General features: G+C 59.0%; 48 protein-coding genes. 24 read left to right on the top strand and 24 right to left on the bottom strand.

Annotated features, from left to right (window positions below; all coding sequences use genetic code 11):
• The first annotated feature begins 268 nt into the window (after window positions 1-268).
• Together yejK and AO277_RS14115 are read left to right on the top strand one after the other, a co-directional pair.
• Window positions 269-1,270 carry a nucleoid-associated protein YejK gene (gene yejK, locus AO277_RS14120; protein WP_002552278.1) on the top strand — a complete coding sequence of 334 codons (1,002 nt, stop codon included), beginning with the start codon at window positions 269-271 and terminating at the stop codon, window positions 1,268-1,270.
• A gap of 5 nt (window positions 1,271-1,275) precedes the next feature.
• Complete coding sequence (locus tag AO277_RS14115) at window positions 1,276-1,626, top strand: glutaredoxin family protein (protein ID WP_002552277.1); 351 nt, start codon at window positions 1,276-1,278, stop codon at window positions 1,624-1,626.
• A 108-nt stretch (window positions 1,627-1,734) separates the two neighbouring features.
• Here the strand turns inward: AO277_RS14115 and AO277_RS14110 are convergent, their stop codons facing one another.
• From AO277_RS14110 to AO277_RS14070, 8 genes are all read right to left on the bottom strand, one after another.
• Window positions 1,735-2,667 (bottom strand): glutathione S-transferase family protein, encoded by a 933-nt coding sequence (locus AO277_RS14110; RefSeq protein WP_044318208.1) that lies wholly within the window; start codon window positions 2,665-2,667, stop codon window positions 1,735-1,737.
• A gap of 103 nt (window positions 2,668-2,770) precedes the next feature.
• The gene (locus AO277_RS14105; RefSeq protein WP_002552275.1) at window positions 2,771-3,073 is read right to left on the bottom strand and encodes a GIY-YIG nuclease family protein; all 303 of its coding nucleotides are present in this window, start codon (window positions 3,071-3,073) and stop codon (window positions 2,771-2,773) included.
• Entirely contained in the window at window positions 3,066-3,557 is a 492-nt protein-coding gene (locus AO277_RS14100; protein ID WP_044318209.1) for a nuclear transport factor 2 family protein, read from the bottom strand. The genes AO277_RS14105 and AO277_RS14100 overlap by 8 nt, the downstream gene beginning before the upstream one ends.
• 73 nt (window positions 3,558-3,630) lie before the next feature.
• Entirely contained in the window at window positions 3,631-4,860 is a 1,230-nt protein-coding gene (locus tag AO277_RS14095; protein ID WP_044318210.1) for a CynX/NimT family MFS transporter, read from the bottom strand.
• 166 nt (window positions 4,861-5,026) lie between these two features.
• Window positions 5,027-5,791: an amino acid ABC transporter ATP-binding protein gene (locus AO277_RS14085; protein WP_003365366.1), complete on the bottom strand. Its 765-nt coding sequence runs from the start codon at window positions 5,789-5,791 to the stop codon at window positions 5,027-5,029.
• Window positions 5,792-5,801: 10 nt separating this feature from the next.
• On the bottom strand, window positions 5,802-6,899 hold the full coding sequence (locus AO277_RS14080) for an amino acid ABC transporter permease (RefSeq protein ID WP_005732701.1): 1,098 nt from the start codon (window positions 6,897-6,899) through the stop codon (window positions 5,802-5,804).
• 10 nt (window positions 6,900-6,909) lie between these two features.
• The gene (locus AO277_RS14075; protein ID WP_044318211.1) at window positions 6,910-8,091 is read right to left on the bottom strand and encodes an amino acid ABC transporter permease; all 1,182 of its coding nucleotides are present in this window, start codon (window positions 8,089-8,091) and stop codon (window positions 6,910-6,912) included.
• 70 nt (window positions 8,092-8,161) lie between these two features.
• Window positions 8,162-9,190, bottom strand: coding sequence for an amino acid ABC transporter substrate-binding protein (locus AO277_RS14070; RefSeq protein WP_044318212.1), 1,029 nt, complete (start codon window positions 9,188-9,190; stop codon window positions 8,162-8,164).
• A 485-nt stretch (window positions 9,191-9,675) separates the two neighbouring features.
• Between AO277_RS14070 and AO277_RS14065 the strand changes: the two genes are divergently transcribed.
• Both AO277_RS14065 and rhlB read left to right on the top strand, forming a co-directional pair.
• Window positions 9,676-10,335, top strand: coding sequence for an alpha/beta hydrolase (locus AO277_RS14065; protein WP_002552267.1), 660 nt, complete (start codon window positions 9,676-9,678; stop codon window positions 10,333-10,335).
• Between the two features lie 116 nt (window positions 10,336-10,451).
• On the top strand, window positions 10,452-11,906 hold the full coding sequence (gene rhlB, locus AO277_RS14060; protein WP_002552266.1) for an ATP-dependent RNA helicase RhlB: 1,455 nt from the start codon (window positions 10,452-10,454) through the stop codon (window positions 11,904-11,906).
• A 79-nt stretch (window positions 11,907-11,985) separates the two neighbouring features.
• Here rhlB and AO277_RS14055 read toward each other — a convergent pair whose 3' ends face one another.
• The 8 genes from AO277_RS14055 to AO277_RS14020 form a co-directional block, all read right to left on the bottom strand.
• Entirely contained in the window at window positions 11,986-12,645 is a 660-nt protein-coding gene (locus AO277_RS14055) for a DUF799 domain-containing protein (RefSeq protein ID WP_002552265.1), read from the bottom strand.
• Complete coding sequence (locus AO277_RS14050; protein WP_004658309.1) at window positions 12,642-13,013, bottom strand: DUF4810 domain-containing protein; 372 nt, start codon at window positions 13,011-13,013, stop codon at window positions 12,642-12,644. The genes AO277_RS14055 and AO277_RS14050 overlap by 4 nt, the downstream gene beginning before the upstream one ends.
• A gap of 27 nt (window positions 13,014-13,040) precedes the next feature.
• Window positions 13,041-13,691 carry a CsgG/HfaB family protein gene (locus tag AO277_RS14045; protein ID WP_044318213.1) on the bottom strand — a complete coding sequence of 217 codons (651 nt, stop codon included), beginning with the start codon at window positions 13,689-13,691 and terminating at the stop codon, window positions 13,041-13,043.
• Window positions 13,692-13,950: 259 nt separating this feature from the next.
• On the bottom strand, window positions 13,951-14,397 hold the full coding sequence (gene moaE / locus AO277_RS14040; RefSeq protein ID WP_002552262.1) for a molybdopterin synthase catalytic subunit MoaE: 447 nt from the start codon (window positions 14,395-14,397) through the stop codon (window positions 13,951-13,953).
• A gap of 2 nt (window positions 14,398-14,399) precedes the next feature.
• Window positions 14,400-14,645 carry a molybdopterin converting factor subunit 1 gene (gene moaD / locus AO277_RS14035; RefSeq protein WP_002552261.1) on the bottom strand — a complete coding sequence of 82 codons (246 nt, stop codon included), beginning with the start codon at window positions 14,643-14,645 and terminating at the stop codon, window positions 14,400-14,402.
• A complete protein-coding gene (moaC, locus tag AO277_RS14030; RefSeq protein ID WP_044318214.1) occupies window positions 14,642-15,127 on the bottom strand; it encodes a cyclic pyranopterin monophosphate synthase MoaC in 486 nt (161 codons plus the stop codon). The genes moaD and moaC overlap by 4 nt, the downstream gene beginning before the upstream one ends.
• A gap of 362 nt (window positions 15,128-15,489) precedes the next feature.
• Window positions 15,490-16,884, bottom strand: coding sequence for a PhoH family protein (locus AO277_RS14025; protein ID WP_044318215.1), 1,395 nt, complete (start codon window positions 16,882-16,884; stop codon window positions 15,490-15,492).
• Between the two features lie 294 nt (window positions 16,885-17,178).
• The gene (locus AO277_RS14020; protein WP_044318233.1) at window positions 17,179-18,357 is read right to left on the bottom strand and encodes a polysaccharide deacetylase family protein; all 1,179 of its coding nucleotides are present in this window, start codon (window positions 18,355-18,357) and stop codon (window positions 17,179-17,181) included.
• A 203-nt stretch (window positions 18,358-18,560) separates the two neighbouring features.
• Between AO277_RS14020 and yaaA the strand changes: the two genes are divergently transcribed.
• The 15 genes from yaaA to AO277_RS13945 all read left to right on the top strand — a co-directional run bounded on the left by yaaA (window position 18,561) and on the right by AO277_RS13945 (window position 37,986).
• Window positions 18,561-19,340 carry a peroxide stress protein YaaA gene (yaaA, locus tag AO277_RS14015; protein ID WP_002552257.1) on the top strand — a complete coding sequence of 260 codons (780 nt, stop codon included), beginning with the start codon at window positions 18,561-18,563 and terminating at the stop codon, window positions 19,338-19,340.
• Between the two features lie 812 nt (window positions 19,341-20,152).
• A complete protein-coding gene (locus AO277_RS14010; RefSeq protein ID WP_002552256.1) occupies window positions 20,153-21,469 on the top strand; it encodes a nucleotide sugar dehydrogenase in 1,317 nt (438 codons plus the stop codon).
• A 100-nt stretch (window positions 21,470-21,569) separates the two neighbouring features.
• Window positions 21,570-23,051, top strand: coding sequence for a mannuronan synthase (alg8, locus tag AO277_RS14005; protein WP_044318216.1), 1,482 nt, complete (start codon window positions 21,570-21,572; stop codon window positions 23,049-23,051).
• 40 nt (window positions 23,052-23,091) lie between these two features.
• On the top strand, window positions 23,092-24,264 hold the full coding sequence (locus AO277_RS14000) for an alginate biosynthesis protein Alg44 (RefSeq protein ID WP_044318217.1): 1,173 nt from the start codon (window positions 23,092-23,094) through the stop codon (window positions 24,262-24,264).
• Between the two features lie 2 nt (window positions 24,265-24,266).
• Window positions 24,267-25,679 (top strand): alginate biosynthesis TPR repeat lipoprotein AlgK, encoded by a 1,413-nt coding sequence (gene algK / locus AO277_RS13995; RefSeq protein WP_044318218.1) that lies wholly within the window; start codon window positions 24,267-24,269, stop codon window positions 25,677-25,679.
• Complete coding sequence (locus tag AO277_RS13990; RefSeq protein ID WP_044318219.1) at window positions 25,676-27,157, top strand: alginate export family protein; 1,482 nt, start codon at window positions 25,676-25,678, stop codon at window positions 27,155-27,157. Before algK ends, AO277_RS13990 begins: the two co-directional genes overlap by 4 nt.
• 26 nt (window positions 27,158-27,183) lie before the next feature.
• Window positions 27,184-28,794 carry a mannuronan 5-epimerase AlgG gene (gene algG / locus AO277_RS13985; protein WP_044318220.1) on the top strand — a complete coding sequence of 537 codons (1,611 nt, stop codon included), beginning with the start codon at window positions 27,184-27,186 and terminating at the stop codon, window positions 28,792-28,794.
• A gap of 14 nt (window positions 28,795-28,808) precedes the next feature.
• Window positions 28,809-30,248, top strand: a complete 1,440-nt coding sequence (locus tag AO277_RS13980) for an alginate O-acetyltransferase AlgX-related protein (protein WP_044318221.1) — start codon at window positions 28,809-28,811, stop codon at window positions 30,246-30,248.
• Window positions 30,249-30,256: 8 nt separating this feature from the next.
• Window positions 30,257-31,393 carry a mannuronate-specific alginate lyase gene (locus AO277_RS13975; RefSeq protein ID WP_044318222.1) on the top strand — a complete coding sequence of 379 codons (1,137 nt, stop codon included), beginning with the start codon at window positions 30,257-30,259 and terminating at the stop codon, window positions 31,391-31,393.
• Window positions 31,394-31,584: 191 nt separating this feature from the next.
• Window positions 31,585-33,141 (top strand): MBOAT family O-acyltransferase, encoded by a 1,557-nt coding sequence (locus AO277_RS13970; RefSeq protein ID WP_005732684.1) that lies wholly within the window; start codon window positions 31,585-31,587, stop codon window positions 33,139-33,141.
• 10 nt (window positions 33,142-33,151) lie between these two features.
• Entirely contained in the window at window positions 33,152-34,282 is a 1,131-nt protein-coding gene (locus AO277_RS13965; protein ID WP_099259033.1) for an alginate O-acetyltransferase, read from the top strand.
• Window positions 34,283-34,294: 12 nt separating this feature from the next.
• On the top strand, window positions 34,295-34,963 hold the full coding sequence (locus AO277_RS13960; RefSeq protein WP_002552248.1) for an alginate O-acetyltransferase AlgF: 669 nt from the start codon (window positions 34,295-34,297) through the stop codon (window positions 34,961-34,963).
• Between the two features lie 118 nt (window positions 34,964-35,081).
• On the top strand, window positions 35,082-36,533 hold the full coding sequence (locus AO277_RS13955) for a mannose-1-phosphate guanylyltransferase/mannose-6-phosphate isomerase (RefSeq protein WP_044318223.1): 1,452 nt from the start codon (window positions 35,082-35,084) through the stop codon (window positions 36,531-36,533).
• A gap of 152 nt (window positions 36,534-36,685) precedes the next feature.
• Window positions 36,686-37,150: a hypothetical protein gene (locus AO277_RS13950; RefSeq protein WP_002552246.1), complete on the top strand. Its 465-nt coding sequence runs from the start codon at window positions 36,686-36,688 to the stop codon at window positions 37,148-37,150.
• A gap of 17 nt (window positions 37,151-37,167) precedes the next feature.
• Window positions 37,168-37,986, top strand: coding sequence for an SDR family oxidoreductase (locus AO277_RS13945; protein WP_044318224.1), 819 nt, complete (start codon window positions 37,168-37,170; stop codon window positions 37,984-37,986).
• Between the two features lie 170 nt (window positions 37,987-38,156).
• On the opposite strand, the gene AO277_RS13940 is transcribed toward AO277_RS13945, so the two are convergent.
• The 4 genes from AO277_RS13940 to AO277_RS13925 are packed head-to-tail and all read right to left on the bottom strand — an operon-like array spanning window position 38,157 to window position 42,895.
• A complete protein-coding gene (locus AO277_RS13940; RefSeq protein WP_044318225.1) occupies window positions 38,157-39,017 on the bottom strand; it encodes an efflux RND transporter periplasmic adaptor subunit in 861 nt (286 codons plus the stop codon).
• Between the two features lie 23 nt (window positions 39,018-39,040).
• A complete protein-coding gene (locus AO277_RS13935; RefSeq protein WP_044318226.1) occupies window positions 39,041-39,241 on the bottom strand; it encodes a DUF1656 domain-containing protein in 201 nt (66 codons plus the stop codon).
• Complete coding sequence (locus AO277_RS13930) at window positions 39,231-41,417, bottom strand: FUSC family protein (RefSeq protein WP_044318227.1); 2,187 nt, start codon at window positions 41,415-41,417, stop codon at window positions 39,231-39,233. Before AO277_RS13930 ends, AO277_RS13935 begins: the two co-directional genes overlap by 11 nt.
• Window positions 41,414-42,895: an efflux transporter outer membrane subunit gene (locus AO277_RS13925; protein ID WP_044318228.1), complete on the bottom strand. Its 1,482-nt coding sequence runs from the start codon at window positions 42,893-42,895 to the stop codon at window positions 41,414-41,416. Before AO277_RS13925 ends, AO277_RS13930 begins: the two co-directional genes overlap by 4 nt.
• A 183-nt stretch (window positions 42,896-43,078) precedes the next feature.
• Here AO277_RS13925 and AO277_RS13920 point away from each other — a divergent pair, with 183 nt between their 5' ends.
• Window positions 43,079-44,026 (top strand): LysR family transcriptional regulator, encoded by a 948-nt coding sequence (locus AO277_RS13920; RefSeq protein WP_002552240.1) that lies wholly within the window; start codon window positions 43,079-43,081, stop codon window positions 44,024-44,026.
• Between the two features lie 87 nt (window positions 44,027-44,113).
• Window positions 44,114-45,088, top strand: coding sequence for a 2-hydroxyacid dehydrogenase (locus tag AO277_RS13915; protein WP_044318229.1), 975 nt, complete (start codon window positions 44,114-44,116; stop codon window positions 45,086-45,088).
• Between the two features lie 36 nt (window positions 45,089-45,124).
• Here the strand turns inward: AO277_RS13915 and AO277_RS13910 are convergent, their stop codons facing one another.
• Window positions 45,125-46,027, bottom strand: a complete 903-nt coding sequence (locus tag AO277_RS13910) for a DMT family transporter (RefSeq protein ID WP_044318230.1) — start codon at window positions 46,025-46,027, stop codon at window positions 45,125-45,127.
• Between the two features lie 136 nt (window positions 46,028-46,163).
• Here AO277_RS13910 and AO277_RS13905 point away from each other — a divergent pair, with 136 nt between their 5' ends.
• Window positions 46,164-47,039 carry an AraC family transcriptional regulator gene (locus AO277_RS13905; RefSeq protein WP_002552237.1) on the top strand — a complete coding sequence of 292 codons (876 nt, stop codon included), beginning with the start codon at window positions 46,164-46,166 and terminating at the stop codon, window positions 47,037-47,039.
• Here the strand turns inward: AO277_RS13905 and AO277_RS13900 are convergent.
• Genes AO277_RS13900 through AO277_RS13890 form a run of 3 tightly spaced genes read right to left on the bottom strand, consistent with a single transcriptional unit; the run spans window position 47,028 to window position 49,266 of the window.
• Window positions 47,028-47,360, bottom strand: coding sequence for a DUF3325 domain-containing protein (locus tag AO277_RS13900; RefSeq protein ID WP_005746032.1), 333 nt, complete (start codon window positions 47,358-47,360; stop codon window positions 47,028-47,030). The two genes, AO277_RS13905 and AO277_RS13900, sit on opposite strands and share 12 nt — an antisense overlap.
• Window positions 47,360-48,901 carry a PepSY-associated TM helix domain-containing protein gene (locus AO277_RS13895; RefSeq protein WP_044318234.1) on the bottom strand — a complete coding sequence of 514 codons (1,542 nt, stop codon included), beginning with the start codon at window positions 48,899-48,901 and terminating at the stop codon, window positions 47,360-47,362. The genes AO277_RS13900 and AO277_RS13895 overlap by 1 nt, the downstream gene beginning before the upstream one ends.
• Window positions 48,902-48,921: 20 nt before the next feature.
• Complete coding sequence (locus tag AO277_RS13890) at window positions 48,922-49,266, bottom strand: DUF3649 domain-containing protein (RefSeq protein WP_044318231.1); 345 nt, start codon at window positions 49,264-49,266, stop codon at window positions 48,922-48,924.
• A gap of 203 nt (window positions 49,267-49,469) precedes the next feature.
• Between AO277_RS13890 and AO277_RS13885 the strand changes: the two genes are divergently transcribed.
• Both AO277_RS13885 and AO277_RS13880 read left to right on the top strand, forming a co-directional pair.
• Window positions 49,470-49,973, top strand: coding sequence for a sigma-70 family RNA polymerase sigma factor (locus AO277_RS13885; RefSeq protein ID WP_004658339.1), 504 nt, complete (start codon window positions 49,470-49,472; stop codon window positions 49,971-49,973).
• A complete protein-coding gene (locus tag AO277_RS13880; RefSeq protein ID WP_044318232.1) occupies window positions 49,970-50,947 on the top strand; it encodes a FecR domain-containing protein in 978 nt (325 codons plus the stop codon). Before AO277_RS13885 ends, AO277_RS13880 begins: the two co-directional genes overlap by 4 nt.
• Window positions 50,948-51,111: the final 164 nt, after the last annotated feature.

The raw sequence follows: 51,111 nt of genomic DNA, 5'->3' as shown, positions 1-51,111 counted from the left end.
CCGAGCTGGTAAAACAAGGGCCTGCCTGACGGCAGGCCCTAACCAGCCCGAACACAAAAAAACTGATACTCCCGCACAGAGCCGGACAAATATCCGCCTCTACCTATCCTTTTGGTTAGGTTTTAATGCCAATTGCACAAAAAACATCCAGCAAACACGCCCTGCTGGCGAAAACCAGCCTGCCCGGGGCCAAGTGGCGCACGCGTGCGTTACACTTGCCGTCTTGCAACGAGCTGCACGCTCTTCACCTTTTTCAGCCGAGAAGCCCATGCCGATCCGTCATTGCATCGTCCACCTGATCGATAAAAAACCCGACGGTACGCCCGCTGTTCTCCATGCACGCGACTCCGAACTCGCTGAGTCCCAGGCCATCGAGAACATGCTGGCCGACCTCAACGAGAGCTACAACGCCAAACAAGGCAAGGCATGGGGCCTGTTCCATCCAGAATCCGGCGCACACCCGTTCAGCGGCTGGCTGAAAGAGTATCTGGACGGTGGCAACGACTTCACCGCGTTCTCGCGTACGGCGGTCGAGCATCTGCAGAAGCTGATGGAAGAATCCAATCTTTCCGTCGGTGGCCATGTGTTGTTTGCCCATTATCAGCAAGGCATGACCGACTACCTGGCCATCGCCCTGCTGCACCACAGCGAAGGCGTGGCAGTGAATGCCGAGCTGGACGTCACCCCTTCTCGCCACCTGGACCTGGGCCAGTTGCACCTTGCTGCGCGGATCAACCTGTCGGAATGGCAGAACAACAAACAGTCCAAGCAATACATTTCGTTCATCAAGGGCAAGAACGGCAAGAAGGTTTCCGAGTACTTCCGCGACTTCATCGGTTGCCAGGAAGGCGTTGATGGCCCCGGCGAAACCCGCACCCTGCTCAAGGCCTTCAGTGACTTTGTTGAAAGTGAAGACCTGCCGGAGGAGTCAGCCCGCGAGAAGACCAAGACCCTGGTCGATTACGCCAGCAGCCAGAGCAAGATGGGCGAGCCGATGGGCCTGGAAGAACTGTCCGAACTGATCGACGAAGAGCGGCCACGGGCGTTCTATGATCACATCCGCAACAAGGACTATGGCTTGTCCCCGGAAATACCGGCGGATAAGCGCACCCTCAACCAGTTCCGACGTTTCACAGGACGCGCCGAAGGACTGTCGATCAGCTTCGAGGCTCACCTGCTGGGTGACAAGATCGAGTACGACGAAACTGCAGGCACCCTGATCATCAAGGGGCTGCCGACCCAACTGACCGATCAGTTGAAGCGACGGTAACCGACATGCTGATACGCACCCTCAAGAAGTTCGCGCTGATCATGCTGGTTGTGGTGGTTTATCAGAACTGGGGCAAGATCGAGAACTTCGTCAACCCGCCGCCAGCAAGCGTTGCGCAGAGCTACAGCCAGGCGAAAGTGGTGATGTACGCCACTGACTGGTGTGGCTACTGCAAACAGACGCGGCGCTTTCTCGACAGCAAAGGGATTGCGTATCAGGAGTTCGACATCGAGAAGTCCGAAGAAGGCCGCAAGGCCTACGAAGCACTGGGTGGCAGAGGCATACCGCTGATCGACGTCAACGGCACCTTGATCCGGGGATTCGACCCGGATCAGATACTGGCAGCATTGAAATAGCCTGGAATAACGTGCCAAAGCTCCGCGTCACAGACCTTTGCCGCACTGCACACTCAAGAGAGGACGCAGAGCGTCCAGAACGGCATGCGACGCAGAGCTTCGTAAACTTCAGCGCTTCTCGACCCGAAATCCCATTCTCGGGAAGTGCACATGCACGACGCCAGCGCGTTTATCTTCGCGGCGCAGGATCAACTCTTCGCGCCCGGTAAAGATCAATTCACCCTCAACCGCCTCAACGCCATAGTCGACTGCCGAGACAGCGACCTGGTCGCCCGCCTTGAAGCCATTCGGATCAACAAAGACTTCGTCGGGCAGGGGCGCAGGCGTTGCATTTCTGGCGATTTCAATGGCATCAGCCGAACTCAGGTCGCTGAACGTGCCGTGCCCAAACCCCAGAACGCGATCAAGCCAGGCACTGACACCCGGATAATCATCGACAAAGTGCGCAGTCACTGGCGTTTGCTTGAGAAACCACAGCGTATGAGCAACCGAAAAATCGGTAATCGAAGGTACGCCAAACAGAAAATCACCACCGCGCGACAGCTGCAACTCCAGGCGTGACATCAGCGTGGGCCATTGATGCTTGACCTGCTCGACAGGCGGGCGTGAAGCCGTGCCACCGTTGAACAGCGTGGATCGGTCGGCAATGAACGCCTTGGCAGCGTCTGGCGGCACCTTGGCAAACCTTACAGCCATCGACTCGGGCTGAAACACCAGGCTCACGGCATGCAGGAACAGCACCGAATCAGCCCAGGCGGCCAGACCGGCAACCGAAAACTCCTGACCTTGCGGATAAAACGCTGGCGAAGCCTTTTCCTGCTCAAGGCGGCGCGCCATCAGTGCCGTGTCGCAGTAGATATCTGCGCCAGCCTGCAACACCGGCGTCCTGCGATAACCGCCTGTCAGCGCGGTCAGGTCGGGCTTGGGCATGATCGACGGGATCGTCACCGAGCGCCATGTGAGGCCTTTGAAACCCAGCATCAGGCGGGCTTTTTCGGCAAACAGTGACGTGGGGTAATGGTGAAGAATCAACTCGGACATGTTCAGCCTCTGCGCACTCGGGAAGCACACAGCTTAACCCGCAGCACCCTGCCCGCCCACAGACTCAAGCTGATGGCACGACATCACGCTCATGGATCGGGGATCAGGCGTAACTGGCTGCCAGTGCCTCTTTGGCGCTTTTTCTGAGTTTCTTGATCAGCCGCTCCTGACGCAACGCCTCACCCTTGCTGGGCCACTGTTCGACGTAGACCAGGGCCATTGCCGGGCTCGAAGAGAAAAAGCGCGCGCCCTTGCCGCTCTGGTGCATAGCGAATCGGCGCTGCGGATCATCACTGATGCCACAGTACAGCGAGCCGTTGGCAGCGCGCACCAGATAGACAAACCAGGGTTTGCCGACTGCCTGTTCGGAAGTCGGCGCACTCGCGGTGCTGGCAACCTCAGGCACGGCGATTCTCTGAAAAGGTCTTCAGACCCTTGAGCGCCTGAGCCCTGACGGCATTGCGTACCAAAGGCGTCCAGCCAAGCAACAGGCCCTTCAAACCCAAGGCCTGACGCGACCAGCGCCACATATCGAAATTATCGCGATGCTCGCAGATCTTGCCATCGCGAAACACGAATCGGGCCTCAATATCGTTGACCACCGTGCGCCCGGTCTGACTGAACAGATAGGTCGCCACCCAATGCGCAGTGCCCGCACGATCATCGGCACGCACCTGATCGAAGACCACCGAGAAATTTTTCGCCCGGGAAGTCAGCATGCGCCACATGTCGCCTACCTGAGGCCCGCGCAATTCACCAAATGCCGGGTCACTAAACAGCACGTCATCGGTATAACAGGCATTCATCGCCTCGGCATCCAGCTGCGCAAACGCCTCATAAAAGCGGGTGATCAGTGCGCTGTTGGCCTGACTTTGTTCCTCGTAGTTCATGCGTGCACATCCCTTGGCGAATTATCCGTGCACGATAAGCGGCGCGGAGAAAAATGGCGAGAGATTGATGGCCTTATACCTTCTCGCTGTTCACCTGCACATGCCGCGCGCGACCGGCGCCCATGCCTGCGATGATAGCGCCCAGCCCGAGTACCGCGAAGATCCAGCCAATCGCGCTCCAGCTGCCGGTCATGTCATGCACCACGCCCACGGCAAACGGGCCGGTCGAGGCGATGGTGTAGCCAAAGCCTTGCGCCATGCTCGACAGATTGGCTGCCACGTGGGAGTCGCGCGAGCGCAGGACGATCAAGGCCAGCGCCAGGCTGAACGTGCCGCCCTGCCCGATCCCCAGCAGGATCGCCCAGCCCCACAGCCCGCCGAGCGGAGCGTACAGGCAGCCGAACAGCCCGGTCAGTGTGAGCGACATGACCAGCATGATCGCCAGACGCTGATCCTTGCCGCGTGTGGCCAGATAGGGCACCGCCAGGGCGCTGATGACTTGCGCGATGATCGAGCCGGACAGCAGCAGACCGGCCTGGGTCGGCGTCAGGCCGCGACCAATGAGTATCGACGGCAACCAGCCGAAGACAATGTACGACAGCGACGATTGCAGGCCCATGTACAGCGTGACCTGCCACGCCAGCGGGTCACGCAGCAGACCGCGAACTCGATAGACATCGCGATGTGAGCCATGCATTTCACGCGCCTGTGGAAACCAGAACAGCGCCGCAATCAACGCCGGGACCAGCCAGAAACCCAGACCTATTTGCCAGCTGTCGCCGACGTACTGGCTCAGCGGCACCGTCGAACCGGCTGCAATCGCAGCGCCCAGGCACAGCGCCATGGTGTAGACACCGGTCATCGCCCCGGCCTTGTGCGGGAAATCGCGCTTGACGATACCGGGCAACAATACGCCGATGATCCCGATACTCGCGCCCGCCAGCAGGCTGCCGGTAAACAGGCCGACTTCGCCGAACAGGCTGCGTACTGCCAACCCCGACGCCAGAGTCAGGAGGACCACCAAAACCACCCGCTCACTGCCAAAACGCCGTGCAAGAATCGGTGCCAATGGCGCGAACAGGCCCAGACACAACACCGGCAAGGTGGTCAGCAGACCAGCTTCGGCAGCCGACATCCCAAGGCTTGCGGACACCTCGTTAAGCAACGGCGCAACGCTGGATAACGCGGGGCGCAGGTTGAGGGCGACCAGCACCAGACCCAGCAGCAACAGCCAGGGGCGCTTTAGAACAGGATGGGCTTGATCGGTAATCGGTTGGGGGCTGGATTGAGCCTTGGCAGTCATCGGTTTCTCGGTAATCAGGTATGTCGACCCTTTTCAGGGGGGCGGTATCCTGTTGGAGAATCATCGCGAATACAAGGTTCAGCCAGAATTGCATACAAGATGCATGGCAAATGCAGGCAAAAAAAACCGGGCGCATGGCCCGGTTTTCCGTGTAGCAGCTACTGACTCAGTGAATGATCTGACTGAGGAACAGCTTGGTACGGTCGCTCTGCGGGTTGTCGAAGAAGTCGTTCGGCGCGGCCTGTTCGACGATTTCGCCTTTGTCCATGAAGATCACCCGGTTCGCCACGGTGCGGGCAAAGCCCATCTCGTGAGTCACGCACAGCATGGTCATGCCTTCTTCTGCCAGGCCAACCATGGTGTCGAGCACTTCCTTGACCATTTCCGGGTCGAGTGCCGAAGTCGGTTCATCGAACAGCATGATTTTCGGCTTCATGCACAAGGCACGGGCAATCGCCACACGCTGCTGCTGACCACCGGAAAGCTGACCCGGGAACTTGTGGGCCTGCTCGGGAATACGCACACGCTCCAGATAATGCATGGCGATTTCTTCGGCTTTCTTTTTCGGCATGTTGCGTACCCACATCGGTGCCAGCGTGCAGTTCTGCAGGATGGTCAGGTGCGGGAACAGGTTGAAATGCTGAAACACCATGCCGACTTCACGGCGGATGGTCTCGATCTGCTTCAGGTCGGAAGTCAGTTCGGTGCCATCAACGATGATACGACCCTGCTGGTGCTCTTCCAGACGGTTGAGGCAACGAATGGTGGTCGATTTGCCCGAGCCCGATGGGCCGCACAGCACGATACGTTCGCCCTGACGCACGTTCAGGTTGATGTCCTTGAGTACATGGAACTGGCCGTACCACTTGTGGACGCCCTCCATGCGGATCATGCCTTCAGCGCCCAGAGGCTTATTGATAACTTCACTCATCACAAAACTCCTAACGCTTGTGGCCTGTGTCCAGCTTACGTTCCAAATGCATGGAATAGCGGGACATACCGAAACAGAAGATCCAGAACACCAGGGCCGCGAAGACATAGCCTTCAGTGGCCATACCCAGCCATGCCGGGTCGGCGGTAGCTTGCTTGACGCTGTTGAGCAGGTCGAACAGGCCGATAATGATCACCAGACTGGTGTCTTTGAACAAGGCAATGAAGGTGTTGACGATGCCGGGAATGACCATCTTCAACGCCTGCGGCAAAATCACCAGACCCATGCTGCGCCAGTAACCCAGGCCCATGGCCGAGGCGGCTTCATACTGGCCCTTGGGGATGGCCTGCATGCCGCCGCGTACCACTTCGGCGATGTACGCCGACTGGAACAGAATCACGCCGATCAACGCCCGCAGCAGTTTGTCGAAGTTCATCCCTTCGGGCATGAACAGCGGCAGCATCACCGACGACATGAACAGCACAGTGATCAGCGGCACGCCGCGCCAGAACTCGATAAACGTTACGCATACCACACGCACAGCCGGCATGTTGGAGCGACGGCCGAGCGCCAGCAAAATACCCAGCGGCAAGGCACCGACGATACCCACGGTGGCAATCACCAGGGTCAGCATCAGGCCGCCCCACTGGCTGGTCGGTACGTTGGTCAGACCAAAAGCACCGCCGTGCAGCAGGTAGAAGGCAACAATCGGGTAAATCACCAGAAAGGCAATACCGTAGACAGCCTTGCGCTGAAACTTCGAGATGAACAGCGGCGCAGCACCGACAATCGCCAGGACGGCGGTCAGGTCGACCCGCCAGCGCAGCTCATTGGGGAAGTAGCCGTACATGAACTGGCCGAAGCGCTGCTCGATGAACACCCAGCAGGCGCCCGCCTTGGTGCAGTCTTCCTTGGTCGTGCCGACCCAGTTGGCGTCCAGTAGAGCCCAACTGATGATCGGCGGAACGACCAGATAGATCAGGTAGAGCGAGAACAGGGTCAGCAGGGTGTTGATCCAGCTGGAGAACAGGTTCTGCCGCATCCACGCCATCGGGCCGAACACTTTGCCCGGTGGTGGCATATCAGGTTTGAAAGTATGAGTCGTCATGCGCGTTTCCTCACCGCTCGATCAGCGCAATGCGCTTGTTGTACCAGTTCATCAGCAGGGAAATGCTGATACTGATCGCCAGGTACACACTCATGGTGATGGCAATGACTTCAATGGCCTGTCCGGTCTGGTTGAGCACCGTACCGGCGAACAGGGAAACCATTTCCGGATAACCGATGGCTGCTGCCAGCGAAGAGTTCTTCGCCAGGTTCAGGAACTGACTGGTCAACGGTGGAATGATCACTCGCAGCGCCTGCGGAATGATGACCTTGCGCAGCGTTGGCCCGGGGCGCAGCCCCAGCGAGCGGGCAGCTTCGGTCTGACCGTGACTGACCGACTTGATGCCGGAACGCACGATTTCAGCGATGAACGCCGCCGTGTAGATGGTCAGTGCCAGGGTCAGGGAGATCAGTTCCGGGATCAGCACCCAGCCACCGGTGAAGTTGAAGCCCTTCAGTTGCGGCAGTTCCCAATGCACCGGGCTGCCGAAGACCAGCATGCTCAGGCCCGGGATCACCAGCAACAACGCCAGACCGACCCAGAACTTGTGAAACGGCTGGCCAGTGGCTTCGAAGCGCTTGTTGGCCCAGCGCACCATCATCACGATCGCTATCACGGCAACCACGATGCTGATCAGAAACGCCCATGCACCTTCGGCTGGCAACGCTCTGGGCATATTCAGCCCGCGGCTGCTGACGAAGAACATGTCCAGATAACCATGCGCCTGACGCGGACCAGGCAGCGTGAGGAATACGGCAGTGTACCAGAAGAGGATCTGCAGCAGTGGCGGAATGTTGCGGAAGACTTCGACATAAACGGTTGCCAGCTTGCTGATCATCCAGTTCGGAGACAGGCGAGCGACACCAATGACAAAGCCCAGCAAGGTCGCCAGGACAATACCGATAACCGACACCAGCAAGGTATTCAGCAGGCCGATGACGAATACGCGGGCATAACTGTCCGCTTCGCTGTAGTCGATCAGGTGTTGAGCAATACCGAAACCGGCACTGTTCTCAAGAAAGCCGAAACCCGAGGTAATACCACGGTGTTGCAGGTTGGTCTGGGTATTGTCGAAGATGAACCAGCCCAACGCGATCAGCGCCACGACAGTGATGATCTGAAATAACCACGCGCGCACTTTCGGATCGCTCAGAGAGAGCTTTTGCTTGGGTGCGACGATTTGCTTTTCCATGAAATGCCCCAGGAAAAATCCAACAGAACAACGCCCGACAGGCTCGGAAGCCTGCCGGGCGCCGGGTCAATCAACGAATAGGTGGAGCGTACTGAATGCCGCCAGCATTCCACAGAGCGTTCTGGCCGCGCTTGATTTTCAGCGGAGTGCCTTCGCCCAGGTTGCGTTCAAACACTTCGCCGTAGTTACCGACCTGCTTGACGATCTGCACGACCCAGTCTTTCGGCAGCTTGAGGTCCTTGCCGTAAGTACCGTCGGCGCCCAGCATACGGGCTACGTCAGGGTTCTTGGTCGACTTGGCTTCAGCTTCAACGTTCTTGGAAGTGATTTTGGCTTCCTCGGCGTTGAGCATGGCGAACAGGGTCCATCGAACGATCGAGAACCAGTCTTCGTCGCCTTTACGCACGACAGGGCCCAGAGGCTCCTTGGAGATCACTTCAGGCAGAACAATGTAATCGTCCGGCTTGGCCAGCTTGCTGCGCTGTGCGTAGAGCTGCGACTGGTCGGAAGTCAACACGTCGCAACGGCCGCCTTCCAGCGACTTGGCGCTTTCGTCAGAGGTGTCGAAGGTGATCGGGGTGTATTTCAGGCCGTTCGAACGGAAGTAGTCGGAGACGTTCAGCTCGGTGGTGGTACCGGCCTGGATGCAGATGGTTGCACCGTCCAGTTCCTTGGCGCTTTTCACGCCCAGCTTGTTGTTTACCAGGAAGCCGATACCGTCGTAGTAGGTAACGCCGGTGAACACCAGGCCCATGCCCGCATCACGGGAACTGGTCCAGGTGGTGTTACGCGAAAGGATATCGATCTCGCCGGATTGCAATGCGGTGAAGCGCTCCTTGGCGTTCAACTGGCTGAACTCGACCTTGGTGGCGTCGCCGAACACAGCGGCTGCAACGGCGCGGCAGACATCAGCGTCAATACCAGTGATCTTGCCGGTGGAGTCCGGAACGGAGAACCCTGGCAGGCCATCGCTGACGCCGCACTGAACAAAACCTTTCTTCTGAATAGCGTCAAGGGTGGCACCGGCGTTGGCAGCCCCGGTTACACCAAATGCGGCCAGGGCGGTGACGACAGCCAGGGTGGATTTCAACATCTTCATTCAAAAACCTCCAGTTTGCTCTTTGTTGTGTAGGTGTCTCAGTCGCGTCGCACCTTTGTGAGGCGCTAATGACCCGTGCTGGCTTATTTTTGGGTCATGCAACGCTGGGCCTGAATCACGAATCGTCTGCAGGATCATCCCGTCATTCGTCTTCATCATTCAGAATCGGCCCCGTGGACTGAAACCCCATGATTTTCCTGGACCGGAGCGGTACAGGTTGAATCGTGCCGAGAATCCTGACGCATGGACTCCCGAGCTGCTTTTCGATCGCTATAAGTAATAGCCTTATAGTGTTACCGAACGATGTGAGCGACTCGACTCCAGTCCTGCTGTAGCAAAGCCCGTACCAGCATGCTGGCTAAGTCGAATTAGCGACAGGCCAAGACAAAAACTTGTAACCTTGCGACATCTTCTTTCATTTTTAATCTAACCGCGCACCCTATTAATGCGCTCTAAATGAGCCAGCGCACACAAATGGAGCAGACATGAGCGAACCTTTGATCATCCAACCTTCAGGCACCGCGGATGCCTGCGTTATCTGGCTGCACGGGTTGGGCGCCGACCGCTATGATTTTCTTCCGGTCGCCGAGATGCTGCAGGAGTCGCTGACGACTACACGTTTCGTCCTGCCTCAGGCACCGACACGCGCCGTAACGGTCAACGGCGGCTATGAAATGCCAAGCTGGTACGACATCAAGGCCATGAGTTCCGAGGCCCGCGCCATTGATCACGATCAGATGGAAGCCTCGGCACAAAAGGTGCTGGACCTGATCGAGCAACAACGCGACAGCGGCATCGACCCGTCACGGATATTTCTGGCAGGCTTTTCCCAAGGCGGCGCGGTGGTGTTACACGCGGGCTATAGACGCTGGCAGGGTCCGCTGGGCGGCGTCCTCGCGCTGTCCACTTATGCCCCGACATTCAGCAATGAGATGACGCTGTCTGCCAGCCAACAGCGCATCCCTGCCTACTGCCTGCATGGCCAGCACGACGAAGTGGTGCACAACCCCATGGGCCGGACGGTGTACGAGCACCTCAAGGCTCAGGGTGTAACCGCTCAATGGCAAGAGTACACAATGGGGCACCAAGTGTTACCGCAGGAAATCCATGACATCGGCGTCTGGCTGGCTGACAAGCTGCGCTGAAGCGCAATGGGCCCGCATGCAACTGACCGCTTTTGTAGCTCGCCATGGATGGCACTACGCCGAGCACGGTTCTTGCTTTACACTGCTCGGCGTACATTCCTTAACCAATTGATGAGATGACCGTGCTCAAAGCACTTAAAAAGATGTTCGGTAAAAGTGAGGCTGAGCAGCGCGCGCCTGGTCCGACAGCCTTTATTCCCGCCTCCCCCGCTGCCGCAGGCGACATACCGGATCATGCCCAGACTCAGCTTTCGGACACCGTCAACGAGCCCTCCAAAGCCAGAGCACCGCGCACCGACAAGCCAAGGGCCGAGCGCCCGCGTCGTGAGCGCGTGGTAAAACCGCCTGCGCCAGCATGGAAACTCGAAGATTTCGTCGTCGAACCACAGGAAGGCAAGACCCGCTTCCACGATTTCAACCTTGCGCCTGAACTGATGCACGCGATTCAGGACCTTGGTTTCCCGTACTGCACACCGATTCAGGCGGGCGTACTGGGCTTCACGCTCAAAGGCAAGGACGCGATCGGTCGCGCCCAGACCGGTACCGGCAAGACCGCTGCGTTCCTGATCTCGATCATCGAGCAACTGACCCAGACGCCACCGCCAGCCGAACGTTACATGGGTGAGCCCCGAGCGCTGATCATTGCGCCCACTCGCGAACTGGTGGTGCAGATCGCCAAGGACGCTGCCGACCTGACCAAATACACCAACCTGAACGTCATGACGTTCGTCGGTGGCATGGATTTCGACAAGCAGCTCAAACAACTTGAAGCACGGCACTGCGATATTCTGGTGGCCACGCCTGGCCGCCTGCTGGACTTCAACCAGCGCGGCGAAGTGCATCTGGACATGGTCGAAGTTATGGTCCTGGACGAAGCCGACCGCATGCTCGACATGGGTTTCATCCCGCAGGTGCGTCAGATCATCCGCCAAACCCCGCACAAGGGTGAACGCCAGACCCTGCTGTTCTCCGCGACCTTCACCGAAGACGTGATGAACCTCGCCAAACAATGGACGACAGACCCTTCCATCGTCGAAATCGAATCGTTGAACGTCGCCAGTGACAACGTCGAACAGCATATCTATGCCGTTGCCGGTGCCGACAAGTACAAGCTGCTCTATAACCTGGTCACCGACAACGGCTGGGAACGAGTGATGGTCTTTGCCAACCGCAAGGACGAGGTGCGACGCATCGAAGAGCGCTTGGTACGCGATGGCGTCAATGCCGCGCAACTGTCGGGCGATGTGCCGCAGCACAAGCGCATCAAGACCCTTGAAGGCTTCCGCGAAGGCAAGATCCGCGTACTGGTCGCCACCGATGTGGCCGGTCGTGGTATCCACATTGACGGCATCAGCCACGTGATCAACTTCACCCTGCCAGAGGTGCCGGACGACTACGTGCACCGCATCGGCCGTACCGGTCGCGCAGGTGCAGATGGCGTCTCCATCAGCTTCGCCGGCGAAGACGACTCCTACCAGTTGCCCGCCATCGAAGAGAAGCTGGGTCGCAAGATCAGTTGTGAAACACCGCCGACCCACCTGCTCAGGGCAGTGGTGCGGCAAACGACCTGACACGTGCGATCAACAAAAAAGCGCAGCCTTTACGGGGCTGCGCTTTTTTTGTGCCTGCCGGAAATCAGCAGCGTGAGGGTCAGTCAGTACCGTATTTCGGCGAACGTGGACCGTAAAGCAGGCCCGCCGGCCGACCAGCAGTGAGCAGTCGGTTGCTGGCTATCCCGGCGATGGGATGACCGGCATCGGTCGAACTGTTGATGATCTGCTTGACCGCCGCGGTAATCAGCATACCCACCAGACCGCCACCGCTGTTGTTGCCGCCCTCTTCACTGGACGCCGACGCGGTACCCGTCCACAGCGCAGTACCGGTGCGCAGATCAACCAGCTTTGCCGTGACCGTCACGACGGTCTGGCTACTGATGACCACATAACTGGTGCCGTATTGCTTGACCGTGATGTACATCGCGGCATCGGCTCCGAAGATCTCACGCAGCTTGGCGGGCGATGTCGCCTGAATATCATTGGCGTTGGTCAGGCCGTTGTTGCGAAATGTCTCGTCAACCAGCGCCACAGGCAACACGTAGTAGCCCGACTCGGCCAGCGGGTAGGTCACCTGCGAGAAGGTGCTGTACGTCGCTTTGACGTCAGGCGATTCGTTGACCGGCGGCAGTACCAGAATCGAACGCGGTTTGCTTTCCTTGAAGGCCGAGTAGTCCACCGTTGGCGGGGTAACGCAACCCGACAGCAGGGCAACGGCAAACAGGCTTACAGCAACTTTCAGATAAGAGAGGTTCATTTGACGACTCCTGCGTGGGCGTTCTTGAGCAGGAAGTCCATATAAGTGGCCGACTCGGGAAACAGTGCCTTTTCCGTGCGCAACTCCTGAACCATCTGGTCATCCTTGCCAATACTGCCGTATAGCATGCCCAACTGAGCATGGTAGCCCGGTGGCGGCGTTGCGTTGGTAGAGCGGATTTTCTGCAGGTCTTCTTCGAGCTTGGCGACCTGGGCTTCCTTGGACTCGCCTTTGAAATACTCGTACACCTCAGGCTGGTAACTGCCCCACTGGTACAAGGTTTTCGGCTGTTGGACACAGCCCGTCAGGCACGCGCCAGCGACTAAAAGCATTGCGACACCGCGCAACGAAACATTAAAACGATTCATGAACACAACAAATTCCCTTTTGAAATATCAGTTGGCAGTCGGTTTCCAGGCACCGCTGTCGAGCGCACGCACCATGTTGTTGACGGCTTCGCGCATGGCCAGGTCGAGAACCTTGCCGTTGAGTGTCGAGTCATAACTGGCGGTGCCGCCAAAGCCGACGACTTCACGGTTGGAAAGCTCGAACTCGCCTGCGCCCTGGGTCGAGTACACCACTTCCGAAGTGCTGATATTGACGATGTTCAACGCGACTTTCGCGTAGGCAATCTGGGATTTGCCGCGGCCCAGCAGGCCGAACAGTTGCTGATCGCCGACTTCCTTGCGACCGAACTCGGTCACGTCGCCGGTCACCACGTAGTCAGCACCCTTCAGACGCTGGGCGGTAGATTTAATAGCGGCTTCCTGCTTGATCTCCTCCATGTTGTCGCGATCCAGCACATTGAACCGGTTGGCTTGCTGCATGTGGGTGATCAGGATGGTCTTGGCTTGACCACCAAGACGATCGACGCCATCGGAAAAGATCCCGCGCATATAGCTGGAGCGGTTATCGAACTTGCCGACCACAACCGGATAGCGCACACCGGCATAGGCAACTCCAGCACTTTCAACCTTTGTCACAGGCAGCGCCCGCGAGCTTTCCGTTGCACAACCAGCAACCAGCAATAAAGCCGCTGTCGTCATCCCTGAAACCAAAACCTGCTGAAGTTTCTTCACATTCTGCTCCGAGCGTTTACGAAAAACTGCCCGCAACGTGGCTCGCAAAACGCGATCACGTTCGGACAGTTATTGAATAGTATTGGGCAAAGCCAACAGGCCGCCTTTTCGCGGCTGCGCATGATAGCCCGAAGCCATCTTTCTTTACCAAGAAAGATGCAAATAGACGATATAAAAAGCGGAAGGTCAGACTTTCAGGGAAAAAGATGGGCGCAACGACCAACGACTACCAGCGCCGGGCTGCTGCCTGATCGCTATCGCGGCCTTCAACCCACTGCGGTCCCTCGGAAGTCTTTTCCTTCTTCCAGAACGGCGCGCGGGTCTTGAGGTAGTCCATGACGAAATCGCAGGCTTCGAACGCTGCCTGCCGGTGAGCGCTGGCAACGCCCACGAATACTATCGGCTCGCCGGGCTCCAGCGCTCCCACCCGATGCAGCACATCGACACGCAGCAACGGCCAGCGCTGTTCGGCCTCGGTAACGATTTTTGCCAGTGCCTTTTCGGTCATGCCCGGATAATGCTCCAGAAACATGCCTGACACCTCGCGACCCTCGTTGAAGTCCCGCACATAGCCGACAAAACTGACCACCGCGCCGATGCCGAGGTTGGCCGCATGCAACGCGTTGACTTCATTGCCGGGGTCGAACGCCGCAGCCTGAACGCGAATGGTCATGTTCAGCCTCCGGTCACGGGCGGAAAGAATGCGACTTCATCACCATCAGACAGCGGCTCGGTCGGCTTGCACAGTTCCTGGTTGCGGGCACACATCAGGTTCTGCTCGGCAAGGACCTGCCAGGCCTCGCCACGCTGCAACAGCGCTTGGCGCAGCGTGTCCAGCGTGGCGAACTCGCCTTCGACAGACTCGCTGTCCAAGCCCAGGACTTCACGGTAGCGGGCAAAATACTGAACCTGGATCTTCATGGTGATACCTGTGTCTGATCGGCAATGAAGTGACCGCTCTTGCCGCCGAGCTTTTCCAGCAGCCGAACCGACTCGATGACCATGCCGCGATCGACCGCCTTGCACACATCGTAAATTGTCAGCGCCGCAATGCTGGCAGCGGTCAGGGCTTCCATTTCCACACCGGTCTGCCCGGCCAGCTTGCAGCTCGCGGTAATACGCACCGCATCATCGCCGTCAGCGGCGAGGTGAACCTTGATGCTGGTGAGCATCAATGGATGGCAGAGCGGGATAAGATCACTGGTTTTCTTTGCCGCCTGAATGCCGGCAATGCGTGCGACAGCAAATACATCCCCTTTGGGATGACCGCCGCTGACAATCATTTGCAGCGTGGTGGGCAGCATACGCACCACTGCTTCGGCCACCGCCTCACGGGACGTCACGGCTTTATCCGTAACGTCGACCATATTGGCGCGCCCTTGGGAATCGAGATGAGTGAGCACAACGTTACTCCTTGGCAGAAGCAAGAAGTGTGGCAGCTGCAAGCTGCAAGCTACAAGCTACAAGCTGAAAGTGCCCGGCGTTATACACAGGTTTTAAAGCGTACGAAAATCCTGGCTTCTGCCCGGAGGGCGTAGGAGCGAACAAGTTCGCGAAGAGGGCTGTACATGCACAAATGATTTATCGCCCACAATATAGCTTTCGCGAACAAGTTCGCTCCTACGCCTTTCGGCCAGAAGCGAACTTGTGTGTGACGATAAGCTTGGCGCATGGGCGCGATAATCAAAAGCTGCAAGTGAGGGCTCTCGTACACCGAAGTCCCCCACTTGAAGCTAATAGCTTGAAGCTTACAGCTGCTTTTCAGCTAAAGATGACTCTCCGCGTATTCGGCCAGTATCGAGCGTGGCACGCCTTGCAAGGTGATATGCACGCCGTTAGGGAAGTCCTTGAAGCGCTCCGTCAGGTAGGTCAGCCCGGAACTGGTGGCTGACAGGTAAGGGGTGTCGATCTGCGCCAGGTTGCCCAGGCAGACCACTTTGGAACCGGCGCCGACACGGGTGATGATGGTTTTCATCTGGTGCGGGGTCAGGTTCTGGCATTCATCGATCAGAATCAGGCTTTGCTGGAAGCTGCGACCTCGAATGTAGTTGAGGGATTTGAACTGCAACGGCACCTTGCTGAGGATGTAGTCGACACTGCCATGAGTGTTTTCATCATCCATGTGCAGGGCTTCAAGGTTGTCGGTGATCGCGCCAAGCCAAGGCTCCATCTTTTCCGCCTCGGTGCCGGGCAGGAAGCCAATCTCCTGATCCAGGCCCTGAACGCTACGGGTAGCGATGATGCGCCGATAACGCTTGGTGACCATGGTCTGCTCGATGGCAGCCGCCAACGCCAGAATGGTTTTACCCGAACCAGCGGCACCGGACAGGTTGACCAGGTGAATATCCGGGTCGAGCAGTGCGAACAACGCCAGCCCCTGATAGATATCACGCGGTTTCAGGCCCCAGGCCTCCTGATGCAGCAGTGGCTCCTGATGCATATCCAGAATCAGCAGTTCGTCTTTCTTGACGCCCTTGATCCAGCCTACGAAGCCCTGTTCATCGACAATAAACTCGTTGATATGAACCGCAGGCAGCATTTCATTGAGCTGCACGCGGTGCCAGGTACGGCCACGCTCCTGACGGGTGTCGACCCTGTTGACACGGTCCCAGAACGAACCGGTCATGTCGTGGTAGCCACGCGACAACAGCGAAACGTCGTCGACCAGCTGGTCGGTGCTGTAATCTTCGGCCGCAATGCCGCAGGCGCGCGCCTTGAGGCGCATGTTAATGTCTTTGGTCACCAGCACCACGCTCAAGTCCTTGTTGCGCGCATGCAGGTCGATCAATTGGTTGATAATGATGTTGTCGTTGAGGTGCTCGGGCAGCAGGCTGTTGGGTTCCTCGCGCTTGCTCATCAAAATCGACAGAAAACCTTTGAAAACACCGGTCCCGCGGTCAATCGGCACGCCCTTTTCAACTTCTTCAGGGTTAGCCTCGCCGAGGGTCTTGTCGATCAGGCGGATGGCCTGGCGACACTCGGCAGCAACCGAATGTTTACCGGCCTTGAGTTTGTCCAGTTCCTCCAGAACCGTCATGGGGATGGCGACGTGGTGTTCTTCGAAATTCAGCAGTGCGTTTGGATCATGGATCAATACGTTGGTATCGAGCACGTAAAGGATTGGCTGGTTAGTGGAAGGGGTGCGTCCGTGGTCATCCATACTCGCTCACCTTTTTAGAAGCCGGGCGACGCAGAACCACGACAGTACTGCGCCACGAAAAGGCCGCCGGATTCTTCCCTTCAGGCAGGGGAGAAATTTCGCTCAAGGTGGGTCTTGGAAGACGCCACCTGTGTTGCAGGTTTCGGCGGTCTGTATTCGTAATACAGCAAAAGGGATGACAGAAAAAAGCTCTTTGACAGTTTTTTGAAGTTTATTTCACAGCCTGACGAATAGAGCTTGGCGGACGTACACAGCACGTTTAAAGTCGGAAGTCCGCCCACGCCGAATCTGCCTTCATTCCCCCTCGGGCGCAGCCTCTTCACTGCTCTGCGGCCCTTGTTCTACGGGGCTTTCAGAGATATTCCGGCAATCGTCCCAGATCAAATCGCTTTGCGCGGTGTTGGCCAGCAGCAATGGCAGTGCAGACTGCGCCTTGTTGGCCACGTCGTGGAAGACCACCGTGCCCTTGCGCCAGAGCAGCATGAGGGTTAGTACGCGGTCGCCAACCTGCTCTGCCGAAAGCCGCCCGGTATTGTCCTCGGCATCGATGTTCCACAATGACACGCGTAAATGCTCGGCGCGGAAGAAGTCGCCGCTGTCGGCCCGCCGATGGCCGTAAGGCGGGCGAAACAGCGGCACGAAATTATCCGGCAGCACACGCTGAACCAGTGCCGCACTGCGTTGCACTGAACCCTGCCAGTCCAGCCACTGGCTATGCGAACGATACTCCCACCCTTGAATGCCCACGCACTGCTGGCGATACAGCGCCTGCAAGCTTGTGGTCGATGTGTTGTCGAGGCGTTCCTGGAGGCTTTTGCCCAGCACAAAGAAGGTGGCGGTCATCTTCTGCTGACGCATGAAGTCGGCCAACCAGTCGGTTCCGCCATCGACCGGGCTCGGGCCGCTTTCGAAATTGAGCATGAAGGTGCGGTCCGGCATCTCGTCGCCACTCATCTCATCAGAGTTGTAGCGCTCGATCTCGCTGCTGGTCTGCGGGAACAAGGCAGCCATGAATAGCAGCTCGTTCAAATAACGCTGATGGAACACGGCGCCGGGTCTGGCCCAGTTGGCGTAGAACGAGTCGTTCGACACCTGAAACTCTTCAGCGCGCTGACGTAACTGGTCCATGTCCTCGACCAGCACGCAGAAGTTGGCATCCTGCTCGCAGCTCTTTTGAGCATTCTGATAGTTTTCCAGCAAGCGCAGCCACAGACGATGGCGGACCACGTTCAACGAAGGCACGTTGACGAAGCGCAGGCCGAGGCGCTGCTTGAGCCCTTCCTCGTCCAGCTTCTCGCTGAGGTACAGTTCGTGGGCAAAGGCGAGGATTTCCGCGCGCGACGCGACGTCGAACAACCCCGGCGTTTCAAGGCGCTCGGGCCACACAATGCGGTCTATGGTGGCAGTGACCGGCACTGCCGCCTGCGCCTGGAGCCAGAACAGACCTGCACACACTGCTAAAACAATACGCAAACCCGATGCCCTCTCGATCAACCATTAACATCATGACCAGCGCGCCACTATAGCTGATATGAGCCTGGCTTCTTATGTCGGAGCGCATACAAAGCCGCATGGCATGCTGACTTGGCACACACGGCCTGACTCTATCGCCACCATAGCTGGAGTCGTGGGCCATCAGCCCCTAGAATCCCCGGACGATCAAAGGAGACGACTTCATGCTGATGGTGATTTCCCCGGCAAAAACCCTCGATTTCGAGACCCCGCCCACTACCGGACGCTTCACTCAGCCGCAGTATCTGGATCACTCTCAGGAGTTGATCACCCAACTGCGTGAACTGACGCCAGCGCAGATCAGCGAACTGATGCACCTGTCCGACAAGCTTGCCGGGCTGAACGCGGCACGCTTCGGAAGCTGGAACCCGGCCTTCACGCTCGACAATGCCAAGCAGGCGCTGCTGGCCTTCAAGGGCGATGTGTATACCGGCCTGCAAGCCGAAACACTAAGCGACGCGCAGCTCGACTATGCACAGGATCACCTGCGCATGCTGTCCGGCCTTTATGGGCTGCTGCGCCCGCTGGACCTGATGCAGCCCTATCGCCTGGAAATGGGGACGCGACTGGCAAACGCTCGCGGCAAGGATCTCTACGCGTTCTGGGGCACGCAGATCAGCGAATGGTTGAATGAAGCGCTGGCAGCCCAGGGCGACGACCTGCTGCTCAATCTTGCGTCTACCGAGTACTTTTCTGCGGTCAAACGTTCAGCGCTCAAAGCCCGGATCATTGACACCGAGTTCAAGGACTTCAAGAACGGTCAGTACAAGATCATCAGCTTCTATGCCAAGAAAGCGCGCGGCATGATGAGCCGTTTCGTCATTGAGGAACGTATCAACAGCCCCGAAGCGTTACAGGCGTTCGATGTTCAGGGCTATCGTTATAACCGTGAGCAATCGACGCGCGACAAGTTGGTGTTTTTGCGCAACGTCGTAGAAGACTAGACACTGTAACCGTCGTGTAACGCATCGCTGTTACACGACCTGTCCTACGATCCAACAGCAAATGCCAACATCGTGACGCCAGATAAACGTCAACTTTTCGACGACGCAATCTCGCCTGATTTTTTCATCAAAAAAAATCCACTTTTTTACGTAGTGGCTTTTTGACTTTTTGCAGTAGTAGCACTTTCATATCTACCCCGCTGAAATCCCCGCGCAATAAGGCTTTTAAGAAAAACGCCATCACCGCGATACTGCCCCTGTCACAAACTGGATACAGCAAAATCCGCAAATCAGGACGAGTGGCCCGGAACTAAATGCGAATTCCTACGCTCCTACATCCCGTAACAATTCTGGGCTGACGTGTAAGAGATCACTTACAGGTCGACTGGAAAAATGGGAAGTTACCGACAGGGAAGCCAGGTTCATGTAACGCTGGCGTCAGGTACCAGAACTAAACTCACATCACTAGTTGATGTTGTAGACAGGCGAAGCGCCCAACAGGTGTGATGCGCAGGATTCGACAAGGTCAGCCAAGGCTCTAGTCAGAGGCTTTCCGAACGAGGTCCGCCGTCAATCGTCAAACAGGAGTGGTTTACTGCATCCAAGGAGAGCAGGGCCCTGCCCACCGGACAGGTCACTTGCCGCTTGTACTTAGTGTCATTTGAGTTCGCCTCACCTATTTGGGCACTCACTCATTAAATATGCCTGCGTTAGTTCCACGGCGTTGTTAGCCGTAAAGGATGGCGCGTGACATCTGCTGGCCAAAATTAATATCCAGCCAATTTATGGCGTGAAAAATCGAGGAGAATACGATGCGTATCAGCATATTTGGTTTGGGTTATGTCGGTGCAGTCTGTGCCGGTTGCCTGTCTGCCCGCGGTCACGATGTAGTTGGTGTGGATATTTCCAGCACCAAGATCGATCTGATCAACAACGGCAAATCACCTATCGTTGAACCGGGTCTGGAAGAGCTGCTGCAGAAAGGTATCAGTACCGGAAAACTGCGCGGCACTACCGACTTCGCCGAAGCCATTCGCGCCACTGACCTGTCGATGATCTGTGTCGGTACGCCGAGCAAGAAGAACGGCGATCTGGAACTCGATTACATCGAGTCGGTATGCCGCGAAATCGGCTATGTCCTGCGTGACAAAGCCACCCGCCACACGATCGTTGTTCGCAGTACTGTGTTGCCAGGCACGGTTGCCAACGTGGTCATCCCGATTCTGGAAGACTGCTCCGGCAAAAAGGCCGGTGTTGATTTCGGTGTCGCCGTAAACCCTGAGTTCCTGCGTGAAAGTACCGCAATCAAGGACTACGATCTGCCGCCAATGACCGTGATCGGCGAGTTCGATAAAGCCTCGGGCGACGTACTGCAATCGCTGTACGAAGAACTCGACGCACCGATCATCCGTAAGGACATCGCCGTTGCCGAAATGATCAAGTACACCTGCAACGTGTGGCACGCCACCAAGGTTACTTTCGCCAACGAAATCGGCAATATTGCCAAGGCCGTCGGCGTCGATGGTCGTGAAGTGATGGACGTGGTCTGCCAGGACAAGGCGCTGAACCTGTCCCAGTACTACATGCGCCCAGGCTTCGCATTCGGCGGCTCCTGCCTGCCAAAAGACGTTCGCGCCCTGACCTACCGCGCCAGCAGCCTGGATGTCGAAGCGCCGTTGCTCAACTCGCTGATGCGCAGCAACACCTCGCAAGTGCAGAACGCTTTCGACATGGTTGCCAGCTACGACACCCGCAAGGTTGCACTGTTGGGCCTGAGCTTCAAGGCAGGTACTGACGACCTGCGCGAAAGCCCGCTGGTAGAACTGGCCGAAATGCTGATCGGTAAGGGCTTCGACCTGAGCATCTTCGACAGCAACGTCGAATATGCACGCGTTCACGGTGCCAACAAGGACTACATCGAATCCAAGATTCCGCACGTATCGTCGCTGCTGAATTCGGACTTCGATCAGGTCATCAACGACTCTGACGTGATCATCCTTGGCAACCGCGATGAGCGTTTCCGCGCCCTCGCCAACAAGACTCCCGAAGGCAAGCGCGTCATCGATCTGGTGGGTTTCATGACCAACGCCACCAGCGAAGACGGTCGCGCCGAAGGTATCTGCTGGTAAATCAGCCGCAAGCCACAAGCGCCAGGCTCCAGGCCACAGGCTCAAGCAATGTGCTTGCAGCCTGGGGCTTGAGGCTCGCAACTGACTTAGGGATACGATTATGCAGAGGCTCAAGCACGGCCTGTTACAGGCCGCAGGTTGGCTGTTCTATTTAAGTTTACTCATGGGCCTTGCCGCGGCATTGCCTACCAGTATCTTCGACTCACAGTCGAAGAACTTTATATTCCTGATTGGCGCCGTTGGTATCTGGCGCTACTCGATGGGAATCACGCACTTCGTACGCGGGATGATTTTCCTGTACATCGTCTACCCGCACTTGCGCCGCAAGGTTCGCAAGCTGGGCAGTGCAGCAGACCCGTCCCATGTGTTTCTGATGGTCACCAGTTTCCGCATCGACGCGCTGACCACCGCACAGGTCTACAACTCGGTTATCCGCGAAGCCATCGACTGCGGCCTGCCGACGACTATCGTCTGCTCGCTGGTGGAAATGTCCGATGAGCTGCTGGTCAAGAGCATGTGGGCGAAGTTCAACCCGCCGGAGCGCGTCAAGCTGGACTTCGTACGCATTCCGGGCACAGGCAAGCGCGATGGTCTGGCCTATGGCTTCCGCGCCATCTCGCGTCACTTGCCTGACAGCCGTGCCGTGGTTGCAGTGATCGACGGCGACACCGTGCTCAACGAAGGTGTGGTCGCCAAGACCGTGCCGTGGTTCCAGCTGTTCGACAATGTCGGCGGCCTGACCACCAACGAGTTCTGCGAAGTACGTGGCGGCTACATCATGAGCGAGTGGCACAAGCTGCGTTTCGCTCAGCGTCACATCAACATGTGCTCGATGGCCCTGTCCAAACGCGTATTGACCATGACCGGTCGCATGTCGGTGTTCCGCGCAACCGTGGTAACCGACCCCGAGTTCATTGCCGACGTGGAAAGCGACTCGCTCAATCACTGGCGTCTGGGCACCTTCCGCTTCCTGACCGGCGACGACAAGTCCAGCTGGTTCAGCCTGATGCGCCTGGGGTACGACACGTTCTACGTGCCGGACGCAGCGATCAACACCGTGGAACACCCGCCCGAAAAGAGCTTCCTGAAGGCCAGCCGCAAGCTGATGTATCGCTGGTACGGCAACAACCTTCGTCAGAACTCGCGTGCACTGGGTCTGGGCGTACGTCGCCTGGAGATTTTCACCAGCATCGTACTGTTCGACCAGCGGGTGTCGATGTGGACCTCCATCCTCGGTCTGACCGTCGCCCTGATCGCCAGCTTCAAGTATGGCGGCGCGTTCCTGTTGATGTATCTGCTGTGGATCGGCATGACCCGTCTGATCCTCACCCTGCTGCTGTCCCTTTCGGGACACAGAATCGGGCCTGCCTACCCGATCATTCTCTATTACAACCAGATCGTCGGCGCGCTGATGAAGATCTATGTCTTCTTCCGGCTGGACCGCCAGTCCTGGACACGCCAGGACACCAAACTGAGCCGCGACATGGCCAGCTTTCAAGGCTGGTTCAACACGTGGTCGTCCCGAACCATGACTTTCTCGGCTGGCACCATCTTCGTCGCTGTGCTGTTGACGATGGTTTGACCGGGCCAACGGATTAATCGCTTAAGTAGGAAAATTAGCCATGAATACAGCCGTGAATGCGAACGTCGTACATGAATCCGAAGCCCAGCGCCAACACGCGCGGATCAAGATCCCTGCCAAGCTGCGCCTGCTGAATGATCAGCCCAACGCGCCACTGGTACGTATCGAAGACCTGTCAGCCGGTGGCCTGAGCTTCGTTGCTCCGTCCGGGCAGAAATTCAGCGAAGGGCAGATCGTCAAGGGACGTCTGCAATTCATCATCGACAACCTTGGCCTGGCCATGGACGTCGATCTGCAGGTGCGCTCGATCGACAACGCCAGCAACCGCATCGGTTGCCAGTTCCAGAATCTGGAACCTCAGGACATCGCTACCCTGCGCCACCTGATCACCTCGCACCTGTCCGGCGAAGTCGTCACCCTGGGCGAAGTGCTGGCCACGCTGCAGCGCGACAACTTCACCAAGGCACGCAAGGTCAAGGGCAAGGACAGCGGCATGAGCGCCATGGGTCGCCTGCGCGCCGTGACCTTCAGCCTGGGCGTGTTCATTGTCGGTCTGGCCGCTTTCGGCTTCATCTTCAAGACAATCTACGGCCTGTACTTCGTCAGCCATGCATCGGCCGGTCTGGTCACCATTCCAAGCATGGACGTGACCATGCCACGTGAAGGTACCGTACAAAGCCTGGTCGCCCAGAATGGCGAAGCCGCCAAAGGTGCGCCACTGGCAACCTTCAACACCAGCATGCTGGAAATGCTCAAAGGCAGCCTGACCGGTGAAGACCTGCAGCCCGCCAAGATCGAAGAGCTGTATGGCAAGCAGATGAGCGGCACAATGACTAGCCCGTGCGATTGCGTCGTGGCTCGCCAACTGGTTGCCGACGGTCAGTTCGCGTCCAAGGGTCAGGTGATCTTCCAACTGGTGCCACGCAACGCGCCGGTCACTGTTGAAGCTCGCTTCACCTATCGCCAGTTCAACGACGTCAAGCCAGGCACACGTGTCAGCTTCCAGATCGCTGGCGAAGACAAACTGCGCACTGGTCAGATCGTCAGCAGCACCAACCTCAGCGACGCCGACCTGTCCACTGACATCCGCGTGCAGATCAAGCCTGACGAAAGCCTGAGCAGCTCGCTTGCCGGTCGCCCTGTCGAAGTGGCCAGCGATCGCGGCCCGTCCGTGAACTGGCTGATCGATAAAGCAATGGCTGCGGGTCTGTAACCATGAACAGCCCACTACGACGCCTGTCGACCCCCACGCTACTGAGCCTCGCCGTCGCGCTCGGCCTGAGCGGCTGTGCCGGCCTGCCTGATCAACGCCTTGCCAATGAAGCCCTGAAAAACGGCGACACTGCATTGGCGGAGCAGAACTATCGGCAGCTGGCGGACCTGGGCTACAGCGACGCGCAAGTCGGCCTTGCTGATATTCAGGTCGCGACTCGCGACCCGGCTCAGCTCAAGCAGGCCGAGGCTACCTACCGCGCTGCCGCGCAGACCTCCCCTCGGGCGCAGTCGCGCCTGGGCCGTCTGCTGGCGGCCAAGCCCGACGCTACCGAAGCCGAACATCGCGAAGCCGAAGGCCTGCTGAAAAAGGCCTTCGCCAATGGCGAATCCGGCACCCTGATCCCGCTGGCGATGCTGTATCTGCAATACCCGCACACCTTCCCTGAAGTGAATGCGCAACAGAAGATCAGTGAGTGGCGCGCTGCCGGTTATCCGGAGGCAGGTCTGGCTCAGGTGCTGCTGTATCGCACGCAAGGCACTTATGCTCAACACCTCGATGAGGTCGAGAGCATCTGCAAACAGGCACTGTCAGCCACGGATATCTGCTACGTCGAGCTGGCTACTGTCTACCAGACACGCGGCCAGGCCGAGCAGCGCACGGCCTTGATCGAAAAGCTCAAGAGCGACTACGCCGCTGGCCGCGTCAATGCTCAACGAGTGGACAGCGTCGCGCGCGTACTGGGTGACTCCACCATCGGTACGCCAGACGAAAAGACCGCTCAGCAATTGCTGGAAAGCGTTGCGCCTGGCTACCCGGTCTCGTGGGTCACGCTGGCCAAACTGCTTTACGACTTCCCCGAACTGGGCGACGTCAACAAGATGATGGAATACCTGAACAACGGCCGCGCGGCGGACCAGCCTCGCGCCGAGCTGCTGCTTGGACGCCTGTACTACGAAGGCAAATGGGTCACGCCCGATGCCTTCAAGGCCGAGGAGCACCTGAAGAAAGCCACAGCAACGGAGATTTCCGCCCATTACTACCTGGGTCAGATCTACCGCCGTGGCTACCTCGGTCAGGTGTACTCGCAAAAAGCCGTGGACGAGTTGCTGACCGCAGCCCGTGGTGGCCAGAACAGCGCAGATTTCGCCCTCGCGCAACTGTTCTCGCAGGGCAAGGGCACGATGCCCGACCCGGTCAACGCCTGGGTGTTCGCGCAACTGGCGCTGGCCAGTCAGACCCCGCAAGCGACCGAGCTTGTCGAGGCCCTCAATACACAACTGCCGCCTGAAAAGCTCGCCACCGCCAAAGACCTGTTGGCACGCGAGCAAAAAGTCCGGGGCGCTACCGCTACTCAGAACGCGATGGCGATGCAGGCCCTGCAAGAAGAAAAAGACGGTGAGGAAGCATTATGAAGTTGAATCCCCTGATGGCTGCTGGCATGGGCCTTGGCTTCACCCTGTTGTGGGCCTGCCCGACGCTGGCAGCGCTGACCGAAGAACAGAATTTCGGTATCGAAGTGAAAGCCACGGCACAGGCCGAGGATGATCGCGATCTGGGCACCCGTTCGGGCGGCGACGTAAACGGTGTGGGCCTGGACCTGCGCCCTTGGGTCTATGGTGAGCGCGGCAACTGGAGCGGTTATGCCATGGGCCAGGTGGTCACCGCCACCGACACCATTCAGACCGACCCGCTGGAGCAGAGCAACAGCGACGGCAGCGGCACGCAAACCTCCCGTGGCACTGCCAGCGAACGCGAAGTCGACAAGTCCTATGCTGCGCTGCGTGAATTCTGGATCGGCTACAGTGGCTTCACGCCCTACCCCGGCGAAATCCTCAAAGTGGGTCGTCAGCGTCTGCGCAACGACGATGGTCAGTGGCATGACACCAATATCGAGGCCATCAACTGGAACTTCGATACCACCTTGCTGCGTGCCGAACTGGGTGCCGCCCAGCGCTTCAGCGAATACCGCACCGACCTGACCGAACTGGCACCCGACGACGAAGAACGCAAGCACCTGTTCGGTTCCGCCAGCTACCAGTGGACCCCCGGCCATTGGGCAGGCGTGCGCGCTCATTACAGCCATGACGACGGCAAGCTCAAGTCTCAGGGCGAGCAACTGGATGATCTGGACAAGACGTCCAACGGCAATCTGACCTGGCTGGGTCTGCAAGCCGACAGCGATGCCTACAACTATCGCAACACCACCCCGCTCAATTACTGGGGCAGCCTGACCTGGCTGAACGGTACACGCGACGAAATCGGCGTGACTTCCGCAGGCAACGATCAGTTCATCGCCGGCGAGAAAAACGACCGCGACATGAATGGCTGGGCCACTGACCTGGGTCTGCGTCTGCGTCTTGACCCGCAATGGCAAGTCGGTGCGGCTTACTCGCGCGCCAGCAAGGATTACGTCCAGAACGGTCTGGAGAGCAACCGCTCGAACTGGACCGGCACGCGTTCGCGCATCCATCGTTTCGGCGAAGCGTTCCAGGGCGAAATGGCCAACGTGGAAAGCGGCTCGCTGTTCGCCTCCTGGCAGATGAACGAGGAATACGATGCGTCGCTGATCTACCACAAGTTCCGTCGAGTGGACGGCAACACCGGTATTGGCGGCTCGGGTATCAATGCAGTGCGTGAAAACGGCAACAGCAACACGTTCAGTTCGCTGCCGCTGGAAGACGGGCGCAAGGACCTGGGTCAGGAAATGGACCTGGTCGTGACCAAGTACTTCAAACAAGGCCTGCTGCCCGCCTCGCACAGCCAGTCGTTCGACGAACCTTCGGCACTGGTGCGCTTGCGCGCAGGTGTCTTCAAGCCCGGCGATGCGTATCACAACGGCGTGGATGAATACATGCACCGCGCTGTTGTCGACGTCATCTGGCGCTTTTGATGCGAACCGCCAAAGGAGTGCCAGAGATGAACAGTCATACAAGCAATGGGCGTAGCCGAAGCTGGCCGCATGCCCTGCTCGAAAGCGCACTGCTGACCAGCGCTCTGCTGATGGCCAGCGGTGTGGCGCTGGCTAACGCCCCTGTCGTAACCGATGCACAGAAGGCGGTGGTCAAGGAGTTGCACCAGGCCAAGACCTACACCATCACCAGCCCGCCGACCGAGCCCTTGGAAATGTCCAAGCCGGTGTTGCCAGACCTCAAGGGCTATACCGCAGAAGCCGCCTTGAAAAAGATCGTGCGCAACAAGCCAGGTAAGGTGACTGTATCGCGGATGATGGAAGAAACCGGCCTGAAGGAATTCATCGGCGGCGATAACAAGATGGCCGAATGGGTCAACCGTCAGCGCGGCATCCCGCAGGCCATCATGATTTCCGACGGCTACGTGAGCCTGCAGGACCTGGCCAAAAAGGTCCCCAAGCAGTTTCTCAATGAAGTGTTGCCGGGTGTCTATGTGGCGCGCCTGCCGATTCTGATCAAGGAGACCGGGATCTTCGAGATCGACAGCAAGACCAAGGAATTGCGTCTGTCTCAGGAAAAAGGTTCGTTCATCGTCAGCGAAGGCAAGATGCTGATCACCCACACTCAGGTCAACGCCTGGAGTGAAACCCGCAACAGCCTGGCGACCTATCGCAAGCCTGACGAGTTTCGTCCGTTTCTGTTGACCTGGGGTGGCTCGGAAACCTGGATCGCCAATACCAAAATGGCGAGCATGGGCTACGACCAGAGCAAGTCCTATGGCATCAGTATTTCCCAGTACACACCCAACACCGCGAAGATTCTCAAGCGTGCCGAACCGACAGGCTGGATCATCGATTCAGAGTTCTCGGACATGTGGTACGGCTTCTACTGCTATGAAACCCGCGATTTCGTGGTCAAAGGCAACACCTACCGCGACAACATCATTTACGGCATTGACCCGCACGACCGTTCGCACGGTCTGATCATCGCCGAAAACGACGTTTACGGGACCAAGAAGAAGCACGGGATCATCATTTCCCGGGAAGTCGACAACAGCTTCATCTTCCGCAACAAGAGCCACAACAACAAATTGTCCGGCGTGGTTCTGGACCGTAACAGCGTCGGCAACATCGTCGCCTACAACGAGATTTACCAGAACCACACTGACGGCATCACCCTGTACGAAAGCGGCAACAACCTGCTGTGGGGCAATCGCGTGATCGCCAACCGCCGCCACGGTATCCGCGTGCGTAACAGCGTGAATATCAAGCTGTACGAGAACGTCGCCATGGGCAACGGCCTGATGGGCGTTTACGGCCACATCAAGGACTTGAGCGACACCGACCGCGACATTGAGCTCGATCCGTTCGACGCTCAGGTCTCGCTGATCATGGTTGGCGGCGAACTGTCCAGCAATGGTTCCGGCCCGCTGTCCATTGACTCGCCACTGAGTGTCGAGCTGTATCGCGTCTCGATGCTGATGCCTACCAAAGAAGTCGGCATCAGCCTCAACGGCGTCCTCGGTGAGCGCCAGGACGAAATCCTCGACCTGCTGGTACGCCAGAAGAAAGCCGTATTGATCGACCCCGTCGAAAGCCAGACCGAGCTGCGGGAATGAGGAAGGGTATTGTTATGCACGCACATCTGATCAAGCTGTTGAGCCTGTCCAGCCTCACCGCCGCCTTGATGGCCGCCGCTGGTGTCGCTCGGGCAGACGACTCGCAAGCGCCGACGTTCAAGGCCGAGCCTTGCTGCTCTCTGTGCCCGGCCGCGCATGACGCGAAAAACTACACCACGCGTTATCAGCAGAACTTCACCACACTGGTCCAGGCTCAGGGCGACTGGCTGTTCCGGACTCAGGAAGACCTGCGCACCGAATTCGACACCACGCCTGCCGGCTACCGCCGCATGAAACAACTGCACGATGCGTTCAAAAGCAAAGGCGTCGAACTGGTCGTGGTGTATCAGCCGACCCGTGGTCTGGTAGATCGCAACAAGCTGTTTCCAGCTGAGCGCGACAAGTTCGACTACGACAAGGCGCTGAAAAACTATCAGGCCATGCTCGGCCGCTTCAGCAAGATGGGTTACTGGGTCCCGGACCTGTCGCCGTTGACCAACGAGCAGCAGGCGCATGACTTCTACTTCCGCGGTGACCAGCACTGGACGCCTTACGGCGCACAACGCACGGCGAAAATCGTCGCCGAAACCGTGAAGAAGGTTCCGGGTTACAGCGACATCCCCAAGCGTGAGTTCGAAAGCCATATTTCCGGACGCATGGGCAAAACGGGCACTTTGCACAATATGGCGGGTCAATTGTGCGGCACCAGCTACGCGATCCAGTACATGGATCAGTTCACCACCGAACCCAAGGGTGAGGCGGGCGACGGTGACCTGTTCGGCGATTCCGGCAACCCGGAGATCACGCTGGTCGGCACCAGTCACAGCGGCAAGAACTACAACTTCGCTGGCTTCCTGCAGGAATACATGGGTGCCGACGTGTTGAACGTAGCGTTCCCTGGTGGTGGTCTGGAAGGTTCGATGCTGCAGTACCTGGGCAGTGAAGACTTCCAGAAGCGTCCGCCGAAGATTCTCATCTGGGAATTCTCGCCGCTGTATCGCCTGGATCAGGAGACCATCTATCGCCAGATGATGGCGCTGCTGGACAACGGCTGTGAAGGCAAGCCTGCCGTCATGAGCGCCAGCACCACGCTTAAGCCGGGTACCAACGAATTGCTGGTCAATGGCAAGAATGGCATCAAGGATATCCGCAACGGCAGCAATCAGATCGATATCAAGTTTGACGATACTTCGGTGAAAGTCCTTCAAGCCAGGCTCTGGTACATGAACGGGCGTCACGAAGATCTGAAAATCGAAAAACCGGAAACGTCCGATACTGACGGACGCTTCGCGTTCGAACTGCGCGAAGACGAGGACTGGGCTAACCAGCAATTGCTGGCGCTGGAGATCCAGGGACCGGAAGCAGGCACGGCACCGCAGAAAGTCGAAGCCAAAGTATGCAAACGCAACGTGTTCCCGAGCGCTGCGACACACACCGCTCAAGCCGGACTATGAGGTGACTTATGCAGACTCCTAAACTGATACGCCCTACCCTGCTGTCGATGGCAATTCTGTCATCGATGGCCTGGGCTACGGGTGCGTCCGCCGCACTGGTTCCACCCAAGGGCTATGACGCCCCGATCGAAAAAATGAAGACGGGCGATCACAATTTCAGCTGTGAAGCCATTCCAAAGCCGTACACCGACAAGCTGGTTTTCCGCAGCAAGTACGAAGGTTCGGACAAGGCACGTGCGACCCTCAACGCCGTGTCGGAAGAAGCCTTTCGCGATGCGACCAAGGACATCAACGACCTTGAGCGCGGCGTCAGCAAAGTCGTGATGCAGTACATGCGCGACGGTCGTCCGGAACAGCTCGACTGCGCGCTGAACATGATGACTACCTGGGCCAAGGCCGATGCGCTGGAATCTCGCGAGTTCAACCACACCGGCAAGTCCATGCGCAAATGGGCACTGGGCAGCATGTCCTCCGCCTACCTGCGTCTGAAGTTCTCCGAGTCGCATCCGCTGGCCAATCGTCAGCAGGACGCGAAGATCATCGAAGCATGGTTCAGCAAGCTGGCCGACCAGGTGGTCAGCGACTGGAGCAACCTGCCGCTGGAAAAAATCAACAACCACTCGTACTGGGCCGCCTGGTCAGTGATGGCAACCGCCGTCGCCACCAATCGACAGGACCTCTTCGACTGGGCTGTGAAGGAATACAAGGTCGCCGCCAATCAGGTGGACAAGGACGGTTTCCTGCCTAACGAGATGAAGCGTCGTCAACGCGCGCTTTCGTATCACAATTTCGCACTGCTGCCCCTCGCGATGATCGCCAGTTTCGCCCAGGCCAACGGTGTCGATCTGCGTCCGGAAAACAATGGTGCCTTGAAGCGTCTGGGTGACCGTGTGCTGGCCGGCGTCAAGGACCCTTCGATTTTCGCTGAACACAACGGCGAGAAACAGGACATGACTGACCTGAAGAAAGATCCGAAATTCGCCTGGCTCGAACCGTACTGCTCGCTCTACACCTGCAGCCCGGATGTGCTGGAAGAGAAACACGAAAAGCAGCCGTTCAAGACTTTGCGCCTGGGCGGTGACCTGACCAAGGTTTACGACCTGACGCACGAGAAAGGCGACAAGGGCGATAACGACGGCTCCTGATTCACTGTTGTTATTTGTAGGAGCGGACTTGTCCGCGAAGCCCCACGCCCAAGCGATGCATCCATGAGACCGGACCTCGCCTGAGCTGCTTCACCGACAAGCCGTAACGCGACGTGTTTTACCCCCCAATTTCAACGGGGGGTTTGGGGGGGCTTTGAGCCCTTGAATGTTGAACAAACGGAGAGATAAGGATGGTTTTCTCATCCAACGTGTTCCTGTTCCTGTTCATGCCGATCTTCCTCGGCTTGTACTACCTGAGCGGGCAACGCTATCGCAATCTGCTGTTGCTGATTGCCAGCTATATCTTCTACGCCTGGTGGCGTGTGGACTTTCTGGCGTTGTTCGTCGGCGTGACCGTCTGGAACTACTGGATCGGTCTAAAGGTAGGCGCAGCAGGTGTGCGGACCAAACCGGCACAGCGCTGGCTGCTGCTCGGCGTAATCGTGGACCTGTGTATTCTGGGCTACTTCAAATACGCCAACTTCGGTGTGGACAGCATCAACGCAGCCATGACCTCGATGGGTCTTGAACCGTTCATCCTGACCCACGTGCTGTTGCCGATCGGTATCTCGTTCTATGTCTTCGAGTCCATCAGCTACATCATCGACGTTTACCGCGGCGACACCCCGGCCACGCGCAACCTGATCGACTTCGCTGCATTCGTCGCGATCTTCCCGCACTTGATCGCCGGCCCCGTGCTGCGTTTCCGCGACCTGGCCGACCAGTTCAACAACCGCACTCACACGCTGGACAAGTTCTCTGAAGGTGCCACGCGCTTCATGCAGGGCTTCATCAAGAAAGTGTTCATCGCCGACACCCTGGCCGTGGTCGCCGACCACTGCTTCGCTCTGCAGAACCCGACCACCGGCGATGCCTGGCTGGGCGCACTGGCCTACACCGCGCAGTTGTACTTCGACTTCTCCGGTTACAGCGACATGGCCATTGGTCTGGGTCTGATGATGGGTTTCCGCTTCATGGAAAACTTCAAGCAGCCCTACATCAGCCAGTCGATCACCGAGTTCTGGCGTCGCTGGCACATCAGCCTGTCCACCTGGCTGCGTGACTACCTGTACATCACCCTGGGCGGCAACCGTGGCGGCAAGTTCGCGACTTATCGCAACCTGTTCCTGACCATGCTGCTGGGCGGTTTGTGGCACGGTGCCAACGTCACCTACATCATCTGGGGTGCCTGGCACGGCATGTGGCTGGCCATCGAGAAAGCGGTCGGCATCAACACCAAGCCTTACAGCTTCAACCCGATTCGCTGGGCACTGACCTTCTTGCTGGTGGTCATAGGCTGGGTCATCTTCCGCGCCGAAAACCTGCATGTCGCCGGTCGTATGTACAGCGCCATGTTCAGCTTCGGCGAGTGGCAGCTTTCGGAACTCAACCGCGCCAGTCTGACCGGTCTGCAAGTTGCGACACTGGTGGTGGCTTATCTGACGCTGGCGTTCTTCGGTCTGCGCGACTTCTACCAGAACCGCGAAAAAGACACCGGCAAGAGCGCCAAGGCTGACGGTCCTGCGACCGCACAACCGGGCACCATCAAGGCCGTTCCCGGCGATGCTCCCGGCAGTCTGCACCTGCCAGGCTACACCGTGGGCAGCGAAGCCCAGGTGCAGCCCGCGTACTGGGTTGCCGACTGGCCACGTTACGCCATGCGTGCACTGATCCTGCTGCTGTTCGTGGCCTCGATTCTCAAACTCTCGGCGCAAAGCTTCTCGCCGTTCCTTTACTTCCAGTTCTGAGGAGCCTGACATGACCCGTTCATTACGAATCCTCTATATCGCCATCTTCCTGGCCATTCTGCTGGTCCTGGGCGTCTGGTCGCTGCGCAGTTTCAGCACGTTCTCGACCTCGGCCGAGACCACCGTGCTCAACGGCAAGTGGACCAAGGCGGCGGAAACTCATTACGACGATGAGTTCCCGATCAAGCGTCTGGGCACCAACCTGTGGGCAGCGCTGGACTTCAAACTGTTCAACGAAGGTCGTCCGGGTGTTGTGCTTGGCAAGGACCAGTGGTTGTACACCGACGAAGAGTTCGACGCGGTTGCCAACGGCGAGCAGAACGAAGCCGACAACCTGGCGATCATTCAGGGTGTGCGTGACGCGCTGGAAAAACAGGGCACCAAACTGGTCCTGGCGATTGTTCCGGCAAAAACCCGTCTGTACCCGGAGCACATCGGTGACAGCAAGCCTGCCAGCCTGCACACCGACCTGTATCAGCAGTTCCACGCTCAGGTCGCCAAGGCCGGGATCTTTGCCCCGGACCTGCTGGCACCGCTGCAAGCTGCCAAGCAACAGGGCCAGGTTTTCCTGCGCACCGACACCCACTGGACGCCAATGGGTGCCGAAGTCGCCGCGCAGCAACTGAGCGCCGCGATTGCCCAGAAAACACCACTGGAAGGCGAACCTGAGCAGTTCNCATTCCTGCCGCTCGATCCGCTGTTCAGCAACATGCTGCCCAAGCCGGACGAGTTGCAGAAACGCAGTACCGATCCGGTAGCAGGCGAAGCGGCAGGCGGTGACGCACTGTTCGCAGACAGCGACATCCCGGTGGGTCTGGTGGGTACCAGCTACAGCGCCAACCCTAACTGGAACTTCGTCGGGGCCTTGAAAGAAGCGCTGCGCAGCGATGTCGTCAACTACGCCGAAGACGGCCATGGCCCGATTCTGCCGATGCTCAAGTACCTGCAGACCGATGCTTTCAAGAACACCCCGCCGCAAGTGGTGATCTGGGAATTCCCGGAGCGCTACCTGCCGGCACACAACGATCTTGGCGAGTTCGATCCGAAGTGGATCGCCGAGCTGAAGAAATCGCGTGACACCCAAGAAAACGTGGCGCTCAACGCCAAACAATCCGAGTCGCCCAACCGGGCGCAAAACTGAGAGGACTGACTCATGACTTTTAACACTACTGCCAACCGTTCGGCCGCAAAACGCATTTTCAAAACCTGCGCAATGGCCGCAGGTCTGGGCCTGATGTCCCTGCAAGCTTTCGCCGGTGACTCCGCCCTGTACGGCCCGACCGCACCAAAAGGCTCGACCTTCGTGCGTGTCTACAACGCCAGCAACGCCGAAATCAGCGCCACCGTTGGCAACACCAACCTCAACGAAGTCGCGCCACTGGGCAGCACTGCGTTCAGCTTCATGCCACAGGGCGACTACACCGCCAAGCTGGGCAGCCAGAGCCTGCCGGTGAAACTGGCGGGTGATCACTACTACACCATCGTCAACAACGCCAGCGGCAAACCGCAGCTGGTTGAAGAGCCGCCGTTCAAGAACAAGCAGAAATCCCTGGTTCGCGTTCAGAACCTCAGCGACAAGTCCCTGACTCTGAAAACCGCCGACGGCAAGACCGAAGTGGTCAACGCTGTAGCGGCCAAAGGCACCGGCGAGCGTGAGATAAACCCGGTCAAAGTCAGCCTGGCGCTGTACGACGGCGACAAGAAAGTCACCGATGTGAAACCAGTGGCACTGGAGCGTGGCGAAGCCGCTGTGCTCTACATCACCGGCAGTGGCAGCAGCCTCTCGCCAGTGTGGGTCAAGCCACCGGTCGCAACCCGCTAAACGGATTATGCAGGTCGGTTCAGGGCATCAGCGCTGAACCGACCCGCGCGGAACAAGAACAAGACAGAAACGACAGACACCTCGTACGGCCCTAATTGAATGCTTTTGGAGAAACAAAATGATTCCAGTTATCTTGTCAGGCGGTAGTGGTTCACGACTCTGGCCGCTTTCGCGTAAACAGTTCCCTAAACAGTTCCTGGCACTGACCGGCGAGCACACCCTGTTCCAGCAAACCCTGGAGCGTCTGGTGTTCGAAGGCATGCAGGAGCCTATCGTGGTCTGCAACAAGGACCACCGTTTCATCGTCAACGAGCAACTCGCTGCGCTGAACCTGGAAACCCAGGCGATCCTCATGGAACCGTTCGGCCGCAACACGGCACCAGCCGTTGCCCTGACCGCCATGAAGCTGGTCAACGAAGGCAACGACGGCCTGATGCTGGTGCTGCCAGCCGACCACGTCATCGAAGACCAGAAAGCCCTGCAACGCGCACTGGCACTGGCAACCGTAGCCGCAGAACGCGGCGAAATGGTGCTGTTCGGCGTACCGGCCAACAAGCCTGAAACCGGCTATGGCTACATCAAGTCCACCGCCGATGCCCTGCTGCCCGAAGGCGTCAGCCGCGTGTCGCAGTTCGTCGAAAAGCCTGACGAAAAACGCGCCAGGGAATTCGTCGAAGCCGGTGGTTACTACTGGAACAGCGGCATGTTCCTGTTCCGCGCCAGCCGCTTCCTGGAAGAGCTGAAAAAGCACGATCCGGACATCTACGACACCTGCCTGCTGACCCTTGAGCGCAGTGTGCAGGACGGCGATGCGCTGGAAATCGATTCATCCACGTTTGCTTGCTGCCCGGACAACTCCATCGACTACGCGGTCATGGAAAAAACCCAGCGCGCCTGTGTTGTGCCGCTGTCGGCTGGCTGGAGCGATGTCGGCTGCTGGTCGTCGCTGTGGGAAGTCAACGCCAAGGACGCCAATGGCAACGTCACCAAGGGCGACGTGGTTATTCAGGACAGCCGCAACTGCATGATCCACGGCAACGGCAAACTGGTATCCGTGATCGGTCTGGACAACATCGTGGTCGTCGAAACCAAGGACGCGATGATGATTGCCCACAAGGACAAGGTCCAGGGCGTCAAGCAGATGGTCGCCACCCTCAACGAACAGGGCCGCACCGAGACCCAGAACCACCTCGAAGTGTACCGTCCGTGGGGCTCCTACGATTCGGTAGACATGGGCGGTCGCTTCCAGGTCAAGCGCATCTCCGTCAAGCCAGGCGCTTGCCTGTCACTGCAGATGCACCACCACCGCGCCGAACACTGGATCGTGGTATCCGGTACTGCGCAGGTCACCTGTGACGAAAACGTGTTCCTGCTCACCGAAAACCAGTCCACCTACATCCCGATCGCCTCGGTCCACCGCCTGCGCAACCCAGGCAAGATCCCGTTGGAAATCATCGAAGTGCAATCGGGCAGCTACCTGAGCGAAGACGATATCGAGCGTTTCGAAGATATCTATGGTCGTTCGAACGCGCTGGAAGCGGGTGTGAAGACGCAAACTATCGCTCGTTGATAGGGTTTTAGCTGCACGCTACAGGTAACACAGCCCTCGACAACTCTTTGCGCAGATTTATACGCAGAGAGTTGTCGGGGGCTTTTCATTTGCGCGACGTCCCCCTCCCAGGTTCTGTAGGATGTCCAGCATTACCTTTGCTGGAGACCTGCATGTTTATCGGCATCCTGTTGATCCTGACCTGGCTCATCCTTCTGCTCAGCTACCCGGCGAAGGCCTTGCCCGTCTCGCTGGCTGCGGCGGTCGGGCTTGGGGCGGTGGCGGCCATCGTCATCTGGCAGGACAGCCGGGAAACACGCCAGCTTGAGCGTCTGGATATGCGCCTGAGTTACGATCCGCAAAACTGCCCGGCAGATCGTCCGTTGCAGGTCAGCATCACCAATACCAACCAGGTTGCATTGCAGGAGCTGCGCTGGCGGATCGCGGCCTATGCGCCCGGCGACTCGGTGAATCTGGCGGACAACACCTACACCTCTGCACGCTACCGCGGCCCCGGCGAACTTCAGGCCAAAGGTACGTGGCAGGATTGCGTGCCGCTGCCTGCACTGCGCAATGGCTATCGCCCGCAAACCCTGGAATTTCGCGCAGAACATCTGCAAGGCAGCTTCTCGGACTGATCACAAGGATCTCCCTCATGCCCATCGCTTTGATTACAGGCTGTTCCAGCGGAATCGGTCGTGCACTGGCCGATGCGTTCAAAGCTACTGGCTATGAAGTCTGGGCCACTGCACGCAAGGCCGAGGATGTCGCTGCACTCAGTGCCGCGGGCTTCATTGCCGTGCAGCTGGATGTCAACGACGGACTGGCGCTGGAGCAACTGGCCGCCGGGCTGGAGCACAGCGGTCTGGATGTGTTGATCAATAACGCTGGCTATGGCGCGATGGGGCCGCTGCTCGACGGCGGCGTGGAGGCCTTGCAGCGGCAGTTTGAAACCAATGTGTTTTCCGTCATCGGCGTTACCCACGCGCTGTTTGCGGCGCTGCGTCGCAACAAAGGCCTGGTAGTCAATATCGGTAGCGTTTCAGGTGTATTGGTCACCCCGTTTGCAGGTGCTTACTGTGCTTCCAAGGCCGCGGTACATGCCCTCAGCGATGCGCTACGTCTGGAGTTGGCACCATTTGGCGTACAGGTGATGGAGGTCCAGCCCGGCGCCATTGCGTCAAGCTTCGCAAAAAATGCCAGTCATGAAGCCGAACAGTTGATCAGTGAACAATCACCCTGGTGGCCTATCCGCGAAGGCATTCGCGCACGTGCAAAGGCTTCACTGGACAACCCTACTCCTGCTACAGAATTTGCCCGCGACCTGCTCAAAGCCGTGCAACAAACCCATCCGCCACGCCTGCTGCGCCTGGGCAACGGCTCACGCCTGCTGCCGCTGATGGCGTGGTTGCTGCCCAAAGGGCTACTGGATATGGGCCTGAGAAAACGCTTTGGATTGAACACCGACTTGTGACGCAGAGCGTCACGAACTGCATTCCCACGCTGGAGCGTGCGGAACGACCACCTGCCTATCGTGCGACGCTCCGATTCGTCAATCCCAATGCTGGAGCGTAGGGAGCGATCATCGCAATTATCGTGCGCTCCGCGTCGCATGCCGTTCTGGACGCTCTGCGTCCTCGATCATCAGCCGTCTAGCGGCCTGACAATCACCGTGCAGGTCATCCCCGCCGCCAGCAATACGCCTTCCGGTACCGCGTCCAGATGAATGCGCACCGGCACGCGCTGGGCCAGACGCACCCAGTTGAAGGTCGGGTTCACATCAGCGATCAATTCACGACTTTGCGGGTTGTCGCGGTCGTAAATACCGCGTGCGATGCTTTCGACATGGCCTTTGAGCACCTCGCCGCTCATCAACTGCATATCGGCAGGATCGCCCACGCTCAGGTGCGGCAACTTGGTTTCCTCGAAAAAACCGTAGACCCAGAACGAGTTCATATCGACCACGGCCATCTTCGCTTCGCCAATGCGTGCATAGTCGCCACGATGGACATTGAGGTTGGTGACATAACCGTCCACCGCCGCCAATACCTGCGTGCGGGACAGGTTCAGTTCGGCCGCTTCCAGCTGCGCTTGCGCCAATTGGTAATCGGCCAGCGCCGAGGTGGCGACATTGCTCGCGTCGTCACGGTTTTCTGCCGAGATGACCAGTTCATCCATGTCGGCACGGCGCTTCGCGTTGAGCTTGCGCATCTCCCACGTCGCCTTACGTGAAGCCAGCAATGCCTGCGCCTGGCGGACTGCGATCCGATAATGATCCGGGTCGATCTGCATCAACAAATCGCCGCGTTTTACCCGTTGATTGTCGTGCACCGGCACATCGACCACGGTGCCGGACACATCGGCGGCCACATTGATGATATCGGCGCGTACCCGGCCATCACGGGTCCACGGCGTATCCATGTAGTCGACCCACAGCGTACGACCGACCCAGAGCGCGATCGCCAGCACCAGCAACGTGGCAAGCAGGCTATAAAACTTTTTCATGCGGATATTTCTCGACTCAGGCGTCAACGATAAAGGGGCAGCGCCAGCGCGCCGAAGATGCAGATAAACAGGCACAGACGCAGTAACGCCGGGTGCCAGAAATGCCGGTACAGGTCAAAACCGGCCAGCAGGCGATCCAGCGCCCACGCCAGGCCGGCGGCAAGTAGAAACATCAGTGTCAGGGTCGGCATGTAAAGACCGTGGAAAGCTATCTCACGCGGCATGAGCCATTCCTGAAGCGGTGCACTCGACGCCATAAGCGGCCAGCGGCGATTGCGGGTCCAACAGCGAGGTGCGGATAAAGTGCAGGTAACTTTTCACCCGGCGCAGCACCGACGTGTCGAAATGCGAGGCGAACGGCTCATCAGCGTCCTGTACCCGCTTGATCGCCTGATCGACCGCCGACAGGCCGCGCTGCAGATTGACCGCATCGGGCTGGATGAACAGGCGTACCAAGGCGCGCCCCATGACGCGCAACGCGATGCGCCAAGGTTGGTATTCGGCGTAGGCGGGATGAATCGGCAGAATTGCCTGTTCGCGGCGCAGCTCGATAATAGCGTGGCCGATTTCCAGCACCACGAACATCCAGCGCAACAGCTCGCGCTGCACCTGGGGTTTGCTGCTCGCCAGACCGTACGCCTGATGCATCAGGTCGCGGGTCTGGCTTTCGAAGCTTGAACCCAGACGCTTGAGCGGTGCGCCAATCGCAAACACCACCTGATTGCGCAAGGCCTGCTCCAGACGCTGCCACATCCAGCGGCTGTTGGGTGGCAGGATGATTGCCCCCGCTGCGGCACAGATGAGCATGCCGATGACCATCGCGAGGTAATCGTTGATGAAGGTGTAAGGGTTGTAGACCGTCAGGTTGTCCGGCACCGAGCCCAGGCTGAAAAAAATCAGCAGCCCCAGGCCGTATCCCGTCCACTGCGGACGTGAACCCAGAAAGGCGCCGAGCACAAACACCGGGGCCAATAGCAGGCACAGCAGCGGGAAGCCGTCGATGTGCGGGAACAGAAAAAAGGTTTCGACAAAACCCAGCAGTGCGCCGAGCATCGTGCCGCCAGCCATCTGCAGCGACATGCGTCTGGGGTTGTGGGTGGTCGACGACAGCGCGACGGTTGCCGCCGAAGCCAGGACCATGCTCGCGCCGCTGGGCCAGGCCGTCAGCACCCAATAGGCACTCATCAGGCCGACTACGCAGGTCGCGCGGGCTCCAGACGCAAGGGCTGTCATCAAGTGGGTACGCGGCACGAATGACGCGTTCCACTGCTCACGCGCATGGGTGTGATCGGCCAGCGATGCGTGGGTCAGTGCGTAATCATGCAGCTCGCTGACCAGCCGGTACAGCAGCTCGAACGCCGTATGAAAATCGAGTCGTTCGGCGTCGCTCGGCAGGGTGTGCTCCAGCTCGGCGCGCAGGCTTCTGACCCGCTCGGGCAACTGCGCCCTGCACGTCTCAAGGCGCGTGACCAGCAGCGCAGCATCATCGTTGGTCAACGCGCGGTCGGCGAAGCCATCGAGCAGTTCTGCGAGGGTTTCAAGACCGGGATCGATGTACTTCAACACGGTATCGGCGCGTTCCAGACGTAGCCGTTCAAGCAACTGATGCAGTGCATTGAAGCGCGTCGTAACGGCCATGAACTCGCTGTTCAAGCGATTGAGACGCCCGTTGCGCCGACGCATGTGCGGGTCCTCGAACACTGTGACGCTGCGCAGCCCTTCCAGACCGATGGCCTCGGCGACGAAGCGCACGTTTCCAGTTTCAAATGCCGTGCGTGCGGTCTCCCCGCGCAAACCCTCGGCCATGAAACGGGCGAATACGCCGAAGCGCTGGTACAGCGCATTGCGCATGGCGGCACTGGAACTCTGTGGCAGGATCGCCGCACTCACCGCAGTGGAACAGAGGATCCCCAGGGTGATTTCCAGCACTCGCCACACCGCTGACATGAATGAACCTTCGGGATGCGCCAGGGCGGGCAGCCCTACCATCGCGGCCGTATACCCCGCCAGCACGAAGCCGTAAGCACGAAAGTTGCGATAACGCGCCGCACCTGCGGAACAGATACCGACCCAAAGCGCCAGGCTGCCGAGAAACGGCAGCGGGTTCTGCGCAAACAGGGCCATCAGCAGCACCATCATGGCCGACCCGGCCAGCGTACCCAGCAGGCGGTAAAAACTTTTGGCGAACACCTGCCCGCTCTGCGGCTGCATGACGATGAACACGGTGATAATCGCCGTGTGCGGCTGCGGCAACTCCAGGCGCAGAGCCAGCCAGTACGTCAGAAATGCAGCGATCAATACCTTGAAAAGGTAAACCCAGGTCACCCCGTCACTGCGCGCCCAACTACGAAATTCACGACGCCAAGGCAAAGCGGTCACGCGCTCAAAGGCAGCAATCATTTCGCACACTCAAGATCAGCAGTGGTGCCTGAAGAATGGCAACCGCCGCTCTCCCCGCCCAGCGCTACCACCAGCCCGGCATAGGCATTAAGGCGCGCAGCCTCGACCTGTTGCTGAATCTGCTGCTGGCGAAACAGCTGCGTGCGCGCATTGAGCACGTTCAGGTAATCGGTCAGCCCGCGCTGCCAGGCGATCAACGCGATGTCGTAGGTCTTTTGTGCCGACGCCACCGACTCGGCGGCCAATGCCTGTTGCTTGTCCATCGAGGCGCGACGAATAAGCTGGTCGGAAATACTTTTCAACGCCATCACCAGCGTCTGGTTGTAACGCGCCACGGCCTGGTCATAAGCGGCCGACGCCTGACCCAGCTGCGCCCGCAAGCGCCCGCCGTCAAAAATCGGCAAGCTGATGGCTGGCCCGACCTTGTAACCCAGCTTGCTGCCGGTCAGAAACTCCAGCATGCCGCCGCCCGTGGCCATGTAGCTCAGGCTGCCGACCAGATCGACATTGGGATAAAAGCCCGCATGTGCGACGTCGATACCGCGCGCCTGCGCCGCAACCTGCCAGCGCGCGGCCACCACATCAGGCCGCTGCCCCAGCAGTTCAGCGGGCAATGCCGACGGCAATTTCAGCTCGGTATGCAACGACAGCGTGGGCCGTTGCAGCGCCGCGCCCTCTCCCGGCCCCTTGCCTGCCAGCGCGGCCAGCTGATTGCGGCTCAGGGCGATGGCCTCTTGCAGCGCATCAATCTGCCGGTGGGCCTCGGGCAATGGCGTTTCGGCCTGGCTGATCTCGAAATGCGTGCCGATCCCGCCCTTGAGGCGACGCTGCGCCAGATCGAGTATCTGTTGCTGCTGGGCCAGCGCTGCCTCGGCGATGTCCAGTCGGGCGTATTCAAGGGCCAGCTGGATGTAGGCGCGAACCACGTTTTCCTGCAATTCGAGCTGCGCCTGACGCTGCTCGGCAGCACTCACGTGCGCCAGATCAAGGGCCTGCTCGCTGGCGTTGCGTTCACGCCCCCACAGATCCAGCGCGTAGCTCAGGCCCAGCGACGCATTGTTGTCCCAGGTGCGAGTATCGGCCAGCGCTCCGGGACCATAAAACTGATCCTCGGGCCAGTCGTGGCGCATCAGGCTGGCACTGCCCTGCACCTGCACCGACTCGGATGACTCGGCGATCTGCGCCATCGCTCTTGCCTGGCGCACACGGGCAGCGGCCAGCGCCAGACCCGGGCTGCCAAGCGTAGCAATATCGACCCAGTGATTGAGTTGCGCATCGCCATAGGCACGCCACCATTGCGCTGCGGGCCAATGGGCGTCGAGGGCAGCGCTCTGAATCGCCTGATCGGTGGCCAGGCTGTCCGCGTGCAGAAAACTGCCCTGCGGTTTGATTCCATGTGTTCCGATACAGCCGTTGAGGACCAGCGTAAAAGCCAGGATACCGACGGGCCAGAGCCCTCTGATGATGCGACGCGGCACAGCTGCGAGTTCCCGAACGGAGGTAATACACCTTGAATGGCGGCGATTCTAGGCGGCGCTTGACGCGGCGATAAGCGGGGAGTTTTGTGAATCTTTGTTACTGAAACGGCGATAATCCTTTGGTCTGGATACATGCATCCGTTACTTCATGTCACAATTTGCCATCTACTCAGAGAAGTACCCATGGACACCCTGCAAAACATGCGTGCCTTCAGTTGCGTGGCGCAAGCGGGCAGCTTCACTGCTGCCGCCGCCGTGCTGGATACCACCACCGCCAACGTCTCGCGCGCGGTCTCCAACCTTGAAGCACATTTACAGACGCGCCTGCTCAACCGAACCACCCGGCGTATTGCCCTCACTGAAGCAGGCAAGCGCTACTTGTTGCGCTGCGAGCAGATTCTGGCCTCGGTCGAAGAGGCAGAAGCCGAAGCCAGCGACGCGCATGCCCGCCCGGCCGGGCAACTAAAGGTGCATTCGATGCCCGGCGTTGGCCAGCATTACGTGATCGACGCCATCGCCCGTTATCGCCGCAACCACCCTGATGTCGCGTTCGACCTGACCATGACCCACCGCGTGCCGGACTTGCTGGAAGAAGGCTATGACGTGTCGATCGTGCTGGCCAGCGAACTGGCAGACTCGGGCTTTGTGTCTCAGCGGCTGGGCATTACCTATAGCATCGTGTGTGCATCGCCCGAGTACGTCAAAACCTTCGGCATGGCCCACAAGCCTGCCGACCTGCTGAATCATGCGTGCCTGCGCCTGGTCAGCCCGGTGTTCCCGCTGGACAAATGGCTGTTCGATGGCCCGGAAGGTCAGGAGATGGTCACCATCAACAGCTCGCCGCTGCTGGTCAATTCTGCGGATGCCATGAAAACCGCGATTTCCAGCGGCATGGGGATTGGCATTCTGCCGATCTACTCGGCGATCGAGGGGCTGCGCAACGGCACACTGGTGCGGGTATTGTCCGATTACCGCTCGCAGGAGCTGAACCTGTACGCCATCTATCCGTCACGCCAGTATCTGGATGCCAAGATCAGAACCTGGGTCGAATACCTGCGAGGTTCCCTGCCGGAAATTCTCGCGGCCGATGAGGCGGATCTGCATGTGCAGGCACTCAAGTCCTCGTTCTGACATCGTACAACTGTAAAAAGCGGCTGCCAAAGAGCGGAGAGGAATGTTAGCGTGCTACTCATTCAACCGCTCAAGAGTGACTGCCCAATGAAAAAAACCGTACTCGCCTTCAGCCGTGTTACTCCAGAAATGGCCGAGCGCCTGGCGCAAGACTTCAACGTGATCGTGCCCAACCCCAAGCTGGGCGACATCAACGCCCAATTTGATGAGGCCTTGCCTGAATCCCACGGGCTGATCGGCTCCGGCCGCAAGCTGGGTCGCGAGCAGCTGCAAAACGCAGCGAAACTGGAAGTGGTCTCCAGCATCTCGGTGGGCTACGACAACTACGATGTCGACTACCTGAGCGAGCGCGGCATTCTGCTCACCAATACGCCGGATGTACTGACCGAGAGCACCGCCGACCTGGGCTTCTCGCTGATCATGAGCAGCGCCCGCCGCGTCGCCGAACTGGATGCCTACACCAAGGCCGGACAGTGGACGCGCAGTATCGAGCCTCCGCATTTCGGCACCGACGTGCACGGCAAAACGCTGGGCATCGTCGGCATGGGCAATATCGGCGCAGCCATCGCCCGCCGTGGTCGTCTGGGCTTCAACATGCCGATCCTGTACAGCGGCAACAGCCGTAAGACCGAACTTGAACAGGAACTGGGCGCACAGTTTCGCAGCCTGGACCAACTGCTGGCCGAAGCGGATTTCGTCTGCCTGGTAGTGCCACTGAGCGAAAAGACCAAACATTTGATCGGCCGTCGCGAACTGAGCCTGATGAAGCCCGGCGCCATCCTGATCAACATCGCCCGTGGCCCGATTGTCGACGAGCCTGCGCTGATCGAAGCCCTGCAGAACGGCACCATTCGCGGTGCCGGTCTGGACGTTTACGAAAAAGAACCGCTGCAAGAATCGCCGCTGTTCCAGCTCAAGAACGCCGTCACCCTGCCGCACATCGGCTCAGCCACTACTGAAACTCGTCAGGCGATGGCCGACCGCGCCTACCACAACTTGCGCAACGCGTTGCTGGGCGAGCGGCCGCAGGACCTGGTCAATCCGCAGGTGTGGAAGGGCTAAGGCGTTTCTGCTCTATAACCGAGTATGAACATCGACTCAGGCCAGTTTGCCGCCGACCAGGACGGCAACCGGCCTGGTCTTCCTGAACACAAGCACATTGCCCGCCATCACCAGCACAAGCCCGAGCAAGGCAGCCGCGGTCCACTGGTAGCCTTCGACCCACGTCGAGATGTTCAGCGCCACAATCGGAAACAGCACAGTGCAATAAGCTGCGCGTTCCGGCCCCATGCGCCCGACCAGGGTCAGGTAGGCGGTGAACGCAATCACCGAGCCGGGAATAACCAGGAACAGCAGTGAGCCTACGTAACGCGTGTTCCATTCGAAGGTGAACGGCGTGCCGCTGAGCAGGCAGTAGAGCCCCAGTATCGTCGCCCCGTAGAACATTCCCCACGCGTTGGTAGTCAGCGGACGCAGGCCGGCTTTCTGTTGCAGGCTCGACAGCATGTTGCCCGCCGAGAAGCACAGTGTGCCCAGCAGGGCCAGGCCCAGACCGATCAGGGTCTCGCGGCTGGCGCTGTGCCCGGACAGCTCGGGCCAGAACAGACATGCCAGACCGATCAGGCCCATGGCACCACCGGCCATAACATTACCGGCAATTTTCTGGCGAAAGAACACCCGCGCATTCAGCGCATTCCACAGCGTCGAGGTCGAAAACACCACAGCGATCAGCCCGCTGGGTATCCATTGGCTGGCGGTGTAGAAACACATGAAGTTGACGCAGAACAGGCACACGCCTTGCGCCAGACAAATCAACTGACCACGACGGTTGACCGGTTGCAGACGCTTTGTCAGCAACAGAAATGCAAACAGCACCAGCGCCGCCAGCGCGAAGCGATAGACGATCGATACCGGAATCGCGACATCGCCGAGTTGAAGTTTCAGGGCGATCCAGGTCGTACCCCAGATCAGCACAGTCAGCAGATAAAGCGAAATGTTCATGGTGCAGGCTCCTTGATGAGCCATCAGTCTGCTGCGTGCCGTTCTGCCAGCGCTTGCACAATCTTGCGCATTTGCGTCAGGCGCTACTGGCAGCGGCGTCGCCAGCGAGTAGGATACAAATCCTAGAGGAATCGTCATGCCCGCCATTGAATCCATCCAGGTCTTTCAGGCCCTGAACAGTTCACCCAATGCCAATCTGGAGCAGAGCGCGCCGCTGGGCGACGGGTTGGTGGCGGCGTTGTGGAACAATCGGCATGACTCGCAGGAATATCACGCACCGACCCACCACACGCTGTCGTGCTATATCGAGGACGGCACCGGGACCTTTCGGCGCGGCAGACCCGACCAGAAGGGTGCGCCGGGCAAGCTGTGCATCTTGCCTGCCGGTCATGAGTCCGCCTGGGTGGTAAACGGCGAGATCCGTCTGGCGCATCTGTATTTCAGCCCGGAACAGTTTGCGCTGGGCTGCGTGACACTACTGGATCGCGAGCCGCGTGAGATGCAACTGCGGGAAAACACCTTTCTGGAAGACCCCGCACAAGCAGCACGCTTCCGGCAGTTGATTCGCCTGAACTGGGCAGAGCCCGGCGAGCGTCTGCTGACCAGCAGCCTGGCGCACGAGATGGTCAGCCATGCGTTGCTCAGTCAGGTAGGGTTGCGCGAGGGGTTGCGCCTGAAAGGCGGCCTGGCACCACACCTGCGACGGCATCTGGTGGACTTCATCGAAATGCACCTCGCCGATCCGCTGAGCCTCGGTCAACTGGCTGGCATGTGCGCGCTGTCGGAATACCACTTCGCGCGAATGTTTCGCGAAAGCTTCGGCTTGCCGCCACACCAGTACTTATTGGCGCGACGTATCGAACAGGCTCGCCAGTTGTTGCGCAGCACCGGCAAGCCATTAGGCGAGATAGCGCTGGCCTGCGGCTTTGCCAGCGCCAGCCATTTCAGCAATCGGTTTCGCCAGGCCGTGGGCGCCACACCGGGCGAATACCGGCTGGCGTTAGGCCAATAATTGACTCACGGCTGCCAACGGGCTGAGCAGCACGCCGCATCCTGCCAGCGCCAGCACCCAACGCGGCCGGAACGGCAGCAGCGCAACCAGCAACACCGCGCTGCTCATCAATGCGGCGAACCAGTGCACGGTGCCCATCATCCAGCCATCGGCCTGAACCGCCGCCCATGACGACAACAGCAGCGCGCCCCAGCCGACCAGCTTGAGCGCCCGACGCCGCCGTTCGGTCAACGGGCCTTTGAGCAGTTCACTGTAATGGCGCGCCATGGACAGGCACAGGCAGGTAAAACCTACGTAGCACAACAAGGCAGCCAACAGCATCAGTGGCTCTCCCGAGGTATGGCTTGCAAGGCAACGCGGGCTGTTTCGGCGGCGGGTAGCGCTTTGAATTTCAGCGCTGCCCAGCCAAGGAACAGCCCCGTGACCAGCGCCGTCAGGTCAAAGGCCGTCATTACCCAGCTTCCCGACATCAGCGAACCCAGCAGATAGCGGCCGCTGGTCAGCAGATCGAGCAGCGGCAGCCCGGCAAACAGCACCGCGCCCAGCCCCAGTTGTTCGCGCCATGCAATGCGCCCTTTGCGCACCAGGGCGTGCAGCACTGACAACGCCCAGCATGTGAAGAACACGCTGACTTCCCAATCGGCACGCCCGATGAAACCCGAAGGCAGCAGACGATTGGCCCAGAAGAAGCTGGCCACGGCAATCATCAACCCGGACATGCTGGCGATGTTCAGCACTTCCACCAGACGCAACTCCAGTGGCAGCACGCCGGTTTTGGCGTGCTTGAGCTGACGCTTGCCCAGCCACATCACCAGCCCGGTGCCGATCATTGCGGTTCCGGCGACCCCGAAAATGAAGTACAGCCAGCGCAGCAGCGGCTCGGCGAAATGGCCTACATGCAAACCGTACATCCCGCTGGAAATCAGCAGCGCGACCGGGCGCTCGGGCACTTCGTTCAGCAACGCGCCGCTCGACCCGCTGAACGTCAGCGCCCCGCCCCGATCCGGCACGATGCTGCCCTTGTCATCACGCGTCAGCAGAACCGAGGCGGTGCTGTCGCCCGGATTATTGACGATCACCCGCCCCACCTGACCGCCGTCCCACTTCGCGTTCGCCGCATTGACCAACGGTGCAAGTGCTACCAGCGGCGCAGGTTTGCCTTCTCGCTTGAGCATTTCCGGGGACGGATAGGCTTCGCGGTAGAACGCTTGAACCGTGTCGTACTGGCTGAGGATGCTCGCGGGCATCACCATCGACATGAAGATCACCAGACTGCTGTAAGTGATCATCAGATGGAACGGCAACACCAGCACGCCAAGCGCGTTATGCCCATCCAGCCAGGAACGCTGGCCCTTGCGTGGACGAAACGTGAAGAATTCCTTGAAGACTTTTTTGTGAATGATGATGCCGGTGATCAACGCAACGAACATCACCATCGCGGCGCTCGTCGCCAGCCAGCGTCCCCAGGGATAAGGCATCTGCAGTTGATAGTGAAAACGGTAGAAGAAATCACCGCCGCGCGTGTCGCGTGCCTGCACCTCGCTGCCGGTTTGCGGGTCGAGCAGCTTGCGCACGAAGTTGTTGCGCTGGCCCTGATTGCCTTCGGTCAGCCAGCCAACCGTCAGGCCCGGCGTGCGCTCGTCCGGCAGGCTGATGAACCAGCGCGTAGCCCCGGCGGCGTGGCTTTGCAGATAATCCTGAGCCCGCTGCACGCTGGCACCGGCATCAAGGACGCGCACCGGAATTTCCGGCTGCATCCACTGGGTAATTTCATCCTTGAAATAGGAAAGCGTGCCGGTCAGAAAAATCGCGAACAACAGCCAGCCGAACAGTAAACCGACCCAGGTGTGCAACCAGGCCATCGACTGACGAAAACCCTCTTTCACAATAGCCACCGACCGCAGGCGCAGGCAGCCGCCAGCAATGCGCACGGCGCTAGCACTCCGACCCAGGCCTGCAACGCCGTGCGGCAGGCAAAACACCAGAGCACCGCGACCAGATAAACCAGAAAGGACAGCATCATGCCTGTCACCACTGCTTCGGCGCGGGGGATGGGCAGCCAATGCGCAACGCAGATGCTGACCACTGAGGCGAGCAGATAACCGGCAAACACGGCTGCCAGCGCCCGCGAGGTAACGGCAAGCCGATAAGCAACCGTCAGGCCCTTGCTTCTGACTTTCGCCATGCGTTTTTCCGGCAGCGAACCGCTTGCGGTGGTGACATCCATCAAAGGGTCTTCATTGATTCGTGAAACCTGGGAAGCCGGATCACTAGCCTTCGGGAAGAGGCCGCGATGAATGCCAGCTGTTTGCGCCATTCGTCCCTGAGCGGGATAAATGAACCGCAATATTAATGATAAATATTCTCATACGCAAAAGAGTCTGCCAGAATCCACGCCATCAACGAGTCCCCGTGGATTGTTCCCCCGTGATGCCCATCGCCCACTCCGCTCTCAATCACACTGTCGAAAGCCTGTACAGGGCACACAACACCTGGCTGACGACCTGGTTGCGGCGCAGGCTCGGCTGCCCGCACAGCGCAGCGGATCTGGCCCAGGACACCTTCATCAAGGTATTGGGCGCACGCGATACGCAGCAGATCGTCGAGCCTCGCGCCTTTCTGACGACGATTGCCAAACGTGTGTTGTGCAATCACTACCGGCGTCAGGACCTGGAGCACGCCTACTACCAGGCGCTGGCCGAGCTGCCGGAATGCGTGGCACCTTCGGAAGAAGAGCGGGCAATCATTCTCGAAACCCTGGTGGAACTCGATCAACTGCTGGACGGCCTGCCCGTGCTGGTCAAGCGGGCGTTCCTGATGTCGCAGGTCGACGGGTTGAGCCACGGCCAGATTGCCGCCGAACTGGGCATCTCCATCGCAACGGTCAAGCGCCATCTGAACAAGGCCGCATTGCGCTGCTATTTCGCCTTATGAACCCGAGCAACGAGTCCTTGAACAAATCCGACATCTCGCCTGGCGTGGCGCAGCAAGCGGTCGGCTGGCTGCTGGAAATGCAGGAAGGCACGCTGGATGCGCGTCGTCAGCAGGCCTGGCAGCTCTGGCTCAATGGCAACGCTGAACATCAGCGGGCCTGGGCGCATATGCAGCGGGTCAATCAGCGCATCAGCGGGCTGTCCTCGCCGCTGGCGCATGCGGCACTCAATGCGCCGAAATCCGCCAGCCGTCGGCACGCTCTGAAACTGCTGTTGTTGCTGGGCGCAGGCTCGGCAGCGGGCTGGAGCCTGCGCGAGCAGATCGCCCTGCAACCCTTGCTGGCTGACTACAATAGTGGCGTTGGCGAGCAGCGCAAGGTGGCATTGAGCGATGGCAGTCAGGTGCAGTTGAATACGGCCAGCGCGGTCGATGTGCGTTTTGATGCTCAGCAGCGCCTGATCAAGCTATTACAGGGCGAAATCCTTATCAGCGCCTCGGCGGACAGCCGCCCGCTGAGCCTGCTGAGCACCGAAGGCACGGTCAGGGCGTCGACGGGGGCCAGCCGTTTCAACCTGCGCCAGCTGGACGGGCGCACGCAATTGGCGGTGTTTGCCGGAGCCCTTGAAATAGCCCCGCTCGGCAGGAGCGGCCCGGGTTTGATGCTGCGGGCCAGCCAGCAAGTGACCTTCAGCCGTGATGCCTGGGACAGCGTGAAACCGATAGATGCGGGCAGTGGCGCGTGGGCGGACGGGATGCTGGTGGCATCGCGCATGAAGCTGTCCGACTTCCTTGCCGAGCTGGGTCGCTATCGACGCGGTCGTTTGAACTGCGACGCGAAAGTCGCCAACCTGCTGATTTCCGGCAGCTATCCGCTGGCCGACAGCGAGCGCATCCTCGACATGCTGGAACTCGCCCTCCCTGTGCATGTACAACGCTTCACCCGGTATTGGGTGAACGTGCAGGCGCGGGTTTGATCGTGATTACCCGTTTATACGCTCAGCGCTCATGGTGACACAGTCGTCCTGGAGAGCCCGGAAGACGGGACTGAAACTCCGCTGACTATCGTTCCCACGCTCTGGTATGCCCCCCGAAGGTTGGACAATTATCCACTTACGCTGCCTTGGCGGCCTGCATCCTG

Source organism: Pseudomonas amygdali, from assembly GCF_002699855.1.
Lineage (GTDB): Bacteria > Pseudomonadota > Gammaproteobacteria > Pseudomonadales > Pseudomonadaceae > Aquipseudomonas > Aquipseudomonas amygdali.
Note: the sequence above shows the minus strand (reverse complement) of the source record. Positions and strands in the feature narration are given on the sequence as shown.

Excerpts from the sequence above, each read along its gene's own strand:
- yejK (WP_002552278.1), top strand. The coding sequence starts at position 269 with ATGCCGATCCGTCATTGCATCGTCCACCTGATCGATAAAAAACCCGAC.
- AO277_RS14115 (WP_002552277.1), top strand. The coding sequence starts at position 1,276 with ATGCTGATACGCACCCTCAAGAAGTTCGCGCTGATCATGCTGGTTGTG.
- AO277_RS14110 (WP_044318208.1), bottom strand. The coding sequence starts at position 2,667 with ATGTCCGAGTTGATTCTTCACCATTACCCCACGTCACTGTTTGCCGAA.
- AO277_RS14100 (WP_044318209.1), bottom strand. The coding sequence starts at position 3,557 with ATGAACTACGAGGAACAAAGTCAGGCCAACAGCGCACTGATCACCCGC.
- AO277_RS14095 (WP_044318210.1), bottom strand. The coding sequence starts at position 4,860 with ATGACTGCCAAGGCTCAATCCAGCCCCCAACCGATTACCGATCAAGCC.
- AO277_RS14085 (WP_003365366.1), bottom strand. The coding sequence starts at position 5,791 with ATGAGTGAAGTTATCAATAAGCCTCTGGGCGCTGAAGGCATGATCCGC.
- AO277_RS14080 (WP_005732701.1), bottom strand. The coding sequence starts at position 6,899 with ATGACGACTCATACTTTCAAACCTGATATGCCACCACCGGGCAAAGTG.
- AO277_RS14075 (WP_044318211.1), bottom strand. The coding sequence starts at position 8,091 with ATGGAAAAGCAAATCGTCGCACCCAAGCAAAAGCTCTCTCTGAGCGAT.
- AO277_RS14070 (WP_044318212.1), bottom strand. The coding sequence starts at position 9,190 with ATGAAGATGTTGAAATCCACCCTGGCTGTCGTCACCGCCCTGGCCGCA.
- AO277_RS14065 (WP_002552267.1), top strand. The coding sequence starts at position 9,676 with ATGAGCGAACCTTTGATCATCCAACCTTCAGGCACCGCGGATGCCTGC.
- rhlB (WP_002552266.1), top strand. The coding sequence starts at position 10,452 with ATGACCGTGCTCAAAGCACTTAAAAAGATGTTCGGTAAAAGTGAGGCT.
- AO277_RS14055 (WP_002552265.1), bottom strand. The coding sequence starts at position 12,645 with ATGAACCTCTCTTATCTGAAAGTTGCTGTAAGCCTGTTTGCCGTTGCC.
- AO277_RS14050 (WP_004658309.1), bottom strand. The coding sequence starts at position 13,013 with ATGAATCGTTTTAATGTTTCGTTGCGCGGTGTCGCAATGCTTTTAGTC.
- AO277_RS14045 (WP_044318213.1), bottom strand. The coding sequence starts at position 13,691 with ATGACGACAGCGGCTTTATTGCTGGTTGCTGGTTGTGCAACGGAAAGC.
- moaE (WP_002552262.1), bottom strand. The coding sequence starts at position 14,397 with ATGACCATTCGCGTTCAGGCTGCGGCGTTCGACCCCGGCAATGAAGTC.
- moaD (WP_002552261.1), bottom strand. The coding sequence starts at position 14,645 with ATGAAGATCCAGGTTCAGTATTTTGCCCGCTACCGTGAAGTCCTGGGC.
- AO277_RS14025 (WP_044318215.1), bottom strand. The coding sequence starts at position 16,884 with ATGGATGACCACGGACGCACCCCTTCCACTAACCAGCCAATCCTTTAC.
- yaaA (WP_002552257.1), top strand. The coding sequence starts at position 18,561 with ATGCTGATGGTGATTTCCCCGGCAAAAACCCTCGATTTCGAGACCCCG.
- AO277_RS14010 (WP_002552256.1), top strand. The coding sequence starts at position 20,153 with ATGCGTATCAGCATATTTGGTTTGGGTTATGTCGGTGCAGTCTGTGCC.
- alg8 (WP_044318216.1), top strand. The coding sequence starts at position 21,570 with ATGCAGAGGCTCAAGCACGGCCTGTTACAGGCCGCAGGTTGGCTGTTC.
- AO277_RS14000 (WP_044318217.1), top strand. The coding sequence starts at position 23,092 with ATGAATACAGCCGTGAATGCGAACGTCGTACATGAATCCGAAGCCCAG.
- algK (WP_044318218.1), top strand. The coding sequence starts at position 24,267 with ATGAACAGCCCACTACGACGCCTGTCGACCCCCACGCTACTGAGCCTC.
- AO277_RS13990 (WP_044318219.1), top strand. The coding sequence starts at position 25,676 with ATGAAGTTGAATCCCCTGATGGCTGCTGGCATGGGCCTTGGCTTCACC.
- algG (WP_044318220.1), top strand. The coding sequence starts at position 27,184 with ATGAACAGTCATACAAGCAATGGGCGTAGCCGAAGCTGGCCGCATGCC.
- AO277_RS13980 (WP_044318221.1), top strand. The coding sequence starts at position 28,809 with ATGCACGCACATCTGATCAAGCTGTTGAGCCTGTCCAGCCTCACCGCC.
- AO277_RS13975 (WP_044318222.1), top strand. The coding sequence starts at position 30,257 with ATGCAGACTCCTAAACTGATACGCCCTACCCTGCTGTCGATGGCAATT.
- AO277_RS13970 (WP_005732684.1), top strand. The coding sequence starts at position 31,585 with ATGGTTTTCTCATCCAACGTGTTCCTGTTCCTGTTCATGCCGATCTTC.
- AO277_RS13960 (WP_002552248.1), top strand. The coding sequence starts at position 34,295 with ATGACTTTTAACACTACTGCCAACCGTTCGGCCGCAAAACGCATTTTC.
- AO277_RS13955 (WP_044318223.1), top strand. The coding sequence starts at position 35,082 with ATGATTCCAGTTATCTTGTCAGGCGGTAGTGGTTCACGACTCTGGCCG.
- AO277_RS13950 (WP_002552246.1), top strand. The coding sequence starts at position 36,686 with ATGTTTATCGGCATCCTGTTGATCCTGACCTGGCTCATCCTTCTGCTC.
- AO277_RS13945 (WP_044318224.1), top strand. The coding sequence starts at position 37,168 with ATGCCCATCGCTTTGATTACAGGCTGTTCCAGCGGAATCGGTCGTGCA.
- AO277_RS13940 (WP_044318225.1), bottom strand. The coding sequence starts at position 39,017 with ATGAAAAAGTTTTATAGCCTGCTTGCCACGTTGCTGGTGCTGGCGATC.
- AO277_RS13935 (WP_044318226.1), bottom strand. The coding sequence starts at position 39,241 with ATGCCGCGTGAGATAGCTTTCCACGGTCTTTACATGCCGACCCTGACA.
- AO277_RS13930 (WP_044318227.1), bottom strand. The coding sequence starts at position 41,417 with ATGATTGCTGCCTTTGAGCGCGTGACCGCTTTGCCTTGGCGTCGTGAA.
- AO277_RS13920 (WP_002552240.1), top strand. The coding sequence starts at position 43,079 with ATGGACACCCTGCAAAACATGCGTGCCTTCAGTTGCGTGGCGCAAGCG.
- AO277_RS13915 (WP_044318229.1), top strand. The coding sequence starts at position 44,114 with ATGAAAAAAACCGTACTCGCCTTCAGCCGTGTTACTCCAGAAATGGCC.
- AO277_RS13910 (WP_044318230.1), bottom strand. The coding sequence starts at position 46,027 with ATGAACATTTCGCTTTATCTGCTGACTGTGCTGATCTGGGGTACGACC.
- AO277_RS13905 (WP_002552237.1), top strand. The coding sequence starts at position 46,164 with ATGCCCGCCATTGAATCCATCCAGGTCTTTCAGGCCCTGAACAGTTCA.
- AO277_RS13900 (WP_005746032.1), bottom strand. The coding sequence starts at position 47,360 with ATGCTGTTGGCTGCCTTGTTGTGCTACGTAGGTTTTACCTGCCTGTGC.
- AO277_RS13895 (WP_044318234.1), bottom strand. The coding sequence starts at position 48,901 with ATGGCCTGGTTGCACACCTGGGTCGGTTTACTGTTCGGCTGGCTGTTG.
- AO277_RS13890 (WP_044318231.1), bottom strand. The coding sequence starts at position 49,266 with ATGGATGTCACCACCGCAAGCGGTTCGCTGCCGGAAAAACGCATGGCG.
- AO277_RS13885 (WP_004658339.1), top strand. The coding sequence starts at position 49,470 with ATGCCCATCGCCCACTCCGCTCTCAATCACACTGTCGAAAGCCTGTAC.
- AO277_RS13880 (WP_044318232.1), top strand. The coding sequence starts at position 49,970 with ATGAACCCGAGCAACGAGTCCTTGAACAAATCCGACATCTCGCCTGGC.